67 protein-coding genes and 2 tRNA genes are annotated in these 54,084 nt (G+C 68.8%); 23 read left to right on the top strand and 46 right to left on the bottom strand.

What is annotated here, in order from left to right:
* Positions 1-232: 232 nt before the first annotated feature.
* From JHN45_RS18875 to JHN45_RS53020, 8 genes are all read right to left on the bottom strand, one after another.
* The gene (locus JHN45_RS18875; protein WP_200709416.1) at positions 233-703 is read right to left on the bottom strand and encodes a DUF4429 domain-containing protein; all 471 of its coding nucleotides are present in this window, start codon (positions 701-703) and stop codon (positions 233-235) included.
* A 959-nt stretch (positions 704-1,662) separates the two neighbouring features.
* Positions 1,663-1,842, bottom strand: coding sequence for a hypothetical protein (locus tag JHN45_RS18870; protein ID WP_200709415.1), 180 nt, complete (start codon positions 1,840-1,842; stop codon positions 1,663-1,665).
* Positions 1,843-1,882: 40 nt separating this feature from the next.
* Positions 1,883-2,278 carry a hypothetical protein gene (locus JHN45_RS18865; RefSeq protein WP_200709414.1) on the bottom strand — a complete coding sequence of 132 codons (396 nt, stop codon included), beginning with the start codon at positions 2,276-2,278 and terminating at the stop codon, positions 1,883-1,885.
* Between the two features lie 182 nt (positions 2,279-2,460).
* The gene (locus tag JHN45_RS18860) at positions 2,461-2,853 is read right to left on the bottom strand and encodes a hypothetical protein (RefSeq protein ID WP_200709413.1); all 393 of its coding nucleotides are present in this window, start codon (positions 2,851-2,853) and stop codon (positions 2,461-2,463) included.
* A 153-nt stretch (positions 2,854-3,006) separates the two neighbouring features.
* Positions 3,007-3,210, bottom strand: a complete 204-nt coding sequence (locus JHN45_RS18855; protein ID WP_200709412.1) for a hypothetical protein — start codon at positions 3,208-3,210, stop codon at positions 3,007-3,009.
* Positions 3,211-3,421: 211 nt separating this feature from the next.
* On the bottom strand, positions 3,422-4,072 hold the full coding sequence (locus JHN45_RS18850; protein WP_200709411.1) for a hypothetical protein: 651 nt from the start codon (positions 4,070-4,072) through the stop codon (positions 3,422-3,424).
* Positions 4,069-4,611: a hypothetical protein gene (locus tag JHN45_RS18845; RefSeq protein WP_200709410.1), complete on the bottom strand. Its 543-nt coding sequence runs from the start codon at positions 4,609-4,611 to the stop codon at positions 4,069-4,071. Before JHN45_RS18845 ends, JHN45_RS18850 begins: the two co-directional genes overlap by 4 nt.
* A gap of 178 nt (positions 4,612-4,789) precedes the next feature.
* Positions 4,790-5,779 carry a DUF2637 domain-containing protein gene (locus JHN45_RS53020; protein ID WP_234467653.1) on the bottom strand — a complete coding sequence of 330 codons (990 nt, stop codon included), beginning with the start codon at positions 5,777-5,779 and terminating at the stop codon, positions 4,790-4,792.
* Positions 5,780-5,976: 197 nt separating this feature from the next.
* Between JHN45_RS53020 and JHN45_RS18835 the strand changes: the two genes are divergently transcribed.
* From JHN45_RS18835 to JHN45_RS18825, 3 genes are all read left to right on the top strand, one after another.
* On the top strand, positions 5,977-6,216 hold the full coding sequence (locus JHN45_RS18835; protein ID WP_200709409.1) for a hypothetical protein: 240 nt from the start codon (positions 5,977-5,979) through the stop codon (positions 6,214-6,216).
* A gap of 53 nt (positions 6,217-6,269) precedes the next feature.
* A complete protein-coding gene (locus JHN45_RS18830) occupies positions 6,270-6,692 on the top strand; it encodes a DUF6233 domain-containing protein (protein WP_200709408.1) in 423 nt (140 codons plus the stop codon).
* A gap of 62 nt (positions 6,693-6,754) precedes the next feature.
* Positions 6,755-7,636, top strand: a complete 882-nt coding sequence (locus tag JHN45_RS18825) for a trypsin-like peptidase domain-containing protein (protein WP_200709407.1) — start codon at positions 6,755-6,757, stop codon at positions 7,634-7,636.
* Positions 7,637-7,675: 39 nt separating this feature from the next.
* Here the strand turns inward: JHN45_RS18825 and JHN45_RS18820 are convergent, their stop codons facing one another.
* From JHN45_RS18820 to JHN45_RS18720, 24 genes are all read right to left on the bottom strand, one after another.
* Positions 7,676-8,374 (bottom strand): hypothetical protein, encoded by a 699-nt coding sequence (locus tag JHN45_RS18820; protein WP_200709406.1) that lies wholly within the window; start codon positions 8,372-8,374, stop codon positions 7,676-7,678.
* Between the two features lie 86 nt (positions 8,375-8,460).
* A complete protein-coding gene (locus JHN45_RS18815; protein WP_201049798.1) occupies positions 8,461-8,634 on the bottom strand; it encodes a hypothetical protein in 174 nt (57 codons plus the stop codon).
* On the bottom strand, positions 8,631-8,963 hold the full coding sequence (locus JHN45_RS18810; RefSeq protein ID WP_200709404.1) for a hypothetical protein: 333 nt from the start codon (positions 8,961-8,963) through the stop codon (positions 8,631-8,633). Before JHN45_RS18810 ends, JHN45_RS18815 begins: the two co-directional genes overlap by 4 nt.
* The gene (locus tag JHN45_RS54055) at positions 8,960-9,088 is read right to left on the bottom strand and encodes a hypothetical protein (RefSeq protein WP_267929919.1); all 129 of its coding nucleotides are present in this window, start codon (positions 9,086-9,088) and stop codon (positions 8,960-8,962) included. Before JHN45_RS54055 ends, JHN45_RS18810 begins: the two co-directional genes overlap by 4 nt.
* Positions 9,085-10,053, bottom strand: a complete 969-nt coding sequence (locus tag JHN45_RS18805; RefSeq protein ID WP_200709403.1) for a hypothetical protein — start codon at positions 10,051-10,053, stop codon at positions 9,085-9,087. The genes JHN45_RS54055 and JHN45_RS18805 overlap by 4 nt, the downstream gene beginning before the upstream one ends.
* Positions 10,046-10,642, bottom strand: a complete 597-nt coding sequence (locus JHN45_RS18800) for a hypothetical protein (RefSeq protein ID WP_200709402.1) — start codon at positions 10,640-10,642, stop codon at positions 10,046-10,048. The genes JHN45_RS18805 and JHN45_RS18800 overlap by 8 nt, the downstream gene beginning before the upstream one ends.
* Positions 10,643-10,710: 68 nt before the next feature.
* Positions 10,711-10,893, bottom strand: coding sequence for a hypothetical protein (locus JHN45_RS18795; RefSeq protein WP_200709401.1), 183 nt, complete (start codon positions 10,891-10,893; stop codon positions 10,711-10,713).
* Entirely contained in the window at positions 10,893-11,015 is a 123-nt protein-coding gene (locus JHN45_RS54050; RefSeq protein WP_267929917.1) for a hypothetical protein, read from the bottom strand. Before JHN45_RS54050 ends, JHN45_RS18795 begins: the two co-directional genes overlap by 1 nt.
* Complete coding sequence (ssb, locus tag JHN45_RS18790) at positions 11,015-11,518, bottom strand: single-stranded DNA-binding protein (protein WP_200709400.1); 504 nt, start codon at positions 11,516-11,518, stop codon at positions 11,015-11,017. The genes JHN45_RS54050 and ssb overlap by 1 nt, the downstream gene beginning before the upstream one ends.
* Complete coding sequence (locus JHN45_RS54710; protein ID WP_374192732.1) at positions 11,503-11,733, bottom strand: DUF6011 domain-containing protein; 231 nt, start codon at positions 11,731-11,733, stop codon at positions 11,503-11,505. Before JHN45_RS54710 ends, ssb begins: the two co-directional genes overlap by 16 nt.
* Complete coding sequence (locus JHN45_RS18785; protein WP_200709399.1) at positions 11,730-12,035, bottom strand: hypothetical protein; 306 nt, start codon at positions 12,033-12,035, stop codon at positions 11,730-11,732. The genes JHN45_RS54710 and JHN45_RS18785 overlap by 4 nt, the downstream gene beginning before the upstream one ends.
* The gene (locus JHN45_RS18780) at positions 12,032-12,322 is read right to left on the bottom strand and encodes a hypothetical protein (RefSeq protein WP_201049797.1); all 291 of its coding nucleotides are present in this window, start codon (positions 12,320-12,322) and stop codon (positions 12,032-12,034) included. Before JHN45_RS18780 ends, JHN45_RS18785 begins: the two co-directional genes overlap by 4 nt.
* Positions 12,319-13,017: a hypothetical protein gene (locus tag JHN45_RS18775; protein ID WP_200709397.1), complete on the bottom strand. Its 699-nt coding sequence runs from the start codon at positions 13,015-13,017 to the stop codon at positions 12,319-12,321. The genes JHN45_RS18780 and JHN45_RS18775 overlap by 4 nt, the downstream gene beginning before the upstream one ends.
* The gene (locus JHN45_RS18770) at positions 13,014-14,021 is read right to left on the bottom strand and encodes a hypothetical protein (RefSeq protein WP_200709396.1); all 1,008 of its coding nucleotides are present in this window, start codon (positions 14,019-14,021) and stop codon (positions 13,014-13,016) included. The genes JHN45_RS18775 and JHN45_RS18770 overlap by 4 nt, the downstream gene beginning before the upstream one ends.
* 71 nt (positions 14,022-14,092) lie before the next feature.
* Positions 14,093-14,512, bottom strand: a complete 420-nt coding sequence (locus JHN45_RS18765) for a WhiB family transcriptional regulator (RefSeq protein ID WP_200709395.1) — start codon at positions 14,510-14,512, stop codon at positions 14,093-14,095.
* A gap of 77 nt (positions 14,513-14,589) precedes the next feature.
* On the bottom strand, positions 14,590-15,090 hold the full coding sequence (locus JHN45_RS18760; RefSeq protein WP_200709394.1) for a hypothetical protein: 501 nt from the start codon (positions 15,088-15,090) through the stop codon (positions 14,590-14,592).
* Positions 15,091-15,122: 32 nt separating this feature from the next.
* Complete coding sequence (locus JHN45_RS18755; RefSeq protein ID WP_307783132.1) at positions 15,123-16,589, bottom strand: UvrD-helicase domain-containing protein; 1,467 nt, start codon at positions 16,587-16,589, stop codon at positions 15,123-15,125.
* 78 nt (positions 16,590-16,667) lie between these two features.
* Entirely contained in the window at positions 16,668-18,005 is a 1,338-nt protein-coding gene (locus JHN45_RS18750; protein WP_200709392.1) for an AAA family ATPase, read from the bottom strand.
* Positions 18,002-18,301, bottom strand: a complete 300-nt coding sequence (locus tag JHN45_RS18745; protein WP_200709391.1) for a hypothetical protein — start codon at positions 18,299-18,301, stop codon at positions 18,002-18,004. The genes JHN45_RS18750 and JHN45_RS18745 overlap by 4 nt, the downstream gene beginning before the upstream one ends.
* Positions 18,298-18,828: a hypothetical protein gene (locus JHN45_RS18740; RefSeq protein WP_200709390.1), complete on the bottom strand. Its 531-nt coding sequence runs from the start codon at positions 18,826-18,828 to the stop codon at positions 18,298-18,300. The genes JHN45_RS18745 and JHN45_RS18740 overlap by 4 nt, the downstream gene beginning before the upstream one ends.
* Entirely contained in the window at positions 18,825-19,175 is a 351-nt protein-coding gene (locus JHN45_RS18735) for a hypothetical protein (RefSeq protein WP_200709389.1), read from the bottom strand. Before JHN45_RS18735 ends, JHN45_RS18740 begins: the two co-directional genes overlap by 4 nt.
* Positions 19,172-19,939 (bottom strand): BN159_2729 family protein, encoded by a 768-nt coding sequence (locus tag JHN45_RS18730; RefSeq protein WP_200709388.1) that lies wholly within the window; start codon positions 19,937-19,939, stop codon positions 19,172-19,174. The genes JHN45_RS18735 and JHN45_RS18730 overlap by 4 nt, the downstream gene beginning before the upstream one ends.
* The gene (locus JHN45_RS18725) at positions 19,936-20,535 is read right to left on the bottom strand and encodes a sigma-70 family RNA polymerase sigma factor (RefSeq protein WP_307783131.1); all 600 of its coding nucleotides are present in this window, start codon (positions 20,533-20,535) and stop codon (positions 19,936-19,938) included. Before JHN45_RS18725 ends, JHN45_RS18730 begins: the two co-directional genes overlap by 4 nt.
* A gap of 78 nt (positions 20,536-20,613) precedes the next feature.
* Positions 20,614-21,111: a hypothetical protein gene (locus tag JHN45_RS18720; protein WP_200709387.1), complete on the bottom strand. Its 498-nt coding sequence runs from the start codon at positions 21,109-21,111 to the stop codon at positions 20,614-20,616.
* Positions 21,112-21,342: 231 nt separating this feature from the next.
* Here JHN45_RS18720 and JHN45_RS18715 point away from each other — a divergent pair, with 231 nt between their 5' ends.
* The 4 genes from JHN45_RS18715 to JHN45_RS18700 all read left to right on the top strand — a co-directional run bounded on the left by JHN45_RS18715 (position 21,343) and on the right by JHN45_RS18700 (position 25,904).
* Positions 21,343-21,765, top strand: coding sequence for a transcriptional regulator (locus tag JHN45_RS18715; RefSeq protein ID WP_307783130.1), 423 nt, complete (start codon positions 21,343-21,345; stop codon positions 21,763-21,765).
* 196 nt (positions 21,766-21,961) lie between these two features.
* The gene (locus tag JHN45_RS18710) at positions 21,962-22,198 is read left to right on the top strand and encodes a hypothetical protein (RefSeq protein WP_200709385.1); all 237 of its coding nucleotides are present in this window, start codon (positions 21,962-21,964) and stop codon (positions 22,196-22,198) included.
* 14 nt (positions 22,199-22,212) lie between these two features.
* Entirely contained in the window at positions 22,213-23,646 is a 1,434-nt protein-coding gene (locus tag JHN45_RS18705; RefSeq protein ID WP_200709384.1) for a site-specific integrase, read from the top strand.
* A 350-nt stretch (positions 23,647-23,996) separates the two neighbouring features.
* Positions 23,997-25,904 (top strand): NACHT domain-containing NTPase, encoded by a 1,908-nt coding sequence (locus JHN45_RS18700; RefSeq protein WP_236583804.1) that lies wholly within the window; start codon positions 23,997-23,999, stop codon positions 25,902-25,904.
* Between the two features lie 394 nt (positions 25,905-26,298).
* On the opposite strand, the gene JHN45_RS18695 is transcribed toward JHN45_RS18700, so the two are convergent.
* Together JHN45_RS18695 and JHN45_RS18690 are read right to left on the bottom strand one after the other, a co-directional pair.
* On the bottom strand, positions 26,299-27,171 hold the full coding sequence (locus JHN45_RS18695; protein ID WP_374195624.1) for a nuclease-related domain-containing protein: 873 nt from the start codon (positions 27,169-27,171) through the stop codon (positions 26,299-26,301).
* Positions 27,172-27,435: 264 nt separating this feature from the next.
* The gene (locus JHN45_RS18690; protein WP_201049794.1) at positions 27,436-27,792 is read right to left on the bottom strand and encodes a DUF6344 domain-containing protein; all 357 of its coding nucleotides are present in this window, start codon (positions 27,790-27,792) and stop codon (positions 27,436-27,438) included.
* 337 nt (positions 27,793-28,129) lie between these two features.
* Here JHN45_RS18690 and JHN45_RS53015 point away from each other — a divergent pair, with 337 nt between their 5' ends.
* Complete coding sequence (locus JHN45_RS53015) at positions 28,130-28,258, top strand: DLW-39 family protein (RefSeq protein ID WP_003999697.1); 129 nt, start codon at positions 28,130-28,132, stop codon at positions 28,256-28,258.
* A gap of 152 nt (positions 28,259-28,410) precedes the next feature.
* On the top strand, positions 28,411-29,856 hold the full coding sequence (locus tag JHN45_RS18680; protein WP_201049793.1) for a hypothetical protein: 1,446 nt from the start codon (positions 28,411-28,413) through the stop codon (positions 29,854-29,856).
* Between the two features lie 27 nt (positions 29,857-29,883).
* Here the strand turns inward: JHN45_RS18680 and JHN45_RS18675 are convergent, their stop codons facing one another.
* Positions 29,884-31,242 carry a serine/threonine-protein kinase gene (locus JHN45_RS18675; RefSeq protein WP_201049792.1) on the bottom strand — a complete coding sequence of 453 codons (1,359 nt, stop codon included), beginning with the start codon at positions 31,240-31,242 and terminating at the stop codon, positions 29,884-29,886.
* Between the two features lie 152 nt (positions 31,243-31,394).
* Positions 31,395-31,943 carry a DNA-binding protein gene (locus JHN45_RS18670; RefSeq protein WP_019073558.1) on the bottom strand — a complete coding sequence of 183 codons (549 nt, stop codon included), beginning with the start codon at positions 31,941-31,943 and terminating at the stop codon, positions 31,395-31,397.
* A 180-nt stretch (positions 31,944-32,123) separates the two neighbouring features.
* Here JHN45_RS18670 and JHN45_RS18665 point away from each other — a divergent pair.
* Positions 32,124-32,196, top strand: a tRNA-Ala gene (locus JHN45_RS18665).
* A 427-nt stretch (positions 32,197-32,623) separates the two neighbouring features.
* Here the strand turns inward: JHN45_RS18665 and JHN45_RS18660 are convergent.
* On the bottom strand, positions 32,624-33,334 hold the full coding sequence (locus tag JHN45_RS18660; protein ID WP_201049791.1) for a DUF5324 family protein: 711 nt from the start codon (positions 33,332-33,334) through the stop codon (positions 32,624-32,626).
* 320 nt (positions 33,335-33,654) lie between these two features.
* Between JHN45_RS18660 and JHN45_RS18655 the strand changes: the two genes are divergently transcribed.
* The gene (locus JHN45_RS18655) at positions 33,655-34,182 is read left to right on the top strand and encodes a peptidylprolyl isomerase (protein WP_200713829.1); all 528 of its coding nucleotides are present in this window, start codon (positions 33,655-33,657) and stop codon (positions 34,180-34,182) included.
* Between the two features lie 116 nt (positions 34,183-34,298).
* Positions 34,299-35,210, top strand: a complete 912-nt coding sequence (locus JHN45_RS18650) for a rhomboid family intramembrane serine protease (RefSeq protein ID WP_200713828.1) — start codon at positions 34,299-34,301, stop codon at positions 35,208-35,210.
* Positions 35,211-35,457: 247 nt separating this feature from the next.
* On the opposite strand, the gene crgA is transcribed toward JHN45_RS18650, so the two are convergent.
* Positions 35,458-35,712: a cell division protein CrgA gene (gene crgA / locus JHN45_RS18645; protein WP_019073554.1), complete on the bottom strand. Its 255-nt coding sequence runs from the start codon at positions 35,710-35,712 to the stop codon at positions 35,458-35,460.
* Positions 35,713-35,854: 142 nt separating this feature from the next.
* Between crgA and JHN45_RS18640 the strand changes: the two genes are divergently transcribed.
* From JHN45_RS18640 to JHN45_RS18615, 6 genes are read left to right on the top strand one after another with little or no spacing between them, the layout of a single operon-like run.
* Positions 35,855-36,634 (top strand): DUF881 domain-containing protein, encoded by a 780-nt coding sequence (locus JHN45_RS18640; RefSeq protein ID WP_200713827.1) that lies wholly within the window; start codon positions 35,855-35,857, stop codon positions 36,632-36,634.
* Positions 36,635-36,655: 21 nt separating this feature from the next.
* A complete protein-coding gene (locus tag JHN45_RS18635; RefSeq protein WP_201049790.1) occupies positions 36,656-37,339 on the top strand; it encodes a class E sortase in 684 nt (227 codons plus the stop codon).
* 26 nt (positions 37,340-37,365) lie between these two features.
* Positions 37,366-37,554, top strand: coding sequence for a hypothetical protein (locus JHN45_RS18630; RefSeq protein WP_200713825.1), 189 nt, complete (start codon positions 37,366-37,368; stop codon positions 37,552-37,554).
* Entirely contained in the window at positions 37,551-38,189 is a 639-nt protein-coding gene (locus JHN45_RS18625) for an aminodeoxychorismate/anthranilate synthase component II (RefSeq protein WP_200713824.1), read from the top strand. The genes JHN45_RS18630 and JHN45_RS18625 overlap by 4 nt, the downstream gene beginning before the upstream one ends.
* A complete protein-coding gene (locus JHN45_RS18620) occupies positions 38,186-39,280 on the top strand; it encodes a class E sortase (RefSeq protein WP_201049789.1) in 1,095 nt (364 codons plus the stop codon). The genes JHN45_RS18625 and JHN45_RS18620 overlap by 4 nt, the downstream gene beginning before the upstream one ends.
* 6 nt (positions 39,281-39,286) lie before the next feature.
* Positions 39,287-40,042 carry a class E sortase gene (locus tag JHN45_RS18615; RefSeq protein WP_200713822.1) on the top strand — a complete coding sequence of 252 codons (756 nt, stop codon included), beginning with the start codon at positions 39,287-39,289 and terminating at the stop codon, positions 40,040-40,042.
* A 72-nt stretch (positions 40,043-40,114) separates the two neighbouring features.
* Here the strand turns inward: JHN45_RS18615 and pknB are convergent, their stop codons facing one another.
* The 6 genes from pknB to JHN45_RS18585 form a co-directional block, all read right to left on the bottom strand.
* The gene (pknB, locus tag JHN45_RS18610; RefSeq protein WP_201049788.1) at positions 40,115-42,106 is read right to left on the bottom strand and encodes a Stk1 family PASTA domain-containing Ser/Thr kinase; all 1,992 of its coding nucleotides are present in this window, start codon (positions 42,104-42,106) and stop codon (positions 40,115-40,117) included.
* 170 nt (positions 42,107-42,276) lie between these two features.
* On the bottom strand, positions 42,277-43,764 hold the full coding sequence (locus JHN45_RS18605) for a penicillin-binding protein 2 (protein ID WP_200713820.1): 1,488 nt from the start codon (positions 43,762-43,764) through the stop codon (positions 42,277-42,279).
* The gene (locus JHN45_RS18600) at positions 43,761-45,197 is read right to left on the bottom strand and encodes an FtsW/RodA/SpoVE family cell cycle protein (RefSeq protein ID WP_200713819.1); all 1,437 of its coding nucleotides are present in this window, start codon (positions 45,195-45,197) and stop codon (positions 43,761-43,763) included. The genes JHN45_RS18605 and JHN45_RS18600 overlap by 4 nt, the downstream gene beginning before the upstream one ends.
* A gap of 27 nt (positions 45,198-45,224) precedes the next feature.
* On the bottom strand, positions 45,225-46,781 hold the full coding sequence (locus tag JHN45_RS18595) for a Stp1/IreP family PP2C-type Ser/Thr phosphatase (RefSeq protein ID WP_200713832.1): 1,557 nt from the start codon (positions 46,779-46,781) through the stop codon (positions 45,225-45,227).
* A 98-nt stretch (positions 46,782-46,879) separates the two neighbouring features.
* Positions 46,880-47,401, bottom strand: coding sequence for an FHA domain-containing protein (locus JHN45_RS18590; protein WP_200713818.1), 522 nt, complete (start codon positions 47,399-47,401; stop codon positions 46,880-46,882).
* Positions 47,402-47,411: 10 nt separating this feature from the next.
* Positions 47,412-48,260 (bottom strand): DUF3662 and FHA domain-containing protein, encoded by an 849-nt coding sequence (locus JHN45_RS18585; protein WP_200713817.1) that lies wholly within the window; start codon positions 48,258-48,260, stop codon positions 47,412-47,414.
* Positions 48,261-48,692: 432 nt separating this feature from the next.
* On the opposite strand from JHN45_RS18585, the gene JHN45_RS18580 reads away from it, so the two are divergent.
* A tRNA-Leu gene (locus JHN45_RS18580) sits at positions 48,693-48,776 on the top strand.
* Positions 48,777-48,866: 90 nt separating this feature from the next.
* On the opposite strand, the gene JHN45_RS18575 is transcribed toward JHN45_RS18580, so the two are convergent.
* Positions 48,867-49,520 (bottom strand): FMN-dependent NADH-azoreductase, encoded by a 654-nt coding sequence (locus JHN45_RS18575; protein ID WP_201049787.1) that lies wholly within the window; start codon positions 49,518-49,520, stop codon positions 48,867-48,869.
* Positions 49,521-49,650: 130 nt separating this feature from the next.
* Between JHN45_RS18575 and JHN45_RS18570 the strand changes: the two genes are divergently transcribed.
* The 4 genes from JHN45_RS18570 to JHN45_RS18555 all read left to right on the top strand — a co-directional run bounded on the left by JHN45_RS18570 (position 49,651) and on the right by JHN45_RS18555 (position 53,088).
* Entirely contained in the window at positions 49,651-50,013 is a 363-nt protein-coding gene (locus JHN45_RS18570) for a helix-turn-helix domain-containing protein (protein WP_200713815.1), read from the top strand.
* Between the two features lie 162 nt (positions 50,014-50,175).
* Positions 50,176-51,585 carry a DUF2252 domain-containing protein gene (locus tag JHN45_RS18565; RefSeq protein ID WP_201049786.1) on the top strand — a complete coding sequence of 470 codons (1,410 nt, stop codon included), beginning with the start codon at positions 50,176-50,178 and terminating at the stop codon, positions 51,583-51,585.
* 139 nt (positions 51,586-51,724) lie between these two features.
* Positions 51,725-52,744 carry a J domain-containing protein gene (locus tag JHN45_RS18560; protein ID WP_201049785.1) on the top strand — a complete coding sequence of 340 codons (1,020 nt, stop codon included), beginning with the start codon at positions 51,725-51,727 and terminating at the stop codon, positions 52,742-52,744.
* A 14-nt stretch (positions 52,745-52,758) separates the two neighbouring features.
* Positions 52,759-53,088, top strand: a complete 330-nt coding sequence (locus tag JHN45_RS18555) for a rhodanese-like domain-containing protein (protein ID WP_093627907.1) — start codon at positions 52,759-52,761, stop codon at positions 53,086-53,088.
* Between the two features lie 22 nt (positions 53,089-53,110).
* Here JHN45_RS18555 and JHN45_RS18550 read toward each other — a convergent pair.
* On the bottom strand, positions 53,111-54,084 hold a 974-nt coding region (locus tag JHN45_RS18550; RefSeq protein WP_201049784.1), incomplete at its 5' end, for an acyl-CoA dehydrogenase family protein.

Genomic DNA, 54,084 nt, shown 5'->3' with positions numbered 1-54,084 from the left:
GGACACGGCGGAGGCCCGCACGATGGCGGGCCTCCTGATACGCCCGAGGGCGCCGGTGATTCTCGTATGAGCATGTGTGTCCGGGCACGCCGGACTTGCGACGATGATCGGACACTAACCGCCGGGACGCAACTACGTCACGTCACCGAGCTACGCATTTATCGGCCTCGCGACGGGGGTACGCGAAGGCCCGGCCACTCCGAGTAGGCACGGCCGGGCCCAACGTGAGGTACTACTGCGCGAGCAGGCGTGCCTTCTGCTGCTCGAACTCCGCCTCACTCAGGATCCCTTGCTGACGGAGCGCGGCCAGCTTCCCCAGTTCGTCCGCGAGCGATGACGGAGCTGCGGCAGCCGGCGCCTGCGGCGCGTGCTGCGCAGCGATCGCGGCGTCGAGGGCGGCGCGCAGCTTCTCGAACTCGGGCTGCTGCTTCTTCGTGAAGACGACCGAGTTCTCATCCTGTGCCGCGCTGGTGGTCTGGCTGCCGAAGGCGCTGCGCCGTTCGTTGCCGCCCGGCACGGTGAACTGGATGAAGCCGTTCATGAATGGCCCGGCCGGCTTCCATTGCACGGCGCTGACCTGTGAGATGTGGAGTCGCTTCTCGCCTTTGCCGACGGTGGTGCGGGCGAGGAATCCTTTGCGGGTGATGGTGATGTACTGGCCGTCGAACTGGATCTGTCCGCTCTGGCCTTTGACTTCGCTCATGGTGTTGCCCCCCTTACGTGTGGGGGCATCGTGACATGTGCGGGAGGCGAGGGGGAGAAGAACGACTGTCCTGGTTCCGGGCACGCCAGATGTGCGGCCCGTGGGGCGCCATGATCGCGCGGAATGCCACTACACGGATGTAGTAGGTGAAGCGTCAGGCGGGAGGCTCAGGTGGCTCTGCTGGAGGCAATAGCAGCTCCCGAAGGATCTGATGTGCCCACTCAATCTCGGAGGGCGGGGAGCCCCGGCCTTCACCGTGGAAGATTCGTTGTTGCAGATCGACGTGCGGCGTGCGCGCAGGGCCCCAGGTCACCTCGCCTTCAGGCCCGACACGCTGGAACTGTACTTGGCCATTTCCGAGCCGACGCCAACGCCGGCCAGCCGCGTCGGTGAAGTAGACGATGGTCACTTCGTGCCGCGGTCTATCCGTGATCAGACGCCCCGGGACGGGCGCTTCTCGACTCAGTCCCGGACCGAGATGGCCCGTTGGGGAGTCGAACTCCAGCTGCTCACCGTCGTACTCGGCCGCCAACCTGGTCATGGGTTGGCTACTCACGTTTGTGATCACGAGCGCCCAGTTGAGGACATCGACCACCAAGGGGGATTTGGTCGCCAGGAAGCTCACGTGGAGTCGCGAAGCATGCAACGACAGCTCCCGCTCTTCCGCTTCCCTCTCGCGGTGGAATACTCGCGTCTCCCTTGCAGCCAGCTCCCTGGCTTGGTGAACTTGGTGACGATGAGCGGCGTAACTTACCGCAAGGGCACCAATCGCAACTAAGCAGCCGATAGCGGCAATTACGACCTCAATCACGTCGTTTAGTGTGGGCGCCTATGGCGGGGCTGTCCAGGCTTCTGCCGCTGCGCATAGACGCGAAGGCCCCACCGCGACGGGGGAACGCGGTGGGGCCTTGTTATGCCGGGCATTACCCGGCACGCAGTCTCTACTGTGGCACGCGGCGTCAGCTGTCGTCCTGGCTGAGGGCAATCTCGACTTCCTTGATCTTCCCGCTGTACGACAGCTCTGCGCGGATCGGCCGGTCGCCGGGGACGCCAGCCTTTCGCGCGTCCTCGACGAAGGTCGCGAGTTCGTCGAGGGTCATGTCCTTGGCTTCACCGGTGGCGCGGATGACGGTCGGCATGGCCCCAGGATGACGTAGCCGGGCTCTGCTGTGGGCGGGTTCAGCCGTCCTTGCGTCGGTATCCGCGGCGTTTCGTCATGGCGGCCGTCGCGGTTCTGCCCTTCCAGCGGTTCACGCCGTGCTCGGTGTTGTCCGGCTCGGGCCATCGTTGCCGGGTGAGGTCGGCGCGGATCGTGCCCGCCTTGATCCCGATGCCTGCGTCCTCCAGCTGCTGCGCGGTGTAGAGCCGCTCCGGCTCCAGCTCGGCGGCCTGGCGCTGGACGTGCTTCTGGACGAACTCGCTGACCTCGTCGGCCGCGTACTCCTTGTACCGGCCGCGCCGACCCCGGGATGACGGCCACTCGGGATGCTGCGCCCAGGTCTTGGTCACGGTGTGGATGCTCACGCCGTACTGTTCGGCGATCTCGGGAGGGATCAAACCGGGCCGGTCTACCATGGTGGTGATTCTCCTTTGCGGAGTTTTCAACTGGTAGGGGCCGGCGCTCTGTCACCCCCAGGTTCGCCTGGGGCATGCGCCGGCCCCTTTCATCTTGCTGTGACAGTTGCTGTTGCGCGGGCTGAAGATCCGGGGAGGAGAGGGGCCCCGCCCCGGGCTGGCTGCCCGGGGCGGGATGGGTTTTACGACTCGTCTTCCGGGTCGTCCTCCTCGATCACTTCGATCCAGGTGAGGACCCGGTTGAGTGCGAACTCAGCCGCGTCGAGTCGCCAGGGAGCAGCGCCTGCCATCTTGGTGATGACGAGCAGTTCGTACGCGGTGAACCAGTCGAGCACCATGTGCTCGAAGGCCCGCTTGCGCATATCCGAGATCGGCTCGTCCTCGATGAGCTGACGTACTCGGTTCAGGCTCAGGAGAGCTTGAACGGGTCCGTCCTCTCCGTTGACCGGTGTGAAGTCCGGTGCGATGACGGGGAGCGGAAGTTCCTCGAACAGTGCCTGCATGTAGGCGTAGAGGCCGAGGAGGCCTTCCATGAGCGTTGTCAGGCGCTCCCTGTAGTCGTCGTGGTCTGCCACGACTTCTCCTCTCTGGAATTTTCAACTGGCTGTCGGTGGCGGGGCTGTCACCCCCCGCTCCGACATGTCTAACTTTACAGCATTGGCTTCTATGATTGCAACATCTACGGGAGAGGAAAGGGGGCGGTCATGGACCGCCCCCTCAGCCCGAACTCAGGCCTCGAACCTCACCAACTCCCCACCGTCGACAACGGCCGTCAGCGTGGCCCCAGCCAGCCGCTCACGCGGGATTCCCGTCTCCCGGACCAGACGCTCTACCGGCACCCGTTCCGGGTCCGACGAGTCCCGGTGCGCCGTCGTGATCTCCGCCTGATCGCCGATCAGCAGCAACACGTACGCCTCGATTCGCTCGCTCACAGTGTCTTCCCCGGCTCGTCGCGAACGATGCCCGCCTCGGGCGCGACCGCGCCGCAATCCGGTACGAACTCCCTGGTCCTCATACTGGTCATCCTTCTCTCTCCGAGGGTTGATCGTCATTCGAAGTGGCTGATCGGGTAGTAGCCGCCGCAGGAAGCGCAGTAGTACAGCGGCTGCTGCTCGTAACCGAGAACAGCGAGCAGGCGTCGGATCATGACGTCCCCTCGCGAGTCGAGGTGTGGCGGCTGATGTTGTCGTTGGGGTCGTAGAGCGCCTCGCGAGACCGGATGTGCCGTACACGCGACCTCGCTTCCCGCGAGTGCGGCTCCGAGTCGTTGCTGTTGTTGTTGTCGCCTGACCTGCAACAACAACCGGGCCCGTGAGAATCGGCGACAGGGGAGGGGGCGGGCGGGATGGACTCCCGCCGTACAGCAGGCCCATTCCCGGCCCGCGTGCGCGACGGCTTCCAGGTGATGTCCTCCGCTTCCAGGAGAGCCTTCACGGCCTTCGTGTCGGGGAGATTCAGATCGTCGCGAAGGACGGTGAGGAGGACGCCCTTGTCGTCACCGATGAGGCGACGCAGTGCCTCGCCGATATCGGGCTGCTTGACCTCCAGCTGCTCTTCGCTCGCGCCATCACGGCGCCGAGCGGTCCAGCCGCTGACCCGCTGCCACCCGAGGGTGCCGAGGACACCGCCGCCGACAAGGGCCACCTCAGGGAAGACAACGATGATGCGCCAGATCGCTACCAGGCCGACCACGGAGAGCACCACGACTGGGCCACGACCGCTCGGCTCGTCGCCCTCCCCCGCTGTCTCTTCGTCGGCCATGGCGGGCTTGTTGTCCGGCTCGTCCGCCTTCACAGGTGACTCACCAGCCCCGTGACGTAGTCGCCGGCCCACGACACGGTGGGCGCTACGACAGTGCCCACCACGCCCGCGATGCTGGAGGCGAGACCGAGCGAGTTACCGGCGAGGATCTGGCGAACGAAATCCCAGCGAAAGCCCCTCTTGCTGCACACCGCGACGATGACGACGGTGATGATGATGATCGCCGCGTGTCCGCCCGGGGTCAGCGCCAAGTGGGTGGATCGGGTTACGTTTGGAGTGGACGCGCCGAGCCCGTAGACGAGGACGACGTCGCCCACCTGGTTCGTCCCCCACAGCGACCAGTCGGCGAGGCCACCGACGATCCCCCCGGCCGAGAGGATCAGGAGCGCGCCGTACGCGTTGCAGAGCAGTTGGGGCAGCAGAGTGCTCAGGGCCTTGATGGAGAGTCGCTTCTTGTGGCTGGTCCACCAGCGGGTGAAGTCCCAGGCGAACAGGGAGAGTCCGACGGTGACTCCCCCGAGGGACACCATGCTGTAGACGGGGATGTCGAGGGGCGGCAGAGCCAGGGGCATTGCTGGGTCCTCAGCGGTACATGGCGACGCCGAGCGCCGCGAAAGTCAGGATGAGCGCGCAGGTCCCGGTGATGGGGGGAACACTGCGGGGCGCCACTAGGGCGAGACCGGCGAGCGCTAGGAGCGCGCACGCAGCACAGGACACGCCGAATACGGCGGTGAACATGGCTGCGGGCGGCTACGCGCCGATGGCGAACGGCGCGGGCGGCAGCTGTGCGAGGTGTGGCTCGTGCGCTTCGATCTCGGTTCGCAGGGTGCCGCGGATAATGCCGTCGGACGCCGCCTCGTAGCCAGCGGCGACGAGGGCGTCGCGCATAGCCTTCGTGCCCGGGCGAGTGGGCGGCACGGTGTCGTACAGCCTGCGGATCACGGCGCAGCGCGGGTCGCTGTACTGGGTCGGCGCCGGGGCCTGGGCGACCGGCGAGGCAACGATCGGTAGGAGCCGAGTGCCCGAGGGCACGACCGGCTGCTGCAGCACCCTGGGCGCCGCAGACAGTGCGGGCAGGTGCGCCTGAGCCACGGGCACGGGCATCTTCGGCGGGTTGACGGGGGGCGTCACGGGAGGCGTCGGGATCCAGTCGACGCTGGTCACGGCCGTCACGGGAACGACGGAGTCCAGGTTGTCCAGCCGGACGCGAACCGCGGACCGCAGCGTGCACCACGCCTTCTTCGGGAACATGACCCAGGCGAGGATCGGGATGTGCGGCATGCGCTCGGCGACCAGGCCGCGGGCGGCGCGCTGTTCGTCGCGGACGTCACGGCGGTGCAGTTCGAAGAGCAGCTCGACGGCGAAGGAGATGCTGGCGAGGCCGATGCCGCCGACCAGGCCTCCAACTTCCTTGCCGTGGCTCCAGTTCAGCAGGCCGGACACGGTGACGAAGGCGAGGACGGCGAGGCGGGCGAGGCCGGCGGGCGTGCCGCGCTCGATGGCGCGGCGGGCGTACTGGGCGCAGAGCAGGCCAGCGAGGTCGAACATCAGGGACAGCGCGAAGGCGGGCCACTTGTCCATGCCCCAGCCCATGAGTTTGCTGCTGATGGACCAGGCGGCTGCGGCGAGCATCATCACGAGGACGATGAACCAGGCGGCGCGGACGCTGCCGCCGAGGCGACGCGTGGGGCTCGGGCTGGTGGGGGTGGGCTTGGGCGCACTAGGGTGCAGCTCAGCCATAGGAGGTCACTCTCCTGTGGTCAGAGCCCTGGCGGGAGAGTTCGAGTCTCCGTGCTGGGGCTCGCTTATTTGGAGGGTGACGCCCTACGGGGGGCATCTGCCGCCTTGACGGTACCGCGCGGTGTGCGGGTGGTGCTACAGAGTCAACGAGGCGCGGCGCCGACGGGCGTCATGACGGGCGCGTAGGGTCCTGGTTCGTGGCAGACATCTCCGACGAATTGATCAAGCTGGAACGTTCCGCCGAAGCCGAGCGCGCCAAGCTCGCCGGACTCATCGGAGACGAGTACGAGGAGCAGTGGCAGGCCTGGCGTACGGCGTCTGAGGCGGTCCAGGCCGCGATCACCGCGCATGCGTCGGAGTCTGGGGAGAATCGGTATGAGGTTGAGCAGGCCGTGAAGAAGGCCGTACGGCACGCTGAGGAGGATCCGGCCGAGTAGCCGGGTGGGCTCCTGGCTCGACTACTCGCTGCCGTGGTGTTTGAATCGAACGCATGAGCGAGTTGCCGCCGGATCCCCCGCGCCTCCGCGCGATCCTGGCCCACCTCGACCACCAGCTGGCCGAAACCGAGACGATCGGCACCTACCTCCGGCTCCAGCGTGCAGCCGTCCAGGCCGCGCTCGCGAGCGCAGAGGCGCCAGCCGCGCGGCGCCCCGGCAGGCTCCCCAAGGGTGGGGCACAGGTCCGCTCCATGGGCATGGCCCAAGCCAACCCGCGCCCTCAGTTCATCGTGCAGCAGCGGCGCACACCGCGCGGCCCCGAACCGTCGATCATCCACATCGCCGACTGCTCGATGATCGACGGCATCCCGCACACCATCAGCGAGCACGACGCCCGGGTGTCCCTCACCGACCCGACGATCGAGCCGTGCGCCTTCTGCCGGCCGGACACTGAGCTGGGCATCGACGTCGCGTGAGCCGAGCCGGAGATTCCCGACATCACCCGCGATCTTGTGCCGTGAGATGCGAAGCTTCTCAGATGAATGTAGACACACCGGGCCGACAACTCCTCTTTTCTACCGTTCGCATCACCAATGTTTTGAAGAACGGCGTACCGACTACTGGAACAGGCTTCCTGCTCTTCGTGGATGTGGAGGGGCAAGACGCCTACGCACCGGTCCTCATCACCAACAAACACGTTGTTGCTGACTCCGGGCACCTCATCGCGCACTTCATCAAGCGCAAGACGGGAGAGGATCAGCCGGAACTAGGCCAAGGCGTGGACGTCGCCCTGACCCCGGACGGCTGGATTGGCCACCCTGACCCCGACACCGACGTAGCGGTCGTACCGCTCGGGCCTCTCTTCCAGCAGCACGGGTCTCAGCTATTCACCAGGGCGCTACCCATGGCGTTGCTTGCCACCGAGGTAAAGAACCTGTACACCGACGCTATTGAGGAGATCACGTTCATCGGGTATCCCGACGGACGCCATGATCCCAAACACTTGACGCCGATCGTGCGTAGGGGCATCACCGCAACCCCCTTGGATCTTGACATGGGAGGCGCACCGACATTCCTCATCGACGGGTCGGTGTTCGGTGGAAGTAGTGGTAGCCCGGTCTTCCTCTTCAACGAGGGGACATACCGCATTGCTGAGGGGCTTCAGATCGGTACCCGTATCGCCCTTGTCGGGATCATTGCGCGCACATGGGTGCGCGGAGACGCCCTGCCGATCGAAGTTTCGGCTCCGCATGTGAAGATTGCGAAGGAATTGAACCTGGGGGTCGCTTTCAACTCTCGTGCCATCAAGGAAACGGTCGAGGCTTTCGCGGCAGCTGCAGGATTCAAGATCCGGGGTGCAACTGAAGCGGAGCCCGTCGCTATCGACCCGACAACCCAGGAGCCCACACCACTCACGTGAGCAGTGTGAGACTCGCTCCCGACCTCGACCTTCCTGCTGTTAGCTTGCGTCACTGCCCTTCCATGTCCGCTCGCAGCCGCGGCACTTCACAGTCGGGTCCTGGCCGTCGCCGCCCTCGATGCGCAGCGCCCCGCGGCAGTGCGGGCATGGCCGCTCCAGGGCCTGTGTGCGGCGGGTCATCTCCAGGGCCTGCTCGATCTGTCCGGCGGCCCATCGGGCGGCGGCCTCGATCTGGTCCTGGTGGACGCCGGTGAGCTTCGCGAAGGGCCCGTCAGCCCCGTCATGACGGGCCAGGAGCCACGCGGCTGCGTACGGTCCGGTGCGTCGGCGGGGGTCGGTGAAGCTCCAACGTCGTGCGTCGGCCTCGTCCTTCAGGATCAGCGTGCGGAGCTGGAGGGCGACGTCGTCGCCGGGGCCGGCCACCCGGACCGGGACCCGCGTGGTCGGCAAACGCTGTACGGCGCCCGCGATGGCGTCGGCAGTGTCGACGAGCTGGCGGTCGACGGCGGTCATGGTGTCGAGGATGGCGATGCGGAGGGGGGCGGTGGTGGCGCCGAGTTGGTCCGGGGAGCGCTCCTCCGCGCGTTGTGCCCAGGCGTCTTCGTCGGCCTGGAGGTGTTCGTGGAGGCGGGCGATGCCCATGACGGGCGGCCAGGTGTCGGCCTGGCGGGTGCTGAGGGCCTGCTGGAGGTCGACCCAGTGGTTGATGACGGTCTGGAGGTGGTCGGCGGTGGTCATCGCGTCTCCTGTGGCGGATGGGTACGGTGATCACTGCCGGGGGCGCGCTGGTCTGGCGAGACGTGAAGCGCGCCCCTTCTGCATGCTCAGCGGCGCTGCGTCAGGTCCCGGTACTCGGCTGCCCTGCCGCCGTCGAGCGGGCGGCGGATGCCGAGGAACCGATAGAACGGCCTGGAGATCCAGTGCCGGGCGTAGATCCACGCGACGTACCGACGCCCCGTCATGACCGGCGCCTGAGATCCGGGCTTGGGGTGGCTCACGTGCTGCTCCTGAGGTCGGCGGTGATGCGGTGGAACACGTCCGTGCAGCGTCGGTCGTGCGCTGCACCGTCGCTGTGGCGCGCGAGCATGCAGCACGGGTTCAACGCGGCAGGCCGCTCACCGAGTACGCGGCGCCGTTCCCACGACTGCTCGGCAAGTTGGCGGTGATGGGCGGCCAGGTGGCAGCGGGCGCACCAGGCTAGGAAGGCTGCGGCGTACAGACCGGGCACGACGAACCATGAGTTGGCCGTGGCCGCGTAGACGCCGGCAGCCGCGGACCCGCCCGCACCCAAGACGAGGGTGCGGGCGGTACGGCGGTGCGCGGTCACCGGATGCTCCGGCGTAGGACGCGAAGGACCGTACGGCCGACGGCTCGGCCTTCCTCGCCGTGGTGGTTGCAGAGGGTCATGGTGAGGACGGCGACGAGGATGATGTACGCGGCGACGCCCGTCATGACGGCTGACCCGGTGCGTCAGCAGGCGCCGGGGCTTCGTGGTTGCCGTCGGGCCAGGTGGGCGAGAGGAGCCCGAGGATCTGGCTCGCGTTGATCATGCCGCCCGGGCCTACGCGGTCGCGGACGGCCTGGCAGCGTTCCCGGGCTCGCTCGGCCGCTGCCCGCACGTCGACAACGTCCTCGACGACGCCCCGGATCGGTCCGAGGCCGATCCGGCCGGTGGCCGCGGCGTGCATGGCCGCGACGGTCTTGCACGCGTTCTCGTGGCTCTGGCGCATATCGACGAGGTCGTGCTGCACGTCCTCCAGCTCGACGGCGGTCTTGGTGTACAGGCCGATCGCATGCCGGGCGCGGTCCGCCAATGTTGCCTCGAACGGCTGCGGTTGGGTGGCGGCGTCGTGGACGTCGCGGGCCCAGCGTGCGTCTCCGAGCGCGGTGTGCGCTACGCCCTTGGCCGGCGGCTCGACACCGACCGCCCGGGACAGCACGTACGACGACCATGGGAGCGGGCCGGCCTGCTGGGCGCCGATCTTCGCGGCAGCAAGCTGGACGATGTCGTACGGCCGGTAGTGCCAGTGGGCGCGGCCTCGGCCGACGAGACGGCGGAGGTGTCGTTCGTCGAAGCCGGGGTTCGAGCCGACGAGGACGGCGCCGGAGAGGACGTTCACGATGGCGGTGACCGCCTCGGCCCGGGTCATCGGCGCAACGTGTCCGCTCTCGTCGAGGGTCCATGCGGCCTCGGCGTGGGGCGGGACGGCGAAGCGCTCCAGATAGCGGCCGATCTCCAGGGCCTTGGGGTCGGCAGTGGCGAGGTTGGGGCGGATCTGCCAGACGTACTCGGTGTCCGTGTACTGGTCGTCCTCGAACTCCCTTAGAACGACGGCGACTTCCCAGGCGTGGCCGATGCTGGCGTCGAGGTGGGTGGTCTCGCAGTCCACGAAGGCGATGGGCAGGCGGTCACGCACTGCGCACCTCCGCCGTGACGACCGTCGACGACCCGTCAGCGCCCAGCTCGTCGAGCGCCAGGAGCCGGACGTGGTTGTGGATCCGCTCGTACTTCTGGACCGTGCCGTGCCCGTCCCACTGCGCCTGCGGATCGGTCACGTCGACCACGGTCACGTGCCGGAACAGGTCGGCGTCGCGCGGGTGGATGTGCCAGGACATCTGCCAGCCGCCGGCCACCAGGTACAGAAGCTGCCAGCCATCCTCGTCAACGTCCGGGGACTGTGTGATGACGGAGGTCGCGGGGTGTAGTGCAGTGATCCAGGCGAGGAGCTGCGCACGCTCGCCGTACGCGCCGTCGCGCTCCCGAGTCCGCTCGGCGAGAGCCTCCACGGCCCGCTCGCGTTCCTGGTCGTATGAGTCGGCGTGCTGCTTCCACTGGGCGACCTCGGACAGGGCGGCGGTGAGGTCCTGTGTGAGGCGGAGGACGCGTTCGCCCTCGACGGTGTGGGGCGTCGTGACGGGCGTCGGCCTGCGGAACAGGCGCGCGAGCCACGGGCGAACCGGTTCCGGTTCCTGGTTCCTGTGGGGGCGGTTTGCTGTCGTGGACATGGTTTCTCCGGTGTGGTGGCCGGAGGTGGGTCCCTGCGTGGGGTCCCTGTCCTCGGTGGGTGTTCTGGTCAGTCGCTGGTTCGTGGTGGTGGGAGGGCGTCGAGGCCGTCGCCGATGCTGTTGGCCAAGTGGCGCCATCGGGCTGCGAGTTCGGGTGCTGTGTCCTCGCGGGCTTGTGCGGCGACGAGGAGTGCTTCGACGAGTTCGGTGGCGTCTCGGGTGCCGCTGGGGAGTTTCAGGAGTGCGGCCATCAGGGGTGCTCCGGGGCGATGGGCGCGGGTTGTGGGGACGGGGTGGGTACCGCTTTGCCGGGGTAGTGGCAGGCGGTGAGCAGGATGGCGGCGGCCGTGGCGGCAACGATGGTTCTGCGCATCAGAACGGCGGTTCGTTGCTGTAGCCCTTGGCTGCGTCGACGGCCCAGGGGTCGTCTGCGGGCGGGCTGGTGGGGCTACTGCGCTGCGCCTGGCCCTGCTGGGGTGAGCCGGTGCGCTGGCCTCCGCCTTGGCCGTTCTGCTGGCTCGCGGCGTCCTTGGAGACCTTGGCGACGGCGAAGGCGAGGTTCGGGGCGATGGAGCGGATGAGTAGTGCCGGCCGTTCGTGCTTCTGGCCGTCCTTCTCCCAGGATTCGGTGCGGATCTCGCCGGTGACGAGGACCTCCATGCCCTTGGAGAACGTCTCGGTGGCGTTCTCGGCGAGGCGCTCCCAAGCGGTGCCGCGGATGAAGAAGACGTCGCCGTCTTCCCACTGGTTCGTCTGCTTGTTCAGTCGACGGGAGTTGAAGGCGAGCGGGATGGACGCGACGGCTTTCCCGGCCTGGGTGAAGCGGAGTTCGGGGTCGCCGGTGAGTCGGCCGACGCCGGTCAGGATGGGCAGCAAGGTCGGTTCTCCTTCGGGAGTTCGGGCTGGATGGGGATAGCGGTCTGTCCGGGGTGAGCGCGGCGCGTCGTGACGGGCGTGACGGGCGTCGGCGCGCGTGACCGACGAGGCGTCCGGCGCGGGATCAGGCCGAGCTTCTGTCCGCAGACCGGTCCGTAGCCGCGGGCCTTGGACTCGGCGGTGCGGAGGGGCTGGGGGCAGTAAGCGCACTTCATCGGCGCTTCTTTCGGCGGTGTGCGTCGAGGCTGGCGACTCCGGTCGGCAGGGTGCCGGGGAGGGCGAGTTGCTGGACGCGGGCGGGGCAGGTGGCGACGTGGGGCATGTAGAGCCGCTCCCAGCCGTTCAGTGGGAGGTCCTCGCTGGGTCGGCGGGATCGGACGGCGCCGGTTCCGTCGCGCCATACGGCGGCGTTCCCGGTGGGGTCCGGGTTGGGGTCGACGGCCAGGCGTTTCCCGGCTTCGGTGGTGGTCCAGAGGATGGGGCGGCGGCAGTCTCTGCACGGGATGGGTCGATTCATGGCGCGGTGGTGGTCGGGGTGTGGGCCGCGGTGATGCGGGCCTGGTGGGCGTTGGGGGTGAGGGTGCAGGGCTGGTTGGGGTGGGCTTGGCAGATGCGCTCGGGGCACTGGGTTGACATGACCCTGACCCAGTCGATCTGTCGGGCCGCGTGCACGTCACGGCGACGGTCGGCGGTACAGCGCTGGTTCGTGCACAGCTCGCCGACGCGCGCACGGCACCAGGTGCACTGCACGGCCATTGCGGCGAACCGGTACGGGCGCCGCTGCTGCGGGATCGGGACCGTCATGACGCCTCGACCTCCTGCTCCTGGTCGTCGCGGGCGAGGCCGAGGGCGGCGGCGGACGCGGCCTTGATGCGGGCCTGCTCCTGGTCGTGGTCGACGAGAGGGAGGCCGACGGCCTCGCGCTTCGTGTCCTCCAGGCGGACGGGGTGGACATCCTTGCGGCGTTGCCCGTTGGTGGTGCAGCTGGCGCCGGGGGCGGCTCCGCACTTCCGGCAGGCGCGGCCACGGGGGTCGTGGGTAACGTCGCGTCCGGCGGGCATCTTCCCGATGCCAGCGCGGACAGCTGCTGCGCGACCCTCGTACGGGCCATGATCAGCACCTGGGGGCAGTGCGAGGCGCTCAGCGGCCCCGAGTGCCCTTGAGATGCTGCTGGGGCCTGTGAGGCCGTCTCCAGCGGCTCGGATGATCTCGCGGAGGGCGGCGGCGGACTCGGCGCCGGTCAGGGCCGGATCGCCGTCGACGACGATGTTCGCCAGCTCGATGCGCTCGGCACGGCGGGCCTTGATCTCGGTGATGATGTCGGCCGGGGCGATGAAACGCAGGCGGCCGGCAAGAACGATGACGGCGGTACGGGCTTCGGCGACGTCGTACGGAGCGAGGATCTCGCCCCAGACGTCGGGGGTGTACTCGCCGAACTTCTGGGCGGGGCAGGCGGCCTGGACGTACTCGGCGATCTGCACGGCTTCTTCTTCGGTCACGGGGCTGCTCCTTCCTGGCGTGCTGCGGCGCGGGCGGCGGCACGGGCCCGTGCGCGGTCGAATTGGGATTCGCCGGCGGGCTGATGGCCGTTCGTGAAGGCGCCCGGGCCAGCGGTGGTGTTCATGACCTCGTTCACGACGCTGGGGAGCGTCGAGGGGTGGAGGCCCTTGCGCATCCAGTGCGCGATACCGCGACGGACGTGGTCCGGGTGGATGCGGTCCTCGTCGAGGAGCACGCGGATCTGCTTGGACATCTGGCCTACGACGGCGGAGGGCGGGCGGGCGGCGCAGCGGTCGAGCCACTCGCCGACGATCGTCTGCGCGGTGACGGGTGCCTCGGAGTCGACTGCCTGGTCGTCGTCGACCGGCTCGGCATCGATGACCTCGTCTGGTGCGTCGTCTTGATCGTCAGCCGACGGCGACGGTTCCCCGAACGAGAGAGGTCTTGTAGAGAGAGGAGAGAGAGTAGGTGTCCGGGATTCCCGGACACTGACGTCCGGTGTTTCCGGACACTGAGACTCGTCAGTGTCCGGTTTTTCCGGACACTGGGTTTCAGTGTCAGTGTCCGCAGAATCCGGACTCTGAGCCGGGTCAGTGTCCGGGAATCCCGGACCCTCAAGTCCGGGTCCAGGGTCCGGAGTTCCCGGACGGTGAGAGCCGTCAGTGTCCGCAGAATCCGGACCCTGTGCGTGGTCCTCGGTAGCTTCAGCGTCCGGAATTACCGGACACTGAAGCGGCAGGATCCGGTACTTCGCCGTGCCGTTCTTCTGGCCGGCCGTCACCTTCTCCAGGACGCCCTTCTTCACGAGCGCCTTGATCACTTCGTAGAGCTGGGGGCGCGTCACCTGCGCGCGACGGAGGATCTTCTCCGACTCGACCGAGGACCAGGTGATCCGCGTCGAGTCGCGGGCGTCGTCCGCCAGCACCGAGAGCGCGAGCTTCTCGCGGTGCGTCAGCGTCGTCGGTGCGTAATCCAGCACCTCGACGTACAGGCGGCTGCCCACGTGCGTTTCTCCTAGGGGGTGTTGATGACCAGCGGCCCGGCGGCCGGTCTCATCCGCCGGGCCACCGGTGCCTATCTGGCGGTGGGGACCTGCGTAGATCCGGTACGCCGGTACTCCCGGTTACCGAGGGCGTGCGCGTCCTTGCACGCCTGGTCGATCGGCTCGCCCTTGCGCTGGTGCCGCTGATACGCGGAGCGGGTGCCACACTCCGCCTGCTTTCGGCCCTGGCCACGAGTCCTCTTCACGGGACGCTTCGCTTCGCCCCGGCCCTCCGCGAGTGCTGCGCGCTCACCAGGCTCCAACTCGGCGAAGATCCCGTCCCGATAGGTCGCGGAGAGCCCTTCTTCGCTGGCCATGACGGCTTCGAGGCATTCGGCGCGGACCGGGCAGCGCCCGCAAGCGGCCTTGGCGGCGGCCTTCTCAGAGGAGCGGAAGAAGATGTCCGGGTCGAGAGTCCGGCAGACGGCGTTGAGTTCCCAGTCCCTGCCCATGGGGCCTCCGTACGGTCGGGCATGATCAAACGAATTGCGGCTGGTGACGGGTACGCGACGGGTCCCGTCGACGCCCGTCACGCGGCGACGCCCGGGGCGCCGATATACGTGCCGTGGGCCCGGTAGTGGCGGTCCGCGACCTTCTTTGCCTCGCGGCACGGCGAGCACAAGGGCTCCCCACGCTTCCGGTGCCGCAGGGCGCCGTTGTACGTGCCGCACTGAGCGCGGTTCTGGTGCGCCCGCTCGGCCGCCAACTTCCCCACCTCAGCCCGAGACCTGATTCGGGTCAGGGCCTCGTGCAGGGGCGTGTCGTCCGTGGGGAACCACTTGCGGAAGGTCGCGCCGCTCACCCCGATCAGACGGTTGATCACACCGGGCGGCATGCCCCGCTGGAGCAGCAGGTCCGCGGTGAAGGCGGCCTCATGGGAGGTGAGCGTCCAGCCGTCGCGGAGTCCGTTGGCGGCGAGTTCGACGGCGACGAGGTCGAGGCAGACGAGGCCGTCGGCGGTGGCCAGCCACACAGTCGGTACGGCGAGCGTGGTGACAGGGATCCAGTCCCGGTTGCGGCCAACGGGCACGCCACGAACCACCCGGGAGGACTCGGGGCGGATCATTCGCTCACCGCCGTCACGGTCGACACCCAGGCGAGGGCTGTGTCGTCGAGCTGCTCGCGCGCCCGGGTCACCGCGACGTACGCCAGCCGGGCCTCCTCGCGCGGGAGGACAACCAGGCCGGTCTTCTGGTCGGCCTTGGGCGCCCGGAAGTCCGCATGGATGCGGACCGCCGGCCACTCACGACCCTTCGACCGGTGCGCAGTCGACACCACGAGCTCGGCCTGCTGCTCGGAGACCAGGCCGTCAGCCGCCGAAACGATCCGCTCGGGACCGTGCTCGTCGACCAGCTTGACGAGGACCTCCAGCGAGCCGTCCTCCTCAGCTGCGTACTGACGGACGTCGTCCCAGGACGCGAAGCCCATCAGCTCCGGGTGATCGGTTGGCTTGCCGCTCTGGAGAGCCTCGGCTGCCCACGCGAGCTGCTTGATGGCGGAGCCGCCGCCGACCAGGGCCACCTTCCGACCGGCCGCCAGTCCCTCCATGACGATGCCCATGGCGCCCGCGTTGGTGCGGCAGAGGATCGCGTCCGGGGAGTCGAGCGGGCCGACCGTGGATTCGGCGGCCTCCCAGCCGGTGAGGCGGAGTGGCGCGTCGACCAGCCGGAGCCATGCGTTGGCGCGGGCGGCGATGGCCGGGCCGAACCGGAAGCTCTGGGACAGAGTCAGCTCGGGACAGTTGAGTTCGCGGACGAACCCGGCGAGGGCGTCGTTCGCGCCGCGCCAGCTGTAGATCTGCTGGGCGGAGTCACCGACCGCGATGCGCTGCGCGTGCTCCTGGGCGAGCAGGACGGCGGCCAGGACGTCGTTGGTGTCCTGTGCCTCGTCGAGGAGGACTACGTCCGTGGGGATCGTTGGCTCGCTGAGCGCCCACATCTTCAGGTAGTGGTCGTGGTTCAGGTTGAGCACGGACTCGTCGTCCTGGAGGTCCTTCCAGGCGGCGCGGGCGACGGGCAAGACCAGCTTCACGACCTCGCCGCGGGCCTTCCTCAGGCCGTCGAACTGCGGGACGTGCTTCTGAACGATCTCGGGGTCCGCGCTGTGGCAGAACCTGGTGAGGGTGTCCAGCGCCATCCGCATGATGATCTTGGATGTCATGGCCTTCATGCCGCCGAGGTCCGTGAGGATCGTCGGGGTCGCGCCGATGATGCCGAGGATCGAGCGGACGTCGAGAGCCTGCGCGGCATGGTGCGCGGTCTGGCGCGGACGCCGGAGACGATCGCCGTGCCTCGGCTCGAAGGCGAGACCGTGACCGGTCTTGCAGAGAACCGTGCTGGGGAACGATCGGCGGGCCTCGGCCGCGATCGGATTGTTGTAGGCGACATAGGTCATCCGGCGCCGTCGGTCGGCCCGGGCGATCATCTTCAGCGTGCTGGACTTGCCGCAGCCTGCGCCGGCCTGGAGGACCAGGTCCAGCCCGTCGCCGTACGAGTCGATGGCCTCGCGCTGTTCTGGGGTTGGGTTCACCACTGTGGTGCACCTCCTTTCTCGGGGGTGCGGGCCCGCCCTGCATGGGGTCGGGGCGGGCCCGCGGTCAGTGGTGACTCAGGCGGACTGGGCGGCGCCGACGTACAGGGCATCGCCCGTAGCCCGTGCGGACTCGTCCTCCAGGCCCTGGACCATCGCGGCGAACTCGTCCGGCGCGTTGTCGCGCTCGCCGAAGTTCGTCAGCGTGTCGAGCAGGGTCTGGGCCTCGCCCTTCGTCAGCTCGTTCGCGGAGGTGAGCGGACGGCCGATGATCAGCGCGGTGGCCCGGAGGCGCTGCTCTCGCAAGTCCTTGTGGCCGAGGCCGACCTTGGTGAAGCAGGCGTGCATCATCCGCATCTGCGGCGCGGTCACCGGCTCGAAGCCCTGGTCCTGTTCCGGCGCCCGGGTCACCGCCGGAGCGGACCCCTCGGCATCGGCCAGGGAATGCGTGGACGGGCCGGTGTACTCGCCCTCGTCCTGCTGGCCCGTGGCCTGCGATGACGGGGGCGTGACGGGTGTCGTGACGGGCTTGACGGCCTGCCCGTACTCCTTGATGACGTCCCCGAGCTTCGCGGGCTCGCCGGTCTTCGGGTGCAGGAGATCTGCGAGGAGAAGGCGCCTGCTGTTGGCCTGGCCGTGGAGATCCAACGCCCGGTCATACGTGAGGCCTTCGCGGACCAGTTCGTCCACGATGACCTGGACGGGGTCGACGCCCTGGCCGAGCTGCTCCAGGATCGCCTCGGCGAAAGGCTCGCCGGGGTGGTGGACGCAGGCGCCGTCAAGGGCGGAGTACCGGGTCTTGGTGACGGTGCCGGTGCCCGCGATCATGTCGATCACGACGTCGACCTCGTACTCGGCGCCCTCGCGCTGAACGGTCTTGACGCCGATCTTCGTGACTGTCTTCCCCTCCATCGCGTAGTCGTTCTTGGTCCGCATGGTGACGATGACGTGGCCGGGGAAGTTGAGGAGGGCGTCGAGCATGTCCTGCTCCAGCGCATTGACGGGGCCCCAGGCGGTGAACTTTCCGCCCCGGTTCGTCGACTTGCTCGACTCCTCTTCGACGCGGGCGAGGAGTCCGCCCTTGCCCGCCCAGAAGGCCGACCAGCTGTCGATGATGAGGACGGCCACGCGCGCCTCGATGGCCGCGTTCACGGCGCCGATCAGGTTCTCCGCGGAGCAGAACGCCATCGGCAAGTGAGCGAACTCGTGCGCCTCAATGTCCGGCCTGCCCGGCACCGGGGCGTACTTGAGAGCGGAGCCACGCTCGGTGTCGACGAGACCGATCTGCCCGCCCTTGGCGAGGGCCTCGGCCATCCGGAGCGCGGTCTTGGTCTTGCCGGAGCCGCCGGGGCCCTGGAGGGCGATGCGGGCCTTGGCGGTCTCGCGGGTCGCCGGGGCGAAGGTGAAGGTCGTCATGGAGTGCTCCGGGAGTCGCGCTGGGCGGGCGTGGTGAAGCCGCGAGGGTTGGTGGCGAACTCGCGGACGAGGTTCAAGGTCCGGATGGCCGCGCCGAACTTCCGCCGCTTACGCCGGAATTCGGCGTCGGTGTCGGTCTCGGCCCGGCGGTACTGGCCGTCGAGGGTGCGCTCGACCGCGTCCGCCAGCTCCTGGCCGAACTCGCGGCGGAGAGAGCCGAGCATCTGAGCGGCCTCGTCGGGGCGGAGGGCTCGACTGCTGGTGAGAGCCTGGTAGACGGTGCTGTACGCGCTCACTCGTCTGCCTCCGGGTCGTACTTGGAGGCGATCTCCAGAGTGGTTACGGCGTAGCCAGTCGGGTTCTCGACACCGTCGACCGCGGCAATCAGTTCGGCGATGCCGTCCTCTTCGTCGACGATCCAGTCGAAGGTGGCGATGGGGAGGTCGCGGCGGGCGTGGTCCTCGCAGTGCTTCCGGGCCTCCGCCTCCGTCGTGTACGTGCCGAGCGGTGCGACGTCCCAGTCAGCCCGGTAGACCGTGAGCGCAGGGGTGGCGTCGGCCTCGCGGCTGCTCTTCTCCTGCACCGTCTCCCGGATCAGCTCCACGAAGTCGAGTCCGTAGTCGAGGTCAGGGCGGTCGGCGATCAGGTCAGCGGCGGCGAGCATCCCTTCCGCGTGCAGATCGGCAGCCGTCTCGGGGGACTGGAGCAACTGCGCCTTCTCCAGGGCCTCGGCGGCCTGCGTCGCCAGGTCGTACGACGGCCCGGTCAGCCACGCAGCCTCGATCGTCTTCTTCGCCAGCATGGCGAGTTGGGAGATGCTCACGCGCTCTCACCGCCCGCCGAAGCCTCGGTCGAGCCGGAGTCGAGGACGACTTGGCCGTGGAAGGAGACTCGGACGCCGGAGGGCTGAGCCGTCACGTCGAAGGCGCGGTAGGCCCTGCCGTCCGAGAACACGCCGTCGTACGTCTCACTTCGAGCGCCCCGCATGGCGCGAGCCAGCTCGGCTGCGATCTCCGCGACCTCCGCGAGCGTCGTGCCGAACTCCTGCTCAACGCCGATCGTGCCGTCCTCTCGGAGTCCCCAGCGGACTGGCAGCTTGTCGAGCGCGGGCCTCTTCGCGACCAGCATCGTGACAACGGCCGCTTGCATGGCCGTGGAGGTCTTCCTCATGCCTGGCCCCCCGTCATGACGGGGGTGGCCTGCTGCGACGGAGTGTCCGTGACGGCCGTCAGCGGACCCGCCTGCCGCACGATGCTCGCCAGCGTGCAGCGCTCCGGCCGACCGTCGATCGACAGCAGCGGCATGCCGTTCGCCGTGCGCACGCCCTGGTAGAACCAGACGTCGCCGCGAGCGTCCCGCTGGGGCAGCGCGAGGTCGTACACCACGCCGTCCAGCTCGTACGGCTCCTTGGCAATCTTCAGCGCGTGCGCCCGGGCCTGCGGCAGGTCGTAGGCCACGACCGAAACCCGGACGCCATCCCGGTAACCGTCCCCAGCGACCATGTACGGGAGCGCCGTCTCCTTGTCGTGCGTGATCCCGAAGTAGGGCCGCCACTGAACCCACTGGGTCTGGTCGACGATGTGAAGCGCGACCAAGATCCGGTCACCGTCCACCTGAATGTTCTGGAACGCGGGGTGCTCGCCGATGTGGCGCCGGATCACGGCCGCAACCCGACGGGCCCGCCCACAGGACTCGTCCCAGGCGAGCGCCTGCTGCTCCAACTCGGTTCGCTCCGGAAGCTCCTGCTGCTCCTGGTGCTCGCGCGCCCAACCGCCGGCGGGCGTACGGCGCAGGACCTGACCGAACGACCGCTCCGGGTCGACGAGGAGCTGCACACCGTCGAGAGCGTGAGCGATGGCTGCCGCCGGATCGCTCCCGGTGGAAGCCAGCGCCGCGCGGATCACCCTGACGGCGTGGGGAAGGTTCTTGTTCACGCGGCGACTCCTTCGGCGAGAGTGCGGCGCATGCTGCTCATCGCGCGAAACGTGAGCGTCTTCACGGCGCCCGCCGGGCGGCCAAGCTCGGCGACCGCCTCGTCCAGGGAAAGCTCCTCCAGGAACCGCAGCCGGATGCACTCGCGCTGGTACGGGTTCAGGCCCGCCATAGCAACGGCCACCGTCTCGGCGGCCTCCACGGCCTCCAGGCTTCGCAGAGCGCCGGACTCCGCGCTGTCGATCTGCTCGTTCGCCTCGAAGACCTCAGCGATCGGCACCTCCAGACGCGTGCGACTCGCCTTGCAGTGATCCGTGTGGATGTTGCGGGCGATGGTCACGAGCCAACCCGCGAACGAACCGCCCGGGCGCGTCGCGAAGGTGTCGATGCGACGCAGCGCCCGGACGAACACCTCCTGGGTGAGGTCCTCCGCCAGGTGCCGGTTCCGGGTCTTGAAGAAGAGGAAGCGGTACACCTCGCCGCGGTACTCGTTGTAGAGGGTGGCGAAGGCGTCACGGTCGCCGATGGCAGCCCGGGCAACCAGCTCGGGCACCGACTCTCCCGGCGGGCTGATCTTGTCGTTAGTCTGTGTAGACACGACCTGTTCTCCTTTGACGTAGGGGTTTTGGGTGTGTGAGGGCCGTTCCGGGCGCAATCCGGGGCGGCCCTGCGTGTGTCAGGCGGCGGTGCGCTTCCGCATCGCGTCGAGGACGGCGTGCGGGTCGAATCGCCGGCTGCTGCCGACGTAGATCAGGCCGGGCCAGAGCTCCTTTCGCTGTGCCGCGAGCTGGATCTGCTTGTCGATCCAGCTCGACGACTTCCGCAGGAACCCCGCCAGTTGCCGCTGGTCCATGAGCTGATCCGGCAACTCAGGCCTGCGATTGGCGATCTTCGATCTACGTGTAGATGTAGATTCCGGAGTCAAAAAAACAGACCCGACGGCGAAGAGCTCTTCCACTTCCTTGTCGAGGGCTGCCGCGATGAGCCCGGCAGCGTGATCGCTGCACTCCTCGCGGGCGGTCTTGCCCTTGCCGACAATGAAGCCGACCAGGGCCCTCGATAGGCCGTCACCCTGCGGATCTACGCCCTTCGTCTTGGCGGCGAGGCGTGAGATGTCCAGCCCGGCCGCCTCCATGGCGGCCCGCAGCGGGGCACCCGTCTCCAGTCGTCGCATGATGAAACCTCCGGCGCATGGCCGAACTTGGGGCTTCGCAGATCGGCTTGACCTGCAATATCTACAATCTACGTGTAGATGTGTATCGAGTCAAGAGGGGTCTACAGGGGCGTGTTTGCGGCGCAGAGGGGCGTACGGGGGCTATGTAGATGCCCCCGAGCACCGTCAAATACAGGTCATCGATCTGCGATCTACTTGCGCATGTAGATTGAGATGACCGATCCTCTGAGGGTGACCAGCCACCAGAGCAACCCCGGCGAGCCCCGCCCCGCCGAGGATCGAGCCCTCAAGGGCGAGGACCTGGCGGCGGTACTTGAACGTCTCATCGCTCAGCGACCGGACAAGACCCCGAAGGATCTGGCGACCGAGTCAGGCGTCTCGTATCCGACCCTCAATGCCTGGATGCGTCGCACCCGCGGCACGTCGCGAGTTCAGTCGGACACCCTCCGTGCGCTGGTGAAGACGTTCCGGTCCTGGGGGGTTGAGGTAGAGCCTGCGGAGATGTTCGCCGCGGTCGGCCGAGCCGTTCCTGGCGGTACCGACGAGGAGCGTGAGGCGCGACTCCTGCGCATCTATCGGGAGTTGCCGGTGGACAAGCAGCGTGACGTCGTGCGCTTTGCCAGTGCTCAGCTCACGGTTAGCCGCGCCTCGTGACGATTACTAAGGGTTGCCTAAGTTGAGGCGTCTATTTCGACCGGGGGTGGCTCACCAGATTTCAGATAGCGGTAAACAAACCAAGGTTCATTAGCTCAAACGATCTACACACGATGCACACACCTGGGTACCATCGGTCACCCGCTGTCCTCCCGGAGCGGATCACGTGCCGTCGCACATACCTGGGGGGACACCTGTGTGCATTCTCATCGCCGCGGTCGATGACCTTTCGACGATCGCCATCTGGGACCCGGACGAGGTCACCATCCTCGTAGACAGGGGCACCCACCCCCACGCACTGATCAGAGAACTCGACGCGATCCTGACGATCGACCTCGGCGTGCCCAATACTCCAGGCGCCGGCCTCACTTGCTTCTGCGGTGAGCCCGTCGAGCTGCCCCTGGCGCTCACCGCCGGCGCACGCGTTCTCTGATCAGGAGTACTTCCATGGCGCGCAAGAAGGCGGCTGCCGACCAGCCGTCCAACAACCCACGCCCGGTGCCATCCGCACGGTGTGGCTGCCCGACCTGCCAGCAGAAGAAGCCCGGGGACCGGCCTACGGTCGACGAGCACACCGGATCCTGGGAGGCCCGCTACACGGACCCGAAGGGCAAGGAACGCAGCAAGACGAAGCCGACCTACGACCAGGCCGTCGCCTTCCTGGAGCAGACCCGCACCGAAATGCGGCAGCGGGTCTGGATCGACCCCGCCCGAGGCGAGATCACCCTCGGGGCCTGGTGGCGATTGTGGTGGCCGACCCAGACCAAGGGGGAGGCGAGGATCGAACACTGGACGCAGAGCCAGCTCCGCGACGAGGCATCTTGGCGCAACCACATCGCGCCCACCTTCGCCTCGGCCAAGCTGTTCGAGGTGGAGTGGCGAGAGACCCAGCTCTGGGTCAACGCACTGCACGACGAGAACGGCGGCCCGCTCGCCGCCAGCTCGGTGACGAAGGTCTTCCAGGTCTTGGACCGGATGCTGGAGGACGCGAAGCGGGACCGGCGCCTTCCCTTCAACCCGGCTGAGGGCGTCAAACTGCCCACGATCAAGAAGAAGCACCCTGAGGAGCGGCGGCCACCGAGTTACGCCCAACTCTGGCTGATCCGCCAGAAGCTCCCCGAGTACATGCACGCCCTGCTGATCGTGGCCCAGGAGACAGGCCTGCGTTTCCAGGAGCTGGCCGGACTCCGCTGGTGCAACGTGGACTTCGACGGTCGGCGCATCCACGTCCGCGAGGTCCTGGTGGAGCCGCGCGGGAAGATCAAACGCAAGGAGTACCCGAAGTCGGATGCCGGACTTCGCTCAGTGCCACTCACAGGTCTCGCCGCCCGAGTCCTCCGAGACCTCTGGGCAGAGGAGAGCGCTGAGGGAAGTCCCAGCCGGGCCGTGTCGGAGCCGAAGGACGGGCTGCGGGAAGAGGAGCTGGTGTTCCACGGCCGGAACAAGGTCCGGCGCGGAACGAAGGGGATCGACGGTGTGGGCGAGGCGTACCGCGCTCCGCTCCGGCGTTCCGCGTTTCGGCGGCTCTGGACGGACGCCATCGAGAAGGCCGGCGTCGTGCGGAAGAAGGTGCGCACGGTCACGGTGCAGCAGGTCGACGAAGACACCGGCCGCCGTCGGCCCGTGAAGGTCGACCGTACGGACTGGTGGCCCGACTTCCACGACACCCGGCACGCCTTCGCCTCCCGGCTGCACGCACGCGGCGTCCCGGAGGTGATCACCCAGGAGATCCTCGGGCACGAGCGCGCGGGAGAAGTGACGTGGATCTACACGCACGCGGCGGCCGACTACCCGGGGCAGGTCCTGGCGGCGCTGGAGGACGGGAAACCGGGCGCCAAGCTGCCGCGACAGCGGAAACTGCGAGTCATCCCGGCGGCCTGAGGAACTGTGTCGGGTCCCGACATGGCAAGTCCGGCCCGGCGCCGGAGCCAAAAGGTTGCGCTGGACGCTGATGGCGCCGCGAGCAAGGGGTTCGCGAGGGCGCTGGTGCGGGCTGCGGGCAAGGAACCGGCTGGCGGGGTGCCCATCCGGTTGGTCACAAGTGGGAGAAGTCGGCCATCCGAGGGGAGGGCGGTGGTGATGATCGGGGGATGGTAGGGCTCGGGGGACGCCGCCTACGGCGCAAATGGTTACTCATCGGCGCCCTGTGCGCCCTGGCGGTCGTTGTGAGCACCGCGTATGTGGTGCGAGCGATCGTCCGCGGCGGGCTCCAGTCGACTGACATTGTGAGCTTGCTGGGCTTGCCTTTGGGCGTGATGGGGATCGTGCTCGCGGTTGTGGCGCTACGCAAGCCGGTCGAGGGCAACGACGCCGAGCTTGCCCAGGGCTGGGCGGCGACGCTGGCCGGGCAGGTTGAGCGCGGCGAGAGCGCGGTGTGGCGACAGTTGCTGGGCGACGACGTCCGGCGCATCAACCTCACCTACGTCCTGCACCCCACCATGGTCCGTCCGGCCGCTGCCCCCGCGGCCGGACGGCTGGCCGCCGAAGGAACGGGCTCGGTGACGTTGCCGGACATCGTCACTTACTACCGGTCCACCCGGCCGCTGCGTCTAGTCGTCACCGGTGCCGCAGGGGCCGGCAAGACCGTCCTGGCTCTGGAACTGCTGCTGGCCCTCATCCAGGGGCGTAACGAGGGCGATCCCGTCCCGGTCCGTATCCCGCTGTCGCGGTGGGACACCGAACGCCAGTCCCTGCCCGACCTGCTCCAGCAGCGGTTGGTCGAGGCCTACGACTGGCCGCCGGATCTGGCCGCTGGCCTGGTCCGCCACCACCTGGTGCTACCAGTTCTGGACGGCCTGGACGAGATGGACCCTCTGGTCAACGGCTCCCCAGATCCCGCCGCGCCCCGTGCCACCGCCGTCGTGCGCGCCCTCAATGCCTACCAGCACGGCCGTGATGCCGGGCCCCTCATCCTGACCTGCCGCACCCTCCACTACGACGCCCTGACCCTGCACACCGGAGTCCTGGACGCCGCCCGCATCGCCATCGCCCCAGTCGGCACCGCCGACGCCCGGACCTACCTCACCGACCGCGCCCTGAATACGGCCCGCTGGCAGTCCCTGCTCGATCACTTGGCCGCCCACCCGGGCGGGATCCTAGCGACAGTGCTGTCCACTCCCTGGCGGCTTTGCCTGACCGCCACCGTCTACCACCATGACGGCGACCCCGGCGAACTCCTTACCCTCCCCGACGCCGACGCCGACGCCCTGGACCGCTACCTTCTGACCCGCTACATCCCAGCCGTCATCCGCATCGCCCCCAACCTCCGCGGCTACACGCCTCAGGACGTCCACTGCTGGCTCCACCACCTCACCACCCATCTCGACCCCACCGGCACCCTCTCCGCCACGACCGCCCAGGGCACGGAGACCACCGACCTCGTCCTGCACGAACTGTGGCCCCTCGCCGGACGCACCCGCGTCCGCGCGACCAACGCGCTCCTGGCCACCCTCACTGTCCTCGCCCCCCTCCCTCTTATCTGGACCACTCCCCAGCGGCTGACAGTCGGGTTCGTCTTCGTGATCAGCGCAATCGCCGTCGTGTCGGGGGCCCTCGCCATCGCAACCGGCAGCCCCAGGATTCCGGTCAGCCCGTTCAGGACACCTAAAAGTGGCTGGGAACTCGCGTCCGAGCTCGCGGGCTGGCTCGCGCTCGGGATTCCGGTCGGGTTCATGCTCGGGCTCGTGGGCGGGCCTACGTTCGGGCTCGTGGTCGGGATTCCGGTCGGGCTCGCGATCGGGCTCGCGGCCTGGCTCGCGGCTGGGCTGACACAGAAGCCAGGCGTAAATCTCGGAAGCCGGGCGGCCATTAAGATTGATGCTCTGGTCGGGCTCGTGGTCGGGATTCCGGTCGCGCTCGCGATCGGGCTCGCGGCCGGGCTCATGTACGGGCTCGCGGTCGGGCTCGCGTTCGGGCTCTCGATCGGGCTCGGATTCGCGATCGCCGTGGCGGAGGCCTCTCAGCGGTATGTGGCGTTCCTACTCTGCTCGCGCCGCCGTCTGCCGTTCCGGCTCGGCCTCTTCCTGGACTGGGCCATCACCGTAGGACTCATGCGCTACAGCGGGCCCGCCTATCAGTACCGCCACCGTGAACTCCAACACTGGCTACGCCAGCACCCCCAGCCCCCCTCCATGTCTTGATGTCACACGTGACGTCTATACGACATGTCCGTCGGGGCGAGCAGTTGTGCAGGAAGGCGTCGTCGCGACGCTCTTCAGGACGGCGTCGTCATCAACTCCGCCGCCGCTCCGACATGTGAAAAGGATGTGACACAGCTTCTGGGCGTTCCCGGAGCTATCCCGGAACTTTCCCGGGAAGCGCGTACGTCGCACAGGGGCGGGGCGGGTACGGACCGTGTAGCCCGAAGTAGATGGGTCTGTGACCTGCACGTTCTCGACCTGGGGAGATCATCTTTTAGGGCTGAATCCTGATAAGGATGAGGCCACAGGTTCAAATCCTGTTAGCCCCACCAGCACGAAGACCCCCAGCCGGTTGGCTGGGGGTTTTTGGCGCCCACGACCACTGAACCGCGGGTCAGGACTGCAGCCAGACGCGGCGGTGTCGCGCGACGGCGTAGACCTGCTCGATCTGTGCGGCCGTCAGCCTGCCGGTGAGGGGACCGAGCGCGGACACCTCGCGCTCCTGGTAGATCCGTACCGTGTACTGCGTCGCGGCGCGGTGCAGTGCGGTCACGCCGACGAAGACGAGGACCGGCTCCACCGGGACGGGGAAGCCGCAGTGCCGCTCCAACACGCCCTGGACGTAGGCCGCCTCCGCCCTGCTCGCCCTGGCGTACGGGGCCGGCTGACCCCCGTTGACCTTGGCCATGGTGTCGCCCACCCAGACCGAGGCGCCCTGGTGGCACTTGGTGTTGATGCTGAACACTCCGCCGGGGCCGATCAGCAGGTGGTCGATGTCACCACCGTTGGACTTGGGCACGCCGTGCAGGACGCGCCAGCCACGAGGGGAGAGCCGCGCCAACTCCCGGCCCACCCGCCGTTCCCCTTCGAGCCCGACGAACCAGCTGTCCCACTCCGAGGGGCGTCTCAGCACCCTCGTCAAGAGCCTCCGGCTCCGCGACGGTCCACGGGCGGCGATCGCCTCGATCAGGGCCGCACCGGGGCGGTTCTCCGCCAGATCGTCGGCGACGGTGACCTTCGGCAGGTCCAACGGCCGTGCGGGGCGCGGCGAGGCGTGCCGAACAGGTTCTCCAGGGGGTGCTTCCGGGCGTTCGGCGGGCTGCGCGGGCGCGGCGGGACGGAGAGTCAACGAAGCGCCGAGATGCTGCCGCAGCAGGGCCATGGCCTCGCCCCGGTACTTCTGCTCCTTGATCGTGACCACCTTCGTCGGCCGGTCCGCCCAGGCGACAGTTGTCCCGTCCGGAAGGTTCACGTAGAGCCGATCCATGCCGTGCCGTTTCCACGGTTTCACCGTGAGATCGCCCATTGGCCCGCCCCCGAATATGTGCCGTCGGCACATACATGGCAGCAGCAGACCAGGTGACCGACAAGGGCGCCGGGACAACATGGCCGAGCAATGGCAGCACTGAGGCCCCCGACCACGACGGGCCGGGGGTCTGTGGGGTCTTCTCTGAAGCGTTGTACGCAAGTTCGCCGCTGTGTCAGAGATGTCGGGGCGGTGGGTGAGCGGTGAGGTGACGCGTGTCGGGCGTCAGCGCTGGAGAGGGGCCGCCAGGGGTGCCGTCTGCTCGGTGTGGGCCGGTTCGGCCGAGTCGGTGGTCTCCGTGGTCTCGTCCGTGTCCGTCGGCGGGCGGTGGCGGCAGCTGGGGGACTTGCCGTGGGCCTCGGCCCGGATGCGCTGCTTCATCGTGGGGGGCAGGGACCTGGTGAAGGACCAGGGGGAGATCGTCGGTGCCGTCGGCTGTGCGCTGGTGCCGGTCGCCGCGGAGCGGGGCGTCGCCGCGGTGGCGGCCGTCGCGGTGATCGTGATGAGTCCGAGCGCGGTGCACAGAGAGATGAAGGCGGTGACGAAGGCGGTCCACAGCTTCATGACCTTGATCTGGGTCATGGCCCCTCACTTTCAGGTTGGGCGATTTGCGTACTTTCCTCATGATGTGTATGGGCGTCGCGAAGTGTGGGACCGGCGGCCGTGGCGCGTCGATGTTCTGATGAACACCACTCGGATGGGTGCAAGAGGCCGAAAAAGCGAAGGAAGAGGAGGAATCAGGGCCAAATTAACGGTCCGTGGGGGTGTGATCACCCTCCGATCGGAGCGGTTCCATCCGCTTCTACTGCGCTCTCCAGGGCGGGAGTTGGCCGCGGAGGCAGGTCACCGATCGGTCTCGGTCGGTGTGTATAGTCGGGCGACAGAGGTCCCCTACGTCAAGGAAAGACGAGGTCGCGCGGTGAAGAAGCTTCTCCTGGTCGCACTGGCCGCCATCGGCGGGCTCCTCGTGTACCGCCAGATCCAGGCGGATCGCGCCGAGCAGGATCTGTGGACGGAGGCGACCGACTCCGTGCCCACGGGTTCGTGAGTACCGAGATCCAGTTCTGAGCACGCCCCGACCGCCTGGCGGTCGGGGCTTTGTGTTGCGCCGTCACGCCAACCCGGTTACGGCCGCCACGACCCGGGCGTTTCGGACGCTCGCACGCATTGCCGGGATGCCACGCGCGCGTGCGGGGCAGGATGGGCCACGTCCGGAGCAACGACGAGGGGTGGCGCGTGATGGGGCGGCGGCGTACGGCGTGGTGGCGGACGCGGACGCGGACGCGCACGTGGACGCGAGCACAGGACGGCCGTACGCCCCTTGCCAGGGCAGCCGTACGGCGCGTCGGGGCGGCCGTACGACCCGTCGGGGGCGCGCCGCGCGCCAGTGCCGTACGACGTGCCGGTGTCGTCGTCGCCGTGCTGTGCGCGGCCGTCGCCCTGGTGGGGCAGCCCGCCGCCGCGGCCGGGGCGCCGGGCTCCTACGGGTACGACAAGGGAGACCGGGCCGTCAACGGCGCGACCGGTGCGGCGGACGCCGTAGGCCTGAAAACCGGGGGGACGTACCGGAGTTCCCTTCCGAAGGGCGCCACCCTCTACTACGGCCTCACTCTCGACGCCGTGTCCGACGTCTACGCCTCCGTCACCGCCGTGCCCCCGGCCGGCACCACGGTCGCTGCCACCGACGGCATCAGGGTGTCGCTCCAGAACGGCGCCGGAACCGCCTGCACCCACCGGAGCGCCACCTTCGGGGCCGGCAGGAGCCCGCACCCGGTGGCCGCCTGGGCCGCGCGGGAGACGGGCAACGCGCTGTGCAAGGGGGGCGGCCAGTACTACGTGGTCGTCGAACGCGTCGACGCGTCGGGTTCCTCGGCGGACGCCTGGGGGCTGGAACTCACCGTGGTGTCGGAACCGCCGCTCACCCAGGCTGGTACCTCCGACGCGCCCCAGGACTGGAACTCCGCGTCGCCGGAGCCCGTCACGGGGGAGGTCAGGAGCCGTGCGGGCGGTTCGGGGTTCGCCGGGGCGGTCGCCGTCGGACAGGGCGTGTGGCGAGGTGATGTCGCGCCCGGTGGGACCCTCTTCTACAAGGTGCCGGTCGACTGGGGCCAGCAGCTGTCCGTCACCGCAGACCTGGAGGCCTCGGACGCGGGCAGCGGCTATGTGAGCCGCGCGCTCGACCTGGAGCTCTACAACCCCGTGCGGGCCTCCGTCGACGAGGCGGGCGTCAGCTATCAGGGCGGACAGAGATCGGCCGCCCTCGAAGCCCTGCCGCCCGTCGAGTACCGCAACCGCTACTTCGTCGTCGACCACGAGAACGGGATGCGCTTCGCCGGGTCGTACTACCTCGTCGTGCACCTGGCCGCGCAGGTGGCCGACGACTTCGGCCAGGGGCCGTTCCCGGTGACGCTGCGCGTGCGGGTCGCCGGTACGGCGCACGAGGGGCCCGGGTACGCGGGGCGGTCCGAACCCCGGAACGCCTTCGACGTCACCGCGCAGGACCGCGCGGCGGCCGTGACAGGGAGTGGCGGGGGAGGCGACACCGCGATGAAGGTGCTCGCGGTGGCCGGGATCGGCGCGGGCAGCGTGCTGTTGGCGACGCTCGGCGCCTGGACGGTCGCCGCCCGGCGCCGTGCCGCGGTGTAGCGGCCGCGGCCTCCTGACACCGGCCGGTCAGACGCGGGCCAGCGCCCAGAACCCCACGGCGTAGCAGGCCAGGGCCAGCAGTAGGACCGGTATCGCCACCTTCGCGGGCGGCCCGGGCCGCCGCCGGGCGCGCTTGGCATGGTGCTGCGGAAACGGCGGCGCGGTAGGCGGAACCAATGGGACCTGGGCGGTGTATGAAGCAGTAGAGGGTTCGGCGCGCGGCTGGGGGGAGGGCAGGACATGGGGCGCATGGGGGATCTGCGGAGTCTGCGGGGGAGGCAGATGGAAGCTGCCGGTGTCCGACATCGACATCGGCGTCGGTGTGGGGGTGGGTGTAGGTGTCGACGTGGACGGCTGGGGGACGCTGTCCTGCCGAGGGTCGAGGAGCCCGGAGTCCGCGCCGCCCGCAGCCACACCTGTGCCTGTGCTTGTGCCTGTACGCGCACCGGTCTCAGGTCCCGTCACACGCGACGGCGTCGACCCCGTGTCCACCCCGGAAGCCCGCGTCAGCGGTCCCTCGGGCGCGAACCCCGTTGGCAGCGGCCCCACTTGGTCGAAGATCTCGATCAACTCGTCGTCGGGACCGGGCTCCGGCAGGAGTTCCACGGCCGCCGCGAGCGCCTTGCGCGCCCCCGTGGCCGTCCGGAAGCGAGCCCCTGGATCGGGCTGCAGCAGCATCGCCACGACCTGCCACAGCGGCTCGGGAACGCTCTTGGGCGCCCCCGGGGTCCCGTGCTCGGCGAAGTACTGGATGAGCGCCTTGGAGTCCGGCTTGGCCCCCTCCAGCAGATACAACGCCACCAGTCCTACGGCGAACAGGTCGGCGGGGAAGTCGGGTTCCGCGCCCATCATCTGCTCGGGCGCGAGGTAACCCGGCGTGCCCACCACGAGGTTGGTCTCCGTCAGGCGCGCTTCGCCCAGCCGCATCGCGATGCCGAAGTCGGACAGGCGCAGGCGTGGACGGGCCGTGCCGGTGGCTTCGAGGAGCAGGTTGGCGGGCTTGATGTCCCGGTGCACGACACCTTCCGCGTGCACCGCGGCGAGGCCGGAGAGGAGCTGGTCGAGCAGTGTGCAGACGAACGCGGGGGGCAGCGGGCCGTAGTCCCCGATGAGATGGACCAGCGAACCGCCGGCCACCAGGTCCATGGTGAACAGGACCTTGTCGTCGTCGGCGGCCCAGCTGGCCGGTGCGAGCACATGGGGGTGGTCGATCCGCAGCGCCTGTTCGCGTACGAAGCGCAGCAGCGAGTGCGCGTCGCTCTGCTGCAGGACCTTGGCCGCGACATAGCGGCGCCGGCGGTGGTCCCAGGCGCGCCAGACCGCGCCGACACCTCCGCGCCCTATCGGGTCGACCAGTTCGTACCGGCCGGCGAAGACCTCACCCATGGCTGTCCGTCGCTCCTCCCCCTGCGGCTACCTCCGTTGCTTCCCCCGAGACGAGCGATACGACTCCCCCATGCGCCCCCGTTGTGTCCCCCTCGCGGCAGTTGCCCTGCGCCCGGCTGTCGAACCCCCGATCGACGGCCGGGCCGTGGTGCTCAGCTCTGGTGGGACTGGTAGTGCGCGACCGCGTCGGAGGTACGGCCGGCGCCGTACACCCGGAGGAACTCTGCCAGTTCGGGGTGGCTCGGGGCGAGGGTGTCCGCCGCGTCGATGATGTCGCCCGCGGCGGCCACCGAACGCAGCAGTGACTGGATCTCGCGGACCACCCGTTTGACCGTGGGCGCTCCCGAACTGCTCGTCGTGGTCGTGGTGTTGCTGAGCACCGAGCCCCCCTGGGACTTCTTGATCTCGTCCATACGCTCGGTCGCCTCGGCCGCGCTCACGCTGCCGTCCGCGACCTGCCCCGCCAGGTCCTGCAGCAACTGCACCCGCTGCACCACCGCGGGATTGCCGATCTTCGCCCGCTGACCGCTCATCAGCTGGGACAACATCGGCGCGGACAGTCCCAACACCCCCGCGAGACGAGCCTGGTTGAGGCCAAGATCGTCGATGAGCTTACGGAAGAGCGCCCCCAAAGGCTCCCCGTACCAATTCCGCTGCAGCTCCCGCGCTCTGGCGGTGGCTTCCTGCTGTGCGGCGTCCATTGCGTCTCCCCATCGCTTCCCCAAAACCGCGGTTCGCTCTAGCGAACCACGACGAGCATCTTACGGAGAGTGGTCGTCCACCGGGAGCCCCAAGTTTTTGCGAGATACCGGGGGTGACCCGGTACGCTGGTCCCCGAAGCCCGCCGGTGCCCGGTTGTGCCGGTCGGACGCTTCCCTAGCGGGGCCTTAGCTCAGTTGGTAGAGCGCTGTCTTTGCATGGCAGATGTCAGGGGTTCGACTCCCCTAGGCTCCACATCCCGCACCGGCCGGTCGCCCTCAGTGGCGTCCGGCCGGTGCTTGTTTGTGCCCGCGAGGTGACGTGCGTCACATAAACGGCGGCTCGCCGTTGCAGTTGTTTGCGCAAATATCGGTACCGGGTGAGGTCCACCGGGTCGCCGGGGTGGTGGTCGGCGCAGTGTGGGGAACGTGTGTCCCCATGTGCGGGACGTGTGTGAGCTGGCTGAATACGGTCGTGTAATCAGGGGTGTGCGGTCCGTTAAGGGAGTCCCTGCGGTACTTGTTCACCTGGGGCGTTGCAAACGTCATCGCGGGCAGCTTGCGTAAATCAAGGGGGTTCCTCCGTCCGCGCGACTGTTCCACGTGAAACATCGAGGTGGGGCAGGAGGCCCTCAAGTCTCCTGCCCCACCTCGATGTTGACGGTGCGTCTGATGTCAGGACGTCAGCGGTGCTCGTCGCGGTCCGCGGCATCCGCGGCCTCGTCCTCGGCCTGCTTCGCCTGGACCTCGGGGTCGAGCACGGACTGACCGCTGCCGTCCACCGAGGAGAGACGGCCCGTCTCGGGCACCTCGGTCGCGGCGGGGGGCTCGACCAGCCAGTCGGGGTTGGCCTGCTTGTCCCACCACTTCCAGGCGGCGAAAGCACCGCCCGCCAGGATGCCCAGCACCGCCAGCCCCTTCGCGAGCCGGCCGGCCCTCGCCCGCCGCTCGTGCTTGCGGACCAGCTTCTGGATCTCCTGGGGCGAGACCTGGCCACGCAGCGCGGCGAGCGCCGCCGCACCGCGCGCGGCGGCTTCGTCCCTGACCGGACCGGCGGCGGCGACCGCCTGCTCGATCCGCGGCCGGGAGTACTCGGCGGCCTGCTGGGCGGCCCTGCGGGTGCGGACGGCGGCCTCCTGGGCTGCCTGGTCGACCTTCGGCGGCACATGCGTGCGGGCCAGTTCCAGACGTGGCGCGAGATGGGCGTCGTACTGCACACGGGCCTGGTCGGCGGCCAGGGACACCTTGGGCGCGAGTCGTACACGAGCCTCGTGGGCGTAGTACGCGGCCTTGTCCTTGGCCGTGTCGGCGTAGGGCGCCACCACTTCCGCGGCGTGCAGCACGCTGTCCTTCGCCGAGCCGGTCGCGGAGCGCACGCTGTCGATGCGGGTCACGGGTTCCTCCTCCTCGGTGGCGTACGTTTCTTCGTCTGTCCACCCAAATACGGATCATGCCTGCCAGACGGCTACCGGGCATGTGAGGACGGGCATCCGGGTCACGATCACGGGTAATAGCGGATGAATACGGGGGAACTGGGGGAACGGGGGCTTGTCGTCGACAATGCCACGGATCCCCGCCGCCTGCCCCTGTCCCGGAGTCACTCGGCCGGATTTCTGCGACCTGACCCGCCGGACAGGCCCTCGGCCGGCGGGCGACTCGGCGCGGTCGGCGTGCGAGGATCTGGGGGTCACAGAAAGACAACGGAAGGCAGATCGTGGCTGAGCAGCTTTACGCCACCCTGAAGACCAACCTTGGCGACATCGAGGTCCGGCTGCTGCCGAACCACGCTCCCAAGACGGTCCGGAACTTCGTCGAGCTCGCCACGGGTGAGCGTGAGTGGACCAACCCCGAGACGGGCGAGAAGTCCAAGGACAAGCTCTACGACGGCACGGTCTTCCACCGGGTGATCAGCGGCTTCATGATCCAGGGCGGGGACCCGCTGGGCAACGGCACCGGCGGCCCCGGCTACCAGTTCGAGGACGAGTTCCACCCGGACCTCCGCTTCGACAAGCCCTATCTGCTCGCCATGGCCAACGCCGGTCCGGGCACCAACGGCTCGCAGTTCTTCGTCACCGTCTCCCCGACGGCCTGGCTGACCCGCAAGCACACCATCTTCGGCGAGGTCACCGACCCGGCGAGCCAGAAGGTCGTGGACACCATCGCGACCACCCAGACCAACCCGCGCACCGACCGCCCGCTCCAGGACGTGGTCATCGAGTCGGTCGTCGTCGAGACTCGCTAGGACAGACCCCGGATCACAGGGCCGGCACGAGTACTTACCGCCGGGAACCAAACGCCCCGTTCATCCGTAAGGATGGGCGGGGCGGTGCATTGCGTACGAAGGATTGAGGGGACCCCATGGACCAGGCGCCAGGCAGCCCGCAGGGCCCGGAGGAACAGCGGCCCCCGGACGCCCAGAGCCTGCCGGGTTGTTATCGCCACCCGGACCGCGAGACCGGCATCCGCTGCACCCGCTGCGAGCGACCGATCTGCCCCGAGTGCATGGTCAGTGCCTCGGTCGGCTTCCAGTGCCCGGAGTGCGTGCGCGGCGGCTCCGGCACGGGCCACGCCCCGACCGCGGCCCAGCCCCGCACGATCGCCGGCGGCACGGTGGCGGCGGACCCGCGGCTCGCCACCAAGATCCTGATCGGTCTCTGCGTGGCCTTCTACCTGCTCCAGCAGGTGGTGGGCGACAGCTTCACCGAGCGCCTTGAACTCCTCGGTCAGGCGTACGTCCCGCAGTTCGGCTCCGTCGAGGGCATCGCCGAGGGCCAGCCGTACCGGCTGCTGACCGCCATGTTCCTGCACGGCAGTGTGATCCACATCCTGTTCAACATGATGAGCCTGTGGTGGATCGGCGGTCCCCTGGAGGCGGCTCTCGGCCGCGCCCGCTATCTGGCGCTCTACTTCGTCTCGGGTCTCGCGGGCAGCGCGCTCACCTATCTGATCGCCGCCCCGAACCAGCCTTCGCTCGGTGCCTCCGGCGCCATCTTCGGGCTCTTCGGCGCGACCGCCGTCCTGATGCGCAGGCTCCGGTACGACATGCGGCCGGTCATCGCCCTGCTGGTGATCAACCTCATCTTCACGTTCGGCTGGGCCAACATCGCCTGGCAGGCCCACATCGGCGGCCTCGTAGCCGGTGTCATCACCGGCTACGCGATGGTCCACGCCCCGCGCGAGCGCCGCGCCCTGATCCAGTACGGGACCTGTGCCGTCGTACTCGTGATCGTCGTGGTGTTGACGCTGATCAGGACGGCTCAGCTCAGCTGATATCAAACCGTTGTCCACAGTGCGTGGCGGATCTTGTGCATACCGTGGAGAACAGCTGTGCCCCCTGTCACCGACCCGTGTTTGTGCAGGTCAGGCAGGGGGCGAACAGGCTTGCGGTTGCCGGTGTGTCAGTCACACCAGCGTCAACACCCAGTGGGTTATCCACAGATCGTCGTTCTTTTTCCCCAGGCCCGCTGTGGATACTTCTCTGACCTGTGGATAACTCAGTGGAAAGCCGTGGGTAGAGCTACTTCCACTGGGTCGAGACGCCGAACCCGGCGGCGATGAAGCCGAAGCCCACCACGATGTTCCAGTTGTCCAGGCTGTCGATGGGCATGGAGCCGTCGGTGACGTAGAAGACGACGATCCAGGCCAGTCCGATGACGAACATGGCCAGCATGACCGGAGCGACCCAGGCACGGCTGTTCAACTTGATGGCGGTCGCCGTCTTCGCCGGCGGCGGCGTGTAGTCGGCCTTCTTGCGGATACGTGACTTCGGCACGAGGGTCTCTCCTGTCGATGCGCTGCGTGGCCGCGCAGGGAACTGGGGCGGGCTCCGGGGCAGCGTACAAGGGGACACTGAGTGCTCCCCCGGGCGTCCGTTAGCGTAGTGCTTCCGCGGCGCCGAAGGAGATAAGGGTACGTTGAGCAATTCTGCCGACTCCCCCGGGACGGGTACCAGTCCTGCCGGTATCCGCCGTTTCCGTCCCGTGCGGATTCTCACGGTGGCCGTCTTCGCCCTCGCGGGACTCATCTTCTTCACCAGTTTCAACACCGCCAAGGGCACCAACATCCGCACGGACGCCTCCCTGCTGAAGCTGTCCGACCTCATCCAGAACCGCAGCGAGAAGAACGGCCGGCTCGACGACGCCAACGGCGTCCTGCGCGACGAGGTCGACGCCCTCCGCAAGGAGGACGACACCGGCACGGGCGCCGACGACGAGAAGCTGACGAAGCTGGAGCGGAGCGCGGGCGCGCAGCAGCTCAAGGGCAAGGCGGTCACCGTCACCCTCAACGACGCCCCGCCCAACGCCACCGCCAAGCTCCCCGGCTATCCCGAGCCGCAGCCCGACTACCTGGTCATCCACCAGCAGGATCTGCAGGCCGTGGTGAACGCCCTGTGGCAGGGCGGCGCCCAGGGCATCAAGGTCATGGACCAGCGGCTGATCGCGACCAGTGCCGTGCGCTGTGTGGGCAACACCCTGATCCTCCAGGGCCGGGTCTACTCACCGCCGTACAAGATCACGGCCGTGGGGGACCCGGGGAAGCTGCAGCAGGCGCTGGCGGCGTCCAAGGCGATCCAGAACTACATGGTGTACGTCAACGTCTACGGGCTCGGCTGGAAAGTGACCGACGACGGGACGGTGACTCTTCCGGGGTACTCGGGCACAGTGGATCTGCACTACGCGAAGCCAGTGGAGTAGGCGTCCGTACGGGAGCTGCCGGTGCGCGTGATCGTCAGGAGCGTCAGCGAACTCTGCATCACCGTGGGCACCCTGATCGTCCTGTTCGTGGTCTACGTGCTCTTCTGGACCGGTGTGAAGGCCGACCACACGATGAGCGACCAGATCCACCAGCTGCAGAACCAGTGGTCGCGGCAGACCGCCCGCCCCAAGGCGGCGCCCACGCCCACCGCTCCGGCGAAACCGGCCGCGTACAAGGACGGCAGGCCCTTCGCGATCATGTACATCCCGCGGCTTGGTTTCACGTGGAACAAGCCGGTTCTGGAAGACACGGACGTGAGCACCCTCCAGAAGGGGCTGGGGCACTACGCCGGCACCGCACAGCTCGGGCAGGTCGGGAACTTCGCGGTGGCCGGGCACCGGCGGACCTACGGCAACCCCTTCGTGGACTTTCCCGAGCTCCGCAAGGGTGACGCGATCGTCCTGACCGACGGGACGACCTGGTTCACGTATCGGATCGACAAAGGGCCTTACAAAACAGTGCCCACCGACATTGAGGTGATCGATCCTGTGCCACGTAAGTCCGGGTACACGGCCTCGGGCCGCTATCTCACGCTGACCACGTGCGATCCGGAGTGGGGGCACAGCCACCGGCTGATCGTCTGGGCACACCTGGACTCCACACAGCCTGTGGAGGCCGGGAAACCAGCCGCGCTGCGCCGTTAGTCTGGTGGCGTACGGCGTGAGTCTGGATGCCGTGGTGCGACGGAAGGGACGGCATGTACGGCTGGATCTGGCGGCATCTGCCGGGCAACGCATGGGTCAAGGCGCTGATTTCGCTCGTCCTGGCCCTGGCCGTGGTCTACATCCTCTTCCAGTACGTCTTCCCGTGGGCCGAACCGCTGCTGCCCTTCAACGATGTGACGGTGGACAACCAGTGAGTGCACGGATTCTCGTCGTCGACAACTACGACAGCTTCGTCTTCAACCTGGTCCAGTACCTGTACCAGCTGGGCGCCGAGTGCGAGGTGCTGCGCAACGACGAGGTGTCGACCGCGCACGCCCAGGACGGCTTCGACGGCGTCCTCCTCTCGCCCGGCCCCGGCACCCCCGAGGAGGCCGGCGTCTGCATCGAGATGGTGCGGCACTGCGCCTCGACCGGGGTGCCCGTCTTCGGCGTCTGCCTCGGCATGCAGTCGATGCAGGTGGCCTACGGCGGCGTCGTGGACCGCGCCCCCGAACTGCTGCACGGCAAGACCTCGCTTGTCGAGCACGAGGGCGGAGGCGTCTTCGCCGGACTGCCCTCGCCCTTCACCGCGACCCGCTACCACTCCCTGGCGGCCGAGCCGGACACCGTCCCGGCCGAGCTGGAAGTCACCGCCCGGACGCACGACGGCATCATCATGGGCCTGCGCCACCGCGAACTGCCCGTCGAGGGCGTCCAGTTCCACCCGGAGTCGGTGCTCACCGAGCACGGCCACCGGATGCTGGCCAACTGGCTGGTGGAGTGCGGCGACCAGGGTGCCGTGGCGAGGTCGGCGGGGCTCGCCCCGGTGGTGGGCAGGGCCACGGCGTGACCGCGCTGCGCCCCGAGCGCGAGTCCGAGGCCTCGTACGGGGAGCAGCCGTACGGGGAGCCGGGCGCGTTCGAGGAGTGGTACGACGCGTCGGCCCAGGGCGCGTCCGGGGTGCCGTACGGTCCGATCGACGAAGAGACCATGGCGCTGCGGATACCGGAGCCGCCGCCGGTACGGCGAGGCCATGGCCGGTCCATACCGGCCTCTGACGCCTCATCCGCCTCCTCCGTCACAGGAACCCCGTCGGGCGGCCGTGCGGCCCGCAGAAAGGCCGCCAAGGGCCGTCACGGGCGTCATGGGGGCGCCGGGTCGGCTGAGGAGACTGCCGAGGGGCTCGAATCCGGTGCCGTCGGTGCGTCCGGCGGATCCGGTGCGCCCGTCTCGCGGGTCGAGGCGCGACGGCGGCAGCGGGCCAACAAGCCGGGTGCCGCGGTCGTCGCGAGCCGCGCGATCGGCGAGGTGTTCATCACCACCGGTGTGCTGATGCTGCTGTTCGTCACCTACCAGCTGTGGTGGACGAACGTACGGGCGCACGCGCAGGCCGGCAGCGAGGCGAGCCAGCTGCAGAACGACTGGGCGAGCGGCAAGCGCGCGCCCGGGGAGTTCGAGCCCGGGCAGGGTTTCGCCATCCTGCACATCCCCAAACTGGACGTGGTCGCGCCGATCGCCCAGGGCGTCAGCAACAAGAACGTGCTCGACAAGGGCATGGTCGGGCACTACAGCGAGGGCGCCCTCAAGACCGCGATGCCGGACGCCAAGACCGGCAACTTCGCGCTGGCGGCGCACCGCAACACCCATGGCGAACCGTTCCGGTACATCAACCAGCTCAAGCCCGGCGACGAGGTCGTCGTCGAGACCCAGACCACGTACTACGTCTACAAGATGACGAAGACGCTGCCCGTGACGTCGCCGAGCAACACCAGCGTCATCGACCCCATCCCCAAGGGCTCGGGTTTCACCGCACCCGGCCGGTACATCACGCTGACGACCTGTACGCCGGAGTTCACCAGCAAGTACCGGTTGATCGTCTGGGGCAAGATGGTCGAGGAACGGCCGCGCAGCAAGGGCAAGCCGGATGCGCTCATCGAGTAGGGGCAGATGAACGTGGCAGCGACCACCGACGACACCGAAGAGCAGACCGACACGCCCGCGTCGCCGCCGGACCGCCCCCGCGGCACCGGCCCGGTCGCGAAGCTGATCAGCCTCTTCGGTGAACTCCTCATCACGGCGGGCCTGATCCTCGGCCTGTTCGTCGTCTACTCCCTGTGGTGGACGAACGTCGTCGCCGACCGCACGGCCGACAGACAGGCCGACAAGGTCCGCAACAACTGGTCCAAGGACAAGGACACCGGTCCCGGCGCGCTCGACACCAAGGACGGCATCGGCTTCCTGCACGTGCCCGCCATGAAGAACGGCGAGGTGCTGGTCGAGAAGGGCACCGGGACAGACGTCCTCAACGACGGCGTCGCCGGCTACTACACCGACCCGGTCAAAGCCGCCCTCCCCACCACCGGCAGGACCGGCAACTTCACGCTCGCCGCCCACCGCGACGGCCACGGCGCCAAGTTCCACAACATCGACAAGCTCAGGAAGGGCGACCCGATCGTCTTCGAGACGAAGGACAAGTGGTACGTCTACAAGGTCTACGACATCCTTCCCGAGACCTCGAAGTACAACGTCAAGACCCTCGCCCAGATCCCCGTGGAGTCCGGCAAGAAGAAGGCCGGCCACTACATCACGCTGACGACCTGCACACCGGTGTACACGTCCCGGTACCGCTATGTGGTGTGGGGCGAACTGGTCCGCGTCGACAAGGTGGACAGCGCGCGGACCCCGCCGAAGGAACTGCGCTGAGACCGCCGGCATGACGGAGCCCCGGCACCCTGAGAGGGTGCCGGGGCTCTCGCGTGTGTCTCGCGGGTACCGCTAGCCGTTCGAGCCCCCGAAGAAGCCCCCGTTGTTCCCGCCGTTGTTGTTGCCGTTTCCGACACTCACGGTGGTGAGGGTGATCGTCGTGTTGCTCGGGTCGACCGTGTTGCCCACGCCCGGGTCGATCCCGGTCACCAACGCGTTGTCGCTCTGGTCGCTGCCGTCGGCGAACTGGATGTTGGTGAAGCCCTGTGCCTGCAGCGTCTGCTTGGCGTTCTTCACCGTCTGGCCGAGCACAGCCGGGACCTGGACCTGCGTCGACTTGCCGATCTGGATGTTGACCGTGGAGTTCTTGTCGACCTGTGTGCCGATCGCGGGGTCGGTCGAGACGACCTTGCCGACCAGGTTCGGGTCGCTGGTGTTGACCTCGGTGCAGTTGCCGACGAGGTTGTTCTGCGTCATCTGCGCCTTGGCGTCGTCACAGCTCTTGCCGCTGACGTCCGGGACGGTGGACTTCGCCTGGGCCTTGGCGACGGTGAGGGTGATGGTGGTGCCCTTCTCCACCTCCGCGCCGAGCTTCGGGTTCTGCTCCAGGACGGTGCCCGGGTCCTCCGCGGACACCTGCTGCTTCGTCTCCACCTTGAACTGGTACTTGTCGCCCTCAAGGGTCGTGGTGGCGTCGTCGACGTTCTGGCCGAGGACGCTCGGTACGACCACCTTCGGGGCGCCGGTCGAGACGACCAGGTTGACGGTGTCGCCCTTGTTGACGTCGACACCCGGCTTCGGGTCCTGCGAGCAGACGCTGCCCTTCGGGGCGTTGTCGCAGGCCTTGCGGGTGGGCTCGGCCAGCTTCAGGCCGGAGTTGACCGCCATGGTCTTCGCGGTGTCGTAGGTCTGGCCGACGAAGTTGGGTGCCGCGAACGGCTTGTCCGCGCCGCCCTTGCCGCTGAACGCCCACTTGCCGATCAGGATCGCGCCCACCAGCACCAGAACGGCCGCCACGACCAGCAGGATCGTCGAGGTGTTCGACTTCTTCTTCTGCTGGCGGCGCCGGTCGGGGCGGTCGTCGTAGCCGAAGCCGCCGTCGTCCGGGTTCATCGGGGGCAGCATCGTGGTGGCGCCGGCGTCGGCGCGCAGGGCCGTGGTGGCCTGGTCGTCGCCGTAGCCGCCGTAGCCGACCGAACCCATCGCCGCCGTCGCCGCGACCGGCTGGCCGTCGAGGCAGGCCTCGATGTCGATGCGCATCTCGTCGGCGGACTGGTAGCGGTAGTTGGGGTCCTTGACCAGGGCCCGCAGCACGATCGCGTCCATCTCGGGCGTGATCTCGGGGTCGAAGACGGACGGCGGCTGCGGCTCCTCGCGCACGTGCTGGTACGCGACCGCGACCGGGGAGTCGCCCACGAACGGCGGCCTTACGGTCAGGAGTTCGTAGAGGAGACAGCCCGTCGAGTAGAGGTCCGAGCGGGCGTCGACCTGCTCGCCCTTGGCCTGCTCCGGGGAGAGGTACTGGGCGGTGCCGATGACCGCGGACGTCTGCGTCATCGTCATGCCGGAGTCGCCCATCGCGCGGGCGATGCCGAAGTCCATCACCTTGACCTGGCCGGTGCGCGTCAGCATGACGTTGGCCGGCTTGATGTCGCGGTGCACGATGCCGTTGCGGTGCGAGTACTCCAGGGCCTGGAGGATGCCGATGGTCATCTCCATGGAGCGCTCCGGCAGCAGCTTGCGGCCACTGTGGAGGAGCTCACGGAGGGTGGAACCGTCGACGTACTCCATGACGATGTACGGGATCGAGACCCCGTCGACGTAGTCCTCGCCCGTGTCGTAGACCGCGACGATCGCGGGATGGTTGAGCGAGGCGGCCGACTGGGCCTCCCGGCGGAACCGGGCCTGGAAGGAAGGGTCGCGCGCAAGGTCGACGCGCAGCGTCTTCACCGCCACCGTGCGGCCGAGGCGTGTGTCATGGGCGAGGTAGACCTCCGCCATGCCACCACGGCCGAGCACCTGGCCCAGCTCGTACCGGCCGCCGAGGCGACGCGGCTCTTCCATAGTTCCCTACCAGCCCTCTCCGTCGGTCCCGACCCGCACGGGTGTGCGGTCGGAGGCTAGCCGTCCGGGCCTACCGTACCCGGCTGGCTCTGTGTGACCTGGCCAAGCCCGTCACCCGATACAGGACCGGTATCGCAACGTGCACCGATGTGAAGGGGACGTGAGCGGGGTCACTTCTTGCTGTTGATGACCGCCTCCATCACGCTCTTCGCGATCGGGGCCGCGAGACCGCCGCCGGAGATGTCGTCACGGTTGGCGCTGGAGTCCTCGATGACCACGGCCACGGCCACCGGCGAACTGCCGTCGGCGAGCTTGGCGTAGGACAGGAACCAGGCGTACGGGTTCTCGCTGTTGGCGACACCGTGCTGGGCGGTACCGGTCTTGCCACCGACGGTGACACCGCTGATCTGCGCGTTCTTGCCGGTGCCGTCCTTAACGACCGTCTCCATCATCGACTGCAGGATCTGCGCGTTCTTCGACGACAGGGGCTGGCTCAGCTCCTGCGGCTCGGTCTGCGCGATGGTGTCGACGTTCGAGGACTGGAGCTTGTCGACCATGTACGGCTTCATCAGCTTGCCGTCGTTGGCGACCGCGGAGGCGACCATGGCCATCTGCAGCGGGGTCGCCGCGGTGTTGAACTGGCCGATCGAGGAGAGCGCGGTCTGCGACTGGTTCATGTTGTCGGAGAAGACCGAGGCGCTGGAGCGGATCGGGGTGTACTGCTCGGAGCCGAAGCCGAACTTCTTCGCCTCGGCCAGCATCTTGGCGTTGCCCAGGTCGGAGCCGACCTTGCCGAACACGGTGTTGCAGGAGTACTGCAGCGCCACCCGCAGGGTCGCGTTCTTGCAGGGGATGTTGCCCTCGTTCTTCAGCTGGGTCGTGGTGCCCGGCATGGTCCACGGCAGCGGCGAGTCCGTCGCCTCGTCGGCCGAGTTGTACAGCCCGTTCTCCAGCGCGGCCGACGCGGTGACCACCTTGAAGGTGGAGCCCGGCGGGTAGGTCTCGCGCAGCGCCCGGTTGAGCATCGGGTCGTTCGGGTCGTACTTCTTCTGCAGCTTCTGCCAGGCCTTGGCGTCCGTGGTGGTGGAGTTCCCGGCGAACGTCGACGGGTCGTACGACGGATAGGACGCCAGCGCCAGGATCTTGCCGGTGGACGGGTCGAGGGCGACGACCGCGCCCTTGCCGCCCTGCTTCGTCAGACCGTTCCACGCGGCTTTCTGCGCGGCCTCGTTGAGGGTGGTGACGACGTCGCCGCCGGACTTGTCCTTGCCCGTGATCATGTCGAGGGTGTTGCGGAAGAAGAGCCGGTCGTCGGTGCCGGAGAGGATGCCGTCCTCGATGGACTCCAGCTGGTTGGCGCCGAAGGCCTGCGAGGCGTATCCCGTGACCGGCGCCCACATCGCGCCGTTCTTGTAGGTGCGCTTGTACTTGAGGTCGTTCAGCCCGGAGGTGCTGGTCTCGGTGGAACCGGTGATCGGACTGCCGTCCACGATGATGTCGCCGCGCGGGGTGGAGTAGCGGGCGATGGTGACACGGCGGTTGTTCGGGTCGTCCTTGAGGCTGTCGGCCTTGACGTACTGGAGCCAGTTGTCGCGCAGCAGCAGAGTGAGGACCAGCAGACCGCAGAAGAGCGCGATCCGGCGCAGGGGCTTGTTCATGACGGGCGGACCACCTGGGTCATCTCGGCGTCGGGGCTGGGGGCGGGCGCGGGAGCCGGCCGGCGGGCGGTGTCGCTGATGCGGATCAGGATGCCGATCAGGGCCCAGTTGGCGATGACGGAGGAACCGCCGTAGGCGACGAAGGGCATCGTCATACCGGTCAGCGGGATGAGGCCCATCACACCGCCCGCGACGACGAAGACCTGGAGGGCCATGCCGCCGGAGAGACCCACGGCGAGGAGCTTGCCGAAGGGGTCACGGGCGGCGAGGGCGGTGCGGACACCGCGCTCCACGATCAGGCCGTAGAGAAGCAGGATCGCCATGATGCCGGCGAGGCCCAGTTCCTCGCCGAAGGTGGCGAGGATGAAGTCGGAGTTGGCGGCGAACCGGATGAGGTCGGAGTGGCCCTGGCCGAGACCGGTGCCCAGCGTGCCGCCGGAGCCGAAGGCCCACAGGGCCTCCATCGACTGCGCGGAGTGGCCGAGGACGGTCTTGCTGAGCGTGTACTCCTTCATCGGGTTCAGCCAGGCCTGCACACGCTGCTGGACGTGCGACTCGAAGCTGGCCACGCCGACCGCGCCGGCCGCCGACATCAGCAGACCGAAGACGATCCAGCTGGTCCGCTCGGTGGCGACGTACAGCATGATGATGAACATTCCGAAGAACAGCAGCGAGGTGCCGAGGTCCGTCTCGAAGACCAGGATCAGGATCGAGATGAACCAGACCACCAGGATCGGGCCGAGGTCGCGGCCGCGCGGCAGGTACAGGCCCATGAAGCGGCGGCTGGCCAGCGCGAGCGCGTCGCGCTTCACCATCAGGTAGCCGGCGAAGAAGATCGCCAGCACGATCTTCGCGAACTCACCGGGCTGGATGGAGAATCCGCCGACCGAGATCCAGATCTTCGCGCCGTAGATGTTGGCGCCGAGACCCGGCACGAGCGGCAGCAGCAGCAGGACGAGCGCGCCCACCATGGAGATGTACGTGTAGCGCTGCAGGGCGCGGTGGTCCTTGAGGAAGATCAGGACGGCGGCGAACAGTCCGATGCCCATCGCGGTGTACAGCAGCTGCCGGGGCGCCGCGTTGCCCGCCTGGTTGATCGACTGCAGCAGCTTCGACTGGTCCAGCCGCCAGATGACGACCAGTCCGAGGCCGTTGAGCAGGGTGGCCAGCGGCAGCAGCAGCGGGTCCGCGTACGGCGCGAACTTCCGCACGACCAAGTGGGCCACGCCGGCCAGCAGGCCGAGGCCCAGTCCGTAGCTCAGCAGGCCGGACGGCACCTTGTCGTTGATGGCCAGGCCCACGTTGGCGTAGGCGAAGACCGGGATGACGACTGCGAACAGCAGGAGCGCCAGCTCGGTGTTGCGTCTGCTCGGTGCGCCGATGGAGCCGATCGTGGACGTGTGGTGCGTCGGCGAATTGGTAGAACTGCTCATCGTGTGACGGGGCCTCTCACGGCTTGCCTATTGCTTGCTGCACTGCGAGACGACCTGCTGCTCTTCCTCCGAAAGACTGGGACCGGGGCTGGGAGTTGCAGACTTGGTCGGGGACGGGGACGTCTTGGCCGAGGGTGACGGCGTGGCCTTGGACGTGAGGGAGGTGCTGGTGGTTCCCGTGGTGCCGCCGGCCTGGCCCTGACCCGCCGTCGTGCCGGTCGTGCCCGAGGCGCTCGCGCGCTCGGACTCCTTCTTGCACGCGGACGCCTGGACGGCCAGATCGGCGATCTTCTTCTGGGCGTCCTGGAGACCGCCCTCGGCGATCGTCGCCTTGACCTGCTTCTGCTGGTAGGGCGGCAGGTACTTGAGTTCGATCTCGGGGTGGTCCTTCTCCACCTTCGAGAGCGAGACCCAGGCGAGATCCTGGCTGATGCCCTGGTAGAGCGCCACGTGCTCGCCGTTGGTGCCGACGAAGTACTGCGTCTGCGTCCAGCGCCAGCCGCCGTAGAGACCGCCGCCGATGACGGCCAGCGTGAGCACGGTGTAGAAGGATCTCTTCAGCCACTTGCGGCCCTTGGAGGGCTTCACGAAGTCGTCGTCGGTGTAGTCCCCGAAGCTGCCCGAGGGGACGTAGCCGGTGGTGTCGCCGGAGCCGGGCGGGCCGAACTCGCCGCCCCCGCCGCCCTGTCCGGGCACCTGGCGGCCGAGCCCGGAGGCGCGTCCCGCCGGGGTCTGCATGATGCCGTTGTCGTGCAGGTGGAGCTGGTTCTCGGCGACCGCGCCGACGATGACCGGGGTGTCCGACAGCTGCGCGGCGAGGGTGTCGCCGGTGTCGAGGTCCAGGACGTCGGCGATGATCACCGTGATGTTGTCGGGGCCGCCGCCGCGCAGCGCGAGCTGGATCAGCTCCTGCACGGTCTCCTGGGGGCCCTGGTAGCTGGCGAGGGTCTCCTCCATCGTCTGGTGGGAGACGACTCCGGACAGCCCGTCGGAGCAGATCAAGTACCGGTCGCCGGCGCGGACCTCACGGATCGACAGGTCCGGCTCGACGTGGTCGCCACTGCCGAGCGCGCGCATGAGCAGCGCGCGCTGCGGGTGGGTGGTGGCCTCTTCCTCGGTGATCCGGCCCTCGTCGACCAGGCGCTGCACCCAGGTGTGGTCCTGCGTGATCTGGGTCAGCACGCCGTCGCGCAGCAAGTAGGCGCGGGAGTCCCCGACATGGACGAGGCCGAGCCGCTGCCCGGTCCACAGCAGGGCGGTCAGGGTGGTCCCCATGCCCTCCAGCTGGGGGTCCTCCTCGACCATCATCCGCAGCTGGTCGTTGGCCCGCTGCACGGCGGTGCCGAGCGAGGTGAGGATGTCGGAGCCGGGCACGTCGTCGTCGAGCGAGACGATGGTCGAGATCACCTCGGAGGAGGCGACCTCACCGGCGGCCTGGCCGCCCATCCCGTCGGCGATCGCGAGGAGACGTGGACCGGCGTAGCCGGAGTCCTCGTTGCCCTCGCGGATCATGCCTTTGTGCGATCCGGCGGCGAAGCGCAGTGACAGACTCATGCGCACCTCGCCCGTCGGCTCCGGGTACATCCGCACGGTGCCCACCCTCCGGTCGGGAGCGCGCCGGGGTCCGCCAGGCGGTCCGCCGGTGCGTGCTCGCTCCGCTCGCGCTCATTCATGACGTGGCACTACTTCCGCAGCTCGATGACGGTCTTGCCGATGCGGATCGGCGCGCCCAGCGGAATCGGTGTGGGGGTCGTCAGCCGGGACCGGTCCAGGTACGTGCCGTTGGTCGATCCGAGGTCCTCGACGATCCACTGGCCGTCGCGGTCCGGGTAGATCCTGGCATGCCGGCTGGAGGCGTAGTCGTCGTCCAGCACGATCGTCGAATCGTGCGCCCGGCCCAGGGTGATGGTCTGGCCCTGGAGGGCGACGGTCGTACCCGTGAGGATTCCCTCACTGACGACGAGTTTGGTGGGGGCGTTACGGCCCCGCCGGCCGCCCCCGCTCGCTTGCTGCTGGCGCTGCTGCGGAGGCGCCGCCTGCCGGGCGGCCTGCTGCTGCGGTCGTCCGGCTTCCCGTCGCGAGCCGCGCTGTGTGACACGCGTTCCGAACAGGTCGCTGCGGATGACCTGCACGGCCACGATCACGAACAGCCACAGTACGGCCAGGAAACCCAGCCGCATGACCGTGAGGGTCAGCTCTGACATTGCCCCCGCTTCACCCTTCGGCTTGCCGGTAAATGATGGTGGTGCTGCCCACGACGATCCGCGAGCCGTCGCGGAGCGTAGCGCGGGTGGTGTGCTGCCCGTCCACCACGATGCCGTTGGTGGACCCGAGATCCTGGATCGTCGAGGGCGTTCCGGTCCGGATCTCACAGTGCCGGCGGGATACGCCGGGGTCGTCGATCCGCACGTCGGCTTCGGTGCTGCGGCCCATCACCAACGTCGCGCGGGAGATCTGATGGCGGGCGCCGTTGATCTCCACCCAGTACCGCATCCGCGCGCCTGCCGCCGGGGCGGCCGGGGCCGACTGGAGATACGGCGCGGAACCACGGCCCGGCGGCGGCGAGGGCGGCATAGGCGGCGCGCCCGCGGGGGCGGCGGCGGGCGGATAGCCGTAGCCGCCGGGCCGTCCCGCGGCCGGAGCCGGGGGTGCCGCCGGGGCGCCGGCCCCGGGTGCCTGCTGGTTGGTGGAGGAGGCGAGCGTACGACTGCGCACCCGGTACAGACCGGTGTCGAGGTCCTCGGCCTTCTCCAGGTGGACCTTGATGGGTCCCATGAAGGTGTAGCGCTGCTGCTTGGCGTAGTCGCGCACCATGCCGGCGAGCTCGTCGCCGAGCTGGCCGGAGTAGGGGCTGAGCCGCTCGAAGTCCGGCGTGCTCAGCTCCACGATGAAGTCATTGGGTACGACGGTCCGGTCGCGGTTCCAGATCGTCGCGTTGTTGTCGCACTCGCGCTGGAGGGCGCCGGCGATCTCGACGGGCTGGACCTCGGACTTGAACACCTTGGCGAAGGTGCCGTTGACCAGACCTTCGAGGCGTTGCTCGAACTTCTTCAGGACTCCCATGGGGCACCTCCTCCGTCGTCGCCGCACTGCTTGTCGTACCGACTGCCGTGCCGGCTGCCTTGGTACTGCTTACTGATCGTATCCACGCGCCGGTAAATCGGCTGGTTCCCCCTTGTCGGCCCGTCGAACTCCTTCTGCACTACTCCTGCCCAGGATCGTAGAGGGGGCCGCAGACAAGTGTCCCGCACCTGACTGTGGACCTTGCCCGCCTCCTGGGGAGATGGCCGCTACCGGTACGAGGTTGATACGTGAACCGGCCCACGTTGATACGTAGCGAGGGGGCCGGGGTGTTCGGAAGGGGTCCCCGGTGGTCCCCGGGCCAGGTCACGGGGTGCGGATAAGGGATGTGAATCCACCCCGGGCACCGTGCTAATCTTCTGCATGTCGGAAGGCGCCAGCCCCTTGGGGGAACAGCCCGAAGACACACCCAATGCGCGGGTGGCGGAATAGGCAGACGCGCTGGATTCAGGTTCCAGTGCCCGAAAGGGCGTGGGGGTTCAACTCCCCCCTCGCGCACAACAGAAGCCCCTCAGGTCTCGGACCTGGGGGGCTTCTTCTTGTGTGGTTCTCACCTCAGGTGAGGACAATCACAGGTCTGGGCTCGCCTCAGGCGGCGAGCCGTTCCGCCAGTTCCTTGGCCTTGGTCGCCGCGTCGTCGAGGGCGCGCTCGCGGGACGCCTCGTAGAGGGGGACCAGGTCGGACATCGCCGGGTTCTGCGGGGCCATGGTGAGCTCAGGGACGATGAACTCCAGTTCCGTGCCGAGGGCGTCGACGAAGACCGCGCGGAGATACGTCTGCACGTACTCGAAGCCCTCGCGCGGGGTGCCGGGTCCGTAGGCGCCGCCGCGGCTGGCGATCACGGTGACCGGGGTGCCCTTGATCGTCGAGTCCTCGGTGCCGGCGGTGCGGCCCATGAGGATCACGTTGTCCAGCCAGGCCTTCAGGGTCGAGGGGATGGCGAAGTTGTACATCGGGGCGCCGATCAGCACCGCGTCCGCCTGCTCCAGCTCCTCTATGAGCTTCACGCGCTCGGTGAAGGCCGCCGCCTGCTCGGGCGTGTGCGTGGCCGGGTCGGCGAAGCCGGCGGTGTGGGCGTCCGCGGTGAGGTGCGGGACGGGGTGCGAGGCGAGGTCGCGGTGGATGACCGTGCCCTCCGGATGCTGCTCCTCCCAGGACGTGAGGAAGGCGTCGGCGACCGCGCGGGAGGCGGAGGCGCCTGCGGGGAACACGGAGGAGTCGATGTGCAGAAGCGTTGCCATGGGGGTCTCCAGGGGGCTGGGCTCGCCGAGCCAGTACTTTGCTCAGCAGCTGAAGTTTCGTACTCGACTATGAATAACACAGGTACTTACTTTTTTTCACCTCCATTCAAGAGGGCAGTACCCTGAAGCCATGACGGTCGAGCAGGAACACGGCACGGACCTGTGCAAGCAGGTCGACAAGGGCATCACCCGTGTCTTCCAGCTGTTCGGAAAGCGCTGGACCGGGCCGATCGTGGCCGTCCTGATGGCACAGCCCATGCACTTCTCCGACCTGCGCCGGGCGATCCCCGGCATCAGCGAGCGCATGCTCTCCGACCGCCTCACCGAACTCGGCGCCGCCGGCCTGCTCGTCCGCGAGGTCGACGAGGGCCCGCCGCTGCGCGTCTCGTACCGGCTGACCGAGGCCGGCAGGGCCCTGGAACCGGCGCTCCGGGAACTCGGCGAGTGGGCCAAGGTGCATCTGCCCGAGGGGTGGGAGTCGGGGGGCTGCTGAGGCCGCGTGGGTTTTCCACAGGCACGGCGCTGTCCACACCACACGTCCCGAGTTGTCCACAGGGTCTGACGTGTTTTCGCCACCGGCTGTACGGTCGTCGCGAGTTGATGTTCGAGCGAGCGCACGTGTGAGCGCGACGGGTGTACGGGGGAGGCGGTCGGTATGACCGAGGCCGGAATCGGTGTGGGGCGCAGGCTGCCCGGAGTGCGGGGCTTCGCCACGTGGCCGGTGGAGGGATCGCCCAAGGAAGAGGGCAGGGCGCTGCGGGAGAGCGTCCCGCGCAGCGCGCACGCCGCGCTCGACCTGGACGACTCCCGCCCCGACGCGGTGACCGCCGTCGAGGCGTCCGGCCGCGGCCGCATCCCCGGGCTCACACCGATACGGGTGGGCCGGATGGCGGCCACCCCCTTCGCCTTCCTGCGCGGCTCGGCCGGCCTGATGGCCCACGACCTCGCCCGCACCCCCATGACCCGGATCGCCGCCCAGATCTGCGGCGACGCCCACGCGGCCAACTTCGGCCTCTACGGCGACGCCCGCGGCGGCCTGGTCATCGACCTGAACGACTTCGACGAGACCGTGCACGGCCCCTGGGAGTGGGACCTCAAGCGGCTCGCCGCCTCCCTGGTGCTCGCGGGACGGGAGGCGGGCGCCGACGAGGACACCTGCCGTACGGCGGCGCACGGCGCGGTGGGCTCCTACCGCCGGACCATGCGGCTGCTGGCGAAGCTCCCGGTGCTGGACGCGTGGAACGCCATCGCGGACGAGGAGCTGGTCTCCCACGCCGACGCCCGCGACCTGCTCGGCACGCTGGAGCGGGTCTCCGAGAAGGCGCGGGGCAACACCAGCGGGCGGTTCGCGGCCAAGTCGACCGAGGCCGCGGAGGACGGCGGGCGCCGCTTCGTCGACGCCTCACCGGTGCTGCGCCGCATCCCGGACGAGGAAGCGGCGGCGGTCGCGGCCTCCCTGGAGGAGTACCTCGACACGCTCTCCGAGGACCGCCTCCCGCTGCTCGCCCGGCACACCGTGCACGACGTCGCCTTCCGCGTCGTCGGCACGGGCAGCGTCGGCACCCGGTCGTACGTCGTGCTGCTCCTCGACCACCGCGGTGAACCGCTCGTCCTCCAGGTCAAGGAGGCCCGCCCCTCGGCTCTGGTGCCGCATCTGCTGACCGCCGGGTTCGACGCGCCCGCCGTCCCGCACGAGGGCCGGCGCGTGGTGCTCGGGCAGAAGCGGATGCAGGTCGTCAGCGACATCCTGCTGGGCTGGACGACGGTCGACGGACTGCCGTTCCAGGTACGGCAGTTCCGCAACCGCAAGGGCAGCGTCGACCCCGCCGCCCTCGCCGCCGACCAGATAGACGACTACGGCCGGATGACCGGCGCCCTCCTCGCCCGCGCCCACGCCCACAGCGCCGACCCGCGCCTGGTCGCCGGGTACTGCGGCAAGAACGACGAACTGGACGACGCCATAGCGACGTTCGCCGTCACCTACGCCGACCGCACCGAGGCGGACCACGCGGAGCTGGTGGCGGCGGTGCGGTCGGGGCGGATCGCGGCGGAGTTGGGGGTCTGAGGCTCTGGTGGGGCTTGGGGTGTGAGGTCCCGGTGGGGCCGCCCCGGCACCCTCCTCGTCGTCTGCCGGGACCTGTCCGCCGAGTGGTCGGTGGCCGACTGTCCTCAGGCGTGGGGCGGCCGTGGCCTACGCTGGTCGGGTGACGACCCCGGAAGCTGAGCAGTCCCAGTCCGCGCCCGTCGGAGAACCGGTGCCGGAGCAGGCGGGCGCCGAGGTGCCGTCCGCCGCCGGAGCCGCGACGGGCGAGGGCGCCGTGCGCGAGGACAGCGGGGGCGGAGCGGCCGGCACCGGCCCGGTGGAGGACGCCGCCGGCACCGGCACCGGCCCCGCCGACAACCCGGCCCCCCGGCCCGAGGAGCGGCTGGAGCGGGCCGTGCGGGCCGCCGAGCAGGCGTTGATCGAGTACGAGATCGCGGTGGACACCTTCCGCATCGAGGTCGAGAACTTCTCCCGGCTGCACCACCAGAAACTCGGCCCGATGTACTCCCGGCTCGACGAGCTGGACGCGCAGATCGCCGAGGCCAAGGCCGCGCGCAGCGGTGACCCCGAGGACATCCGCCTGGCGGACGAGGCCCGGGCCCGGGTCATGCCGATGCCGGCGGTCGAGGAGCTGTTCCACGGCTGGATGGACGGCGACGGCCTGTTCCCGGAGGCCGCGGCGATGCTCACGGACCAGCCGGTCCGGCCCCCGCAGCGGGTGCGCCCCAGCGAGGAGGCCCGCAAGCTCTACCGCGAGCTGGCCCGCAAGGCCCACCCCGACCTGGCGCAGGACGACGGCGAGCGCAAGCGGCGCGAGGAGTTCATCACCCGGGTCAACGCCGCCTACAGCCGCGGCGACGCCCCGCTGCTGCGCGAACTGGCCGAGGAGTGGGCCGCGGGACCCGCCCCGGCGGAGCGCGGCCCGAGCCCCAGCGAGGAGCTCTACGCCCGCCTCGAGTGGCTCGCCCAGCGCAAGGAGCTGCTCACCCTCGTCGCCCGAGAGCTGGAGGAGGGCGCCATCGGCTCCATGCTCCGGATCGCCCCGGACGACCCCGACCGGCTCCTGGAGGAGATCGCGGACCAGCTGCTCGCCCAAGTCGCCGAGCGGGAGGCCGAGTTGGCGGACCTGCTCGGGCAGCCGGACACGTCGGCCGGAGCGTCGGGTAGCGTCGAGTCATGAGTTTCGGAGCTGGTGTGCCCACGGTCGAGGTCGGCGACCTCAAGGACGGCGACTTCCTGCTGGACGTCCGCGAGGACGACGAGTGGCAGGCGGGTCACGCCACGGGGGCGCTGCACATCCCCCTCAGTGAATTCGTGGCCCGGTACGGCGAGTTGACCGAGGCGGCGCCGCAGGACGGCAGGGTCCATGTGATCTGCCGCTCCGGCGGGCGCTCCGCCCAGGTCACGAACTATCTGACCCAGCAGGGCATCGACGCCGTGAACGTAGACGGCGGTATGCAGGTCTGGGCCGCCGCGGGCCGCCCGGTCGTCACGGACGAGGGCGAGCCGGGCTTCGTGCTGTAGTCGCAGCTGTGGTCGGCGGGGGCTAAGCCAGCGGATGGGCCGCCAGCAGATCCCCCAGTGCCTCCTCGTGTGCCGCCGCCGGGCCGAGCGACAGCTCCAGGTGCTTGGCCCAGGCGTGGTACCGGTGCAGAGGGTACTCGGTGTCGGCGCCGAACCCTCCGTGCAGATGCTGCGCGGTCTGCACGACCCGTCGTACCCCCTCCGACGCCCAGATCTTGGCGACCGCCAGGTCCGCTGCGGCGGGCAGCGCGCCCGGTGCGCCCGAGGAGATCCGCCACGCGGCCTGCCACAGCGTGGCCTCCATCGCGCGCAGGTCGATGTACCGGTCCGCGGCCTGCACGGCGACGGCCTGGAAGGTCGCGACCGGGAACCCGAACTGCTCGCGCTTGCCCGTGTACTCGGCGGTCATCCGCAGGACGGCGGTGCCGAGCCCGAGGGCCAGCGCGCAGGTGCCGGCGGTCAGCAGGTCGCGCAGCCACTCCCAGGCGCCGTCGGCGTCGATGACGTCGACCACCGCGATCGGCACGGATTCCAGGCGCAGTTCGGCGAGCCGCTCGCCGGTGGTGGAGATCTGCTCGGCGAGTACGACGCCGTCGCGGTCCGGGGCCACCAGCGCGAGGACGCTCCGGTCGGCGTCCGTGTGCGCCGGTACGACGACCAGGTCCGCGTTGTACGCCCACGGCACCGCCGTCTGCACGCCGTCCAGCAGCCACCGGTCGCCGTCCCGCCGTGCGGTCACGGCCAGCTCGGCCGGGTCGTGGCCGGTCCGCCCGTGCGCGGCGACGGTCAGCACGAGGTCACCGCGGGCCGCCCGCGCCAGCAGGCCGGACCTCAGCTCCTTGCTGCCGAAGGCCTGTACGGCCGCGGCGGCGGCGCTGCTCTCCAGGAGCGGCACCCTGGCCAGCACCTTCGCGGACTCGCGCAGCAGCAGACAGAGGGCGACGGCGTCCAGGCCGGCGCCGCCGTACTCCTCGTCGAGCAGCAGGCTCAGCAGGT

It is taken from the genome of Streptomyces sp. MBT53, assembly GCF_016654115.1.
GTDB lineage: Bacteria > Actinomycetota > Actinomycetes > Streptomycetales > Streptomycetaceae > Streptomyces.
The sequence above is the reverse complement of the archived record's forward strand: the minus strand, read 5'-3'. Positions and strand labels throughout refer to the sequence as shown.

What these genes read in the sequence shown, in the direction of transcription:
- JHN45_RS18875 (WP_200709416.1), bottom strand. Translation starts at nt 703, where the DNA reads ATGAGCGAAGTCAAAGGCCAGAGCGGACAGATCCAGTTCGACGGCCAG.
- JHN45_RS18870 (WP_200709415.1), bottom strand. Translation starts at nt 1,842, where the DNA reads ATGCCGACCGTCATCCGCGCCACCGGTGAAGCCAAGGACATGACCCTC.
- JHN45_RS18865 (WP_200709414.1), bottom strand. Translation starts at nt 2,278, where the DNA reads ATGGTAGACCGGCCCGGTTTGATCCCTCCCGAGATCGCCGAACAGTAC.
- JHN45_RS18845 (WP_200709410.1), bottom strand. Translation starts at nt 4,611, where the DNA reads ATGCCCCTGGCTCTGCCGCCCCTCGACATCCCCGTCTACAGCATGGTG.
- JHN45_RS53020 (WP_234467653.1), bottom strand. Translation starts at nt 5,779, where the DNA reads ATGGCTGAGCTGCACCCTAGTGCGCCCAAGCCCACCCCCACCAGCCCG.
- JHN45_RS18830 (WP_200709408.1), top strand. Translation starts at nt 6,270, where the DNA reads ATGAGCGAGTTGCCGCCGGATCCCCCGCGCCTCCGCGCGATCCTGGCC.
- JHN45_RS18825 (WP_200709407.1), top strand. Translation starts at nt 6,755, where the DNA reads ATGAATGTAGACACACCGGGCCGACAACTCCTCTTTTCTACCGTTCGC.
- JHN45_RS18820 (WP_200709406.1), bottom strand. Translation starts at nt 8,374, where the DNA reads ATGACCACCGCCGACCACCTCCAGACCGTCATCAACCACTGGGTCGAC.
- JHN45_RS54055 (WP_267929919.1), bottom strand. Translation starts at nt 9,088, where the DNA reads ATGACGGGCGTCGCCGCGTACATCATCCTCGTCGCCGTCCTCACCATG.
- JHN45_RS18800 (WP_200709402.1), bottom strand. Translation starts at nt 10,642, where the DNA reads ATGTCCACGACAGCAAACCGCCCCCACAGGAACCAGGAACCGGAACCG.
- JHN45_RS18795 (WP_200709401.1), bottom strand. Translation starts at nt 10,893, where the DNA reads ATGGCCGCACTCCTGAAACTCCCCAGCGGCACCCGAGACGCCACCGAA.
- JHN45_RS54050 (WP_267929917.1), bottom strand. Translation starts at nt 11,015, where the DNA reads ATGCGCAGAACCATCGTTGCCGCCACGGCCGCCGCCATCCTGCTCACC.
- JHN45_RS54710 (WP_374192732.1), bottom strand. Translation starts at nt 11,733, where the DNA reads ATGAAGTGCGCTTACTGCCCCCAGCCCCTCCGCACCGCCGAGTCCAAG.
- JHN45_RS18785 (WP_200709399.1), bottom strand. Translation starts at nt 12,035, where the DNA reads ATGAATCGACCCATCCCGTGCAGAGACTGCCGCCGCCCCATCCTCTGG.
- JHN45_RS18780 (WP_201049797.1), bottom strand. Translation starts at nt 12,322, where the DNA reads ATGACGGTCCCGATCCCGCAGCAGCGGCGCCCGTACCGGTTCGCCGCA.
- JHN45_RS18765 (WP_200709395.1), bottom strand. Translation starts at nt 14,512, where the DNA reads ATGGGCAGGGACTGGGAACTCAACGCCGTCTGCCGGACTCTCGACCCG.
- JHN45_RS18750 (WP_200709392.1), bottom strand. Translation starts at nt 18,005, where the DNA reads ATGACGACCTTCACCTTCGCCCCGGCGACCCGCGAGACCGCCAAGGCC.
- JHN45_RS18735 (WP_200709389.1), bottom strand. Translation starts at nt 19,175, where the DNA reads ATGAGGAAGACCTCCACGGCCATGCAAGCGGCCGTTGTCACGATGCTG.
- JHN45_RS18720 (WP_200709387.1), bottom strand. Translation starts at nt 21,111, where the DNA reads ATGCGACGACTGGAGACGGGTGCCCCGCTGCGGGCCGCCATGGAGGCG.
- JHN45_RS18705 (WP_200709384.1), top strand. Translation starts at nt 22,213, where the DNA reads ATGGCGCGCAAGAAGGCGGCTGCCGACCAGCCGTCCAACAACCCACGC.
- JHN45_RS18695 (WP_374195624.1), bottom strand. Translation starts at nt 27,171, where the DNA reads ATGGATCGGCTCTACGTGAACCTTCCGGACGGGACAACTGTCGCCTGG.
- JHN45_RS18690 (WP_201049794.1), bottom strand. Translation starts at nt 27,792, where the DNA reads ATGACCCAGATCAAGGTCATGAAGCTGTGGACCGCCTTCGTCACCGCC.
- JHN45_RS18680 (WP_201049793.1), top strand. Translation starts at nt 28,411, where the DNA reads ATGGGCCACGTCCGGAGCAACGACGAGGGGTGGCGCGTGATGGGGCGG.
- JHN45_RS18675 (WP_201049792.1), bottom strand. Translation starts at nt 31,242, where the DNA reads ATGGGTGAGGTCTTCGCCGGCCGGTACGAACTGGTCGACCCGATAGGG.
- JHN45_RS18670 (WP_019073558.1), bottom strand. Translation starts at nt 31,943, where the DNA reads ATGGACGCCGCACAGCAGGAAGCCACCGCCAGAGCGCGGGAGCTGCAG.
- JHN45_RS18650 (WP_200713828.1), top strand. Translation starts at nt 34,299, where the DNA reads ATGGACCAGGCGCCAGGCAGCCCGCAGGGCCCGGAGGAACAGCGGCCC.
- JHN45_RS18630 (WP_200713825.1), top strand. Translation starts at nt 37,366, where the DNA reads ATGCCGTGGTGCGACGGAAGGGACGGCATGTACGGCTGGATCTGGCGG.
- JHN45_RS18615 (WP_200713822.1), top strand. Translation starts at nt 39,287, where the DNA reads ATGAACGTGGCAGCGACCACCGACGACACCGAAGAGCAGACCGACACG.
- pknB (WP_201049788.1), bottom strand. Translation starts at nt 42,106, where the DNA reads ATGGAAGAGCCGCGTCGCCTCGGCGGCCGGTACGAGCTGGGCCAGGTG.
- JHN45_RS18605 (WP_200713820.1), bottom strand. Translation starts at nt 43,764, where the DNA reads ATGAACAAGCCCCTGCGCCGGATCGCGCTCTTCTGCGGTCTGCTGGTC.
- JHN45_RS18600 (WP_200713819.1), bottom strand. Translation starts at nt 45,197, where the DNA reads ATGAGCAGTTCTACCAATTCGCCGACGCACCACACGTCCACGATCGGC.
- JHN45_RS18595 (WP_200713832.1), bottom strand. Translation starts at nt 46,781, where the DNA reads ATGTACCCGGAGCCGACGGGCGAGGTGCGCATGAGTCTGTCACTGCGC.
- JHN45_RS18590 (WP_200713818.1), bottom strand. Translation starts at nt 47,401, where the DNA reads ATGTCAGAGCTGACCCTCACGGTCATGCGGCTGGGTTTCCTGGCCGTA.
- JHN45_RS18585 (WP_200713817.1), bottom strand. Translation starts at nt 48,260, where the DNA reads ATGGGAGTCCTGAAGAAGTTCGAGCAACGCCTCGAAGGTCTGGTCAAC.
- JHN45_RS18575 (WP_201049787.1), bottom strand. Translation starts at nt 49,520, where the DNA reads ATGGCAACGCTTCTGCACATCGACTCCTCCGTGTTCCCCGCAGGCGCC.
- JHN45_RS18570 (WP_200713815.1), top strand. Translation starts at nt 49,651, where the DNA reads ATGACGGTCGAGCAGGAACACGGCACGGACCTGTGCAAGCAGGTCGAC.
- JHN45_RS18565 (WP_201049786.1), top strand. Translation starts at nt 50,176, where the DNA reads ATGACCGAGGCCGGAATCGGTGTGGGGCGCAGGCTGCCCGGAGTGCGG.